At 64.9% G+C, this 56,247-nt stretch carries 50 protein-coding genes and 1 other RNA gene; 20 read left to right on the forward strand and 31 right to left on the reverse strand.

Annotated elements, in window-relative coordinates; translation table 11 throughout:
* The first annotated feature begins 340 nt into the window (after positions 1-340).
* Complete coding sequence (locus DL899_RS01890) at positions 341-1,789, forward strand: D-alanyl-D-alanine carboxypeptidase family protein (RefSeq protein ID WP_111732087.1); 1,449 nt, start codon at positions 341-343, stop codon at positions 1,787-1,789.
* Between the two features lie 40 nt (positions 1,790-1,829).
* Here the strand turns inward: DL899_RS01890 and ccoS are convergent, their stop codons facing one another.
* The 9 genes from ccoS to ccoN all read right to left on the reverse strand — a co-directional run bounded on the left by ccoS (position 1,830) and on the right by ccoN (position 10,882).
* Entirely contained in the window at positions 1,830-1,988 is a 159-nt protein-coding gene (gene ccoS, locus DL899_RS01895) for a cbb3-type cytochrome oxidase assembly protein CcoS (RefSeq protein WP_111732552.1), read from the reverse strand.
* A gap of 5 nt (positions 1,989-1,993) precedes the next feature.
* Complete coding sequence (locus DL899_RS01900; RefSeq protein ID WP_111732088.1) at positions 1,994-4,180, reverse strand: heavy metal translocating P-type ATPase; 2,187 nt, start codon at positions 4,178-4,180, stop codon at positions 1,994-1,996.
* Between the two features lie 4 nt (positions 4,181-4,184).
* Positions 4,185-4,649 carry a FixH family protein gene (locus tag DL899_RS01905; protein WP_111732089.1) on the reverse strand — a complete coding sequence of 155 codons (465 nt, stop codon included), beginning with the start codon at positions 4,647-4,649 and terminating at the stop codon, positions 4,185-4,187.
* Positions 4,646-6,130 carry a cytochrome c oxidase accessory protein CcoG gene (gene ccoG, locus DL899_RS01910; protein ID WP_111732090.1) on the reverse strand — a complete coding sequence of 495 codons (1,485 nt, stop codon included), beginning with the start codon at positions 6,128-6,130 and terminating at the stop codon, positions 4,646-4,648. Before ccoG ends, DL899_RS01905 begins: the two co-directional genes overlap by 4 nt.
* A 28-nt stretch (positions 6,131-6,158) precedes the next feature.
* Positions 6,159-7,082 carry a LysR family transcriptional regulator gene (locus tag DL899_RS01915; RefSeq protein WP_111732554.1) on the reverse strand — a complete coding sequence of 308 codons (924 nt, stop codon included), beginning with the start codon at positions 7,080-7,082 and terminating at the stop codon, positions 6,159-6,161.
* A gap of 298 nt (positions 7,083-7,380) precedes the next feature.
* Entirely contained in the window at positions 7,381-8,247 is an 867-nt protein-coding gene (ccoP, locus tag DL899_RS01920; RefSeq protein WP_111732091.1) for a cytochrome-c oxidase, cbb3-type subunit III, read from the reverse strand.
* 5 nt (positions 8,248-8,252) lie between these two features.
* On the reverse strand, positions 8,253-8,453 hold the full coding sequence (locus DL899_RS01925) for a cbb3-type cytochrome c oxidase subunit 3 (protein ID WP_111732092.1): 201 nt from the start codon (positions 8,451-8,453) through the stop codon (positions 8,253-8,255).
* 11 nt (positions 8,454-8,464) lie between these two features.
* Entirely contained in the window at positions 8,465-9,235 is a 771-nt protein-coding gene (gene ccoO, locus DL899_RS01930; protein WP_111732093.1) for a cytochrome-c oxidase, cbb3-type subunit II, read from the reverse strand.
* Between the two features lie 42 nt (positions 9,236-9,277).
* Positions 9,278-10,882 (reverse strand): cytochrome-c oxidase, cbb3-type subunit I, encoded by a 1,605-nt coding sequence (ccoN, locus tag DL899_RS01935; protein WP_111732094.1) that lies wholly within the window; start codon positions 10,880-10,882, stop codon positions 9,278-9,280.
* A 235-nt stretch (positions 10,883-11,117) separates the two neighbouring features.
* Between ccoN and DL899_RS01940 the strand changes: the two genes are divergently transcribed.
* Positions 11,118-11,957: a universal stress protein gene (locus tag DL899_RS01940; protein ID WP_111732095.1), complete on the forward strand. Its 840-nt coding sequence runs from the start codon at positions 11,118-11,120 to the stop codon at positions 11,955-11,957.
* 89 nt (positions 11,958-12,046) lie between these two features.
* Here DL899_RS01940 and fnrL read toward each other — a convergent pair whose 3' ends face one another.
* Complete coding sequence (fnrL, locus tag DL899_RS01945; RefSeq protein ID WP_111732096.1) at positions 12,047-12,793, reverse strand: transcriptional regulator FnrL; 747 nt, start codon at positions 12,791-12,793, stop codon at positions 12,047-12,049.
* 68 nt (positions 12,794-12,861) lie between these two features.
* Between fnrL and hemN the strand changes: the two genes are divergently transcribed.
* Entirely contained in the window at positions 12,862-14,217 is a 1,356-nt protein-coding gene (hemN, locus tag DL899_RS01950; RefSeq protein ID WP_111732097.1) for an oxygen-independent coproporphyrinogen III oxidase, read from the forward strand.
* Between the two features lie 84 nt (positions 14,218-14,301).
* On the opposite strand, the gene DL899_RS01955 is transcribed toward hemN, so the two are convergent.
* The 5 genes from DL899_RS01955 to DL899_RS01975 form a co-directional block, all read right to left on the reverse strand.
* Complete coding sequence (locus tag DL899_RS01955) at positions 14,302-15,891, reverse strand: ABC transporter ATP-binding protein (RefSeq protein ID WP_111732098.1); 1,590 nt, start codon at positions 15,889-15,891, stop codon at positions 14,302-14,304.
* Positions 15,888-16,994, reverse strand: coding sequence for an ABC transporter permease (locus DL899_RS01960; protein WP_111732556.1), 1,107 nt, complete (start codon positions 16,992-16,994; stop codon positions 15,888-15,890). The genes DL899_RS01955 and DL899_RS01960 overlap by 4 nt, the downstream gene beginning before the upstream one ends.
* A gap of 5 nt (positions 16,995-16,999) precedes the next feature.
* Complete coding sequence (locus tag DL899_RS01965; RefSeq protein WP_111732099.1) at positions 17,000-18,082, reverse strand: microcin C ABC transporter permease YejB; 1,083 nt, start codon at positions 18,080-18,082, stop codon at positions 17,000-17,002.
* Positions 18,083-18,121: 39 nt separating this feature from the next.
* Positions 18,122-20,053: an extracellular solute-binding protein gene (locus DL899_RS01970; protein WP_111732100.1), complete on the reverse strand. Its 1,932-nt coding sequence runs from the start codon at positions 20,051-20,053 to the stop codon at positions 18,122-18,124.
* 173 nt (positions 20,054-20,226) lie between these two features.
* A complete protein-coding gene (locus DL899_RS01975) occupies positions 20,227-21,330 on the reverse strand; it encodes a c-type cytochrome (RefSeq protein ID WP_111732101.1) in 1,104 nt (367 codons plus the stop codon).
* A gap of 138 nt (positions 21,331-21,468) precedes the next feature.
* On the opposite strand from DL899_RS01975, the gene DL899_RS01980 reads away from it, so the two are divergent.
* Complete coding sequence (locus DL899_RS01980; protein WP_111732558.1) at positions 21,469-22,302, forward strand: prephenate dehydratase; 834 nt, start codon at positions 21,469-21,471, stop codon at positions 22,300-22,302.
* 354 nt (positions 22,303-22,656) lie between these two features.
* Positions 22,657-22,989: a hypothetical protein gene (locus tag DL899_RS01985; RefSeq protein WP_111732102.1), complete on the forward strand. Its 333-nt coding sequence runs from the start codon at positions 22,657-22,659 to the stop codon at positions 22,987-22,989.
* A 127-nt stretch (positions 22,990-23,116) separates the two neighbouring features.
* Here DL899_RS01985 and DL899_RS01990 read toward each other — a convergent pair whose 3' ends face one another.
* Both DL899_RS01990 and nudC read right to left on the reverse strand, forming a co-directional pair.
* Complete coding sequence (locus tag DL899_RS01990; protein ID WP_111732103.1) at positions 23,117-23,584, reverse strand: SRPBCC family protein; 468 nt, start codon at positions 23,582-23,584, stop codon at positions 23,117-23,119.
* 84 nt (positions 23,585-23,668) lie between these two features.
* Positions 23,669-24,640: an NAD(+) diphosphatase gene (gene nudC, locus DL899_RS01995; RefSeq protein ID WP_111732104.1), complete on the reverse strand. Its 972-nt coding sequence runs from the start codon at positions 24,638-24,640 to the stop codon at positions 23,669-23,671.
* Between the two features lie 216 nt (positions 24,641-24,856).
* On the opposite strand from nudC, the gene DL899_RS02000 reads away from it, so the two are divergent.
* Both DL899_RS02000 and ffs read left to right on the forward strand, forming a co-directional pair.
* Entirely contained in the window at positions 24,857-26,809 is a 1,953-nt protein-coding gene (locus DL899_RS02000; protein WP_162685460.1) for a bifunctional 2',3'-cyclic-nucleotide 2'-phosphodiesterase/3'-nucleotidase, read from the forward strand.
* 17 nt (positions 26,810-26,826) lie between these two features.
* An RNA gene (ffs, locus tag DL899_RS02005) (signal recognition particle sRNA small type) lies at positions 26,827-26,923 on the forward strand.
* On the opposite strand, the gene DL899_RS02010 is transcribed toward ffs, so the two are convergent.
* Positions 26,919-27,437: a protein-tyrosine phosphatase family protein gene (locus DL899_RS02010; protein WP_111732106.1), complete on the reverse strand. Its 519-nt coding sequence runs from the start codon at positions 27,435-27,437 to the stop codon at positions 26,919-26,921. The two genes, ffs and DL899_RS02010, sit on opposite strands and share 5 nt — an antisense overlap.
* Positions 27,438-27,699: 262 nt before the next feature.
* Here DL899_RS02010 and DL899_RS02015 point away from each other — a divergent pair, with 262 nt between their 5' ends.
* Complete coding sequence (locus DL899_RS02015; RefSeq protein WP_111732107.1) at positions 27,700-29,460, forward strand: DNA polymerase III subunit gamma/tau; 1,761 nt, start codon at positions 27,700-27,702, stop codon at positions 29,458-29,460.
* A gap of 101 nt (positions 29,461-29,561) precedes the next feature.
* Positions 29,562-30,512 (forward strand): lysophospholipid acyltransferase family protein, encoded by a 951-nt coding sequence (locus DL899_RS02020; RefSeq protein ID WP_111732108.1) that lies wholly within the window; start codon positions 29,562-29,564, stop codon positions 30,510-30,512.
* Positions 30,513-30,657: 145 nt separating this feature from the next.
* Here the strand turns inward: DL899_RS02020 and hemF are convergent, their stop codons facing one another.
* The 5 genes from hemF to DL899_RS02045 form a co-directional block, all read right to left on the reverse strand.
* A complete protein-coding gene (hemF, locus tag DL899_RS02025; protein ID WP_111732109.1) occupies positions 30,658-31,548 on the reverse strand; it encodes an oxygen-dependent coproporphyrinogen oxidase in 891 nt (296 codons plus the stop codon).
* Positions 31,549-31,562: 14 nt separating this feature from the next.
* Positions 31,563-32,363, reverse strand: a complete 801-nt coding sequence (locus DL899_RS02030; RefSeq protein WP_111732110.1) for an SDR family NAD(P)-dependent oxidoreductase — start codon at positions 32,361-32,363, stop codon at positions 31,563-31,565.
* A 39-nt stretch (positions 32,364-32,402) separates the two neighbouring features.
* On the reverse strand, positions 32,403-33,392 hold the full coding sequence (locus DL899_RS02035) for a class I SAM-dependent methyltransferase (RefSeq protein WP_111732111.1): 990 nt from the start codon (positions 33,390-33,392) through the stop codon (positions 32,403-32,405).
* Between the two features lies 1 nt (position 33,393).
* Positions 33,394-33,732: an ATP-dependent Clp protease adapter ClpS gene (gene clpS / locus DL899_RS02040; RefSeq protein WP_111732112.1), complete on the reverse strand. Its 339-nt coding sequence runs from the start codon at positions 33,730-33,732 to the stop codon at positions 33,394-33,396.
* 129 nt (positions 33,733-33,861) lie between these two features.
* A complete protein-coding gene (locus tag DL899_RS02045; RefSeq protein WP_111732113.1) occupies positions 33,862-34,557 on the reverse strand; it encodes a DUF1223 domain-containing protein in 696 nt (231 codons plus the stop codon).
* A gap of 212 nt (positions 34,558-34,769) precedes the next feature.
* Between DL899_RS02045 and acnA the strand changes: the two genes are divergently transcribed.
* A complete protein-coding gene (gene acnA, locus DL899_RS02050) occupies positions 34,770-37,517 on the forward strand; it encodes an aconitate hydratase AcnA (protein WP_111732114.1) in 2,748 nt (915 codons plus the stop codon).
* A gap of 271 nt (positions 37,518-37,788) precedes the next feature.
* Here the strand turns inward: acnA and DL899_RS02055 are convergent, their stop codons facing one another.
* The gene (locus tag DL899_RS02055) at positions 37,789-39,342 is read right to left on the reverse strand and encodes an RNA-directed DNA polymerase (protein ID WP_162685461.1); all 1,554 of its coding nucleotides are present in this window, start codon (positions 39,340-39,342) and stop codon (positions 37,789-37,791) included.
* A gap of 758 nt (positions 39,343-40,100) precedes the next feature.
* On the opposite strand from DL899_RS02055, the gene DL899_RS02060 reads away from it, so the two are divergent.
* Positions 40,101-40,445, forward strand: coding sequence for a YbaB/EbfC family nucleoid-associated protein (locus DL899_RS02060; RefSeq protein WP_111732116.1), 345 nt, complete (start codon positions 40,101-40,103; stop codon positions 40,443-40,445).
* A gap of 13 nt (positions 40,446-40,458) precedes the next feature.
* Positions 40,459-41,052, forward strand: a complete 594-nt coding sequence (gene recR, locus DL899_RS02065) for a recombination mediator RecR (protein ID WP_111732117.1) — start codon at positions 40,459-40,461, stop codon at positions 41,050-41,052.
* Positions 41,053-41,070: 18 nt separating this feature from the next.
* Here the strand turns inward: recR and DL899_RS02070 are convergent, their stop codons facing one another.
* Positions 41,071-41,832 carry a DUF1013 domain-containing protein gene (locus DL899_RS02070; RefSeq protein ID WP_111732118.1) on the reverse strand — a complete coding sequence of 254 codons (762 nt, stop codon included), beginning with the start codon at positions 41,830-41,832 and terminating at the stop codon, positions 41,071-41,073.
* A gap of 135 nt (positions 41,833-41,967) precedes the next feature.
* Between DL899_RS02070 and DL899_RS02075 the strand changes: the two genes are divergently transcribed.
* Complete coding sequence (locus tag DL899_RS02075; protein ID WP_111732119.1) at positions 41,968-42,600, forward strand: ribonuclease T2 family protein; 633 nt, start codon at positions 41,968-41,970, stop codon at positions 42,598-42,600.
* 61 nt (positions 42,601-42,661) lie between these two features.
* Here DL899_RS02075 and DL899_RS02080 read toward each other — a convergent pair whose 3' ends face one another.
* From DL899_RS02080 to DL899_RS02095, 4 genes are read right to left on the reverse strand one after another with little or no spacing between them, the layout of a single operon-like run.
* Positions 42,662-43,213: a hypothetical protein gene (locus DL899_RS02080; protein ID WP_111732120.1), complete on the reverse strand. Its 552-nt coding sequence runs from the start codon at positions 43,211-43,213 to the stop codon at positions 42,662-42,664.
* Positions 43,210-44,334, reverse strand: a complete 1,125-nt coding sequence (locus tag DL899_RS02085) for an exo-alpha-sialidase (RefSeq protein ID WP_111732121.1) — start codon at positions 44,332-44,334, stop codon at positions 43,210-43,212. Before DL899_RS02085 ends, DL899_RS02080 begins: the two co-directional genes overlap by 4 nt.
* A 4-nt stretch (positions 44,335-44,338) precedes the next feature.
* Positions 44,339-45,322, reverse strand: a complete 984-nt coding sequence (locus tag DL899_RS02090) for an NAD(P)H-quinone oxidoreductase (protein ID WP_111732122.1) — start codon at positions 45,320-45,322, stop codon at positions 44,339-44,341.
* Positions 45,315-46,025 carry a COQ9 family protein gene (locus DL899_RS02095; RefSeq protein WP_111732123.1) on the reverse strand — a complete coding sequence of 237 codons (711 nt, stop codon included), beginning with the start codon at positions 46,023-46,025 and terminating at the stop codon, positions 45,315-45,317. The genes DL899_RS02090 and DL899_RS02095 overlap by 8 nt, the downstream gene beginning before the upstream one ends.
* 113 nt (positions 46,026-46,138) lie before the next feature.
* Between DL899_RS02095 and rpsU the strand changes: the two genes are divergently transcribed.
* From rpsU to DL899_RS02110, 3 genes are all read left to right on the forward strand, one after another.
* A complete protein-coding gene (rpsU, locus tag DL899_RS02100; RefSeq protein ID WP_111732124.1) occupies positions 46,139-46,345 on the forward strand; it encodes a 30S ribosomal protein S21 in 207 nt (68 codons plus the stop codon).
* 104 nt (positions 46,346-46,449) lie between these two features.
* Entirely contained in the window at positions 46,450-47,112 is a 663-nt protein-coding gene (locus DL899_RS02105; RefSeq protein ID WP_111732125.1) for a hypothetical protein, read from the forward strand.
* An 81-nt stretch (positions 47,113-47,193) separates the two neighbouring features.
* Complete coding sequence (locus DL899_RS02110; protein ID WP_162685462.1) at positions 47,194-47,847, forward strand: hypothetical protein; 654 nt, start codon at positions 47,194-47,196, stop codon at positions 47,845-47,847.
* Positions 47,848-47,863: 16 nt separating this feature from the next.
* Here the strand turns inward: DL899_RS02110 and DL899_RS02115 are convergent, their stop codons facing one another.
* Complete coding sequence (locus DL899_RS02115) at positions 47,864-48,898, reverse strand: succinylglutamate desuccinylase/aspartoacylase family protein (RefSeq protein ID WP_111732127.1); 1,035 nt, start codon at positions 48,896-48,898, stop codon at positions 47,864-47,866.
* Positions 48,899-49,043: 145 nt separating this feature from the next.
* On the opposite strand from DL899_RS02115, the gene pheT reads away from it, so the two are divergent.
* The 4 genes from pheT to DL899_RS02135 all read left to right on the forward strand — a co-directional run bounded on the left by pheT (position 49,044) and on the right by DL899_RS02135 (position 54,441).
* Positions 49,044-51,440 (forward strand): phenylalanine--tRNA ligase subunit beta, encoded by a 2,397-nt coding sequence (pheT, locus tag DL899_RS02120; protein WP_111732128.1) that lies wholly within the window; start codon positions 49,044-49,046, stop codon positions 51,438-51,440.
* A 190-nt stretch (positions 51,441-51,630) separates the two neighbouring features.
* Positions 51,631-52,284 (forward strand): phosphoribosyltransferase, encoded by a 654-nt coding sequence (locus DL899_RS02125; protein ID WP_239494571.1) that lies wholly within the window; start codon positions 51,631-51,633, stop codon positions 52,282-52,284.
* A gap of 39 nt (positions 52,285-52,323) precedes the next feature.
* Positions 52,324-52,773, forward strand: a complete 450-nt coding sequence (locus tag DL899_RS02130) for a YtoQ family protein (protein ID WP_111732129.1) — start codon at positions 52,324-52,326, stop codon at positions 52,771-52,773.
* Positions 52,774-52,821: 48 nt separating this feature from the next.
* Positions 52,822-54,441, forward strand: a complete 1,620-nt coding sequence (locus tag DL899_RS02135) for a GMC family oxidoreductase (RefSeq protein WP_111732130.1) — start codon at positions 52,822-52,824, stop codon at positions 54,439-54,441.
* A gap of 127 nt (positions 54,442-54,568) precedes the next feature.
* Here the strand turns inward: DL899_RS02135 and DL899_RS02140 are convergent, their stop codons facing one another.
* Positions 54,569-56,170 (reverse strand): phosphoenolpyruvate carboxykinase, encoded by a 1,602-nt coding sequence (locus tag DL899_RS02140; RefSeq protein ID WP_111732131.1) that lies wholly within the window; start codon positions 56,168-56,170, stop codon positions 54,569-54,571.
* Positions 56,171-56,247 lie beyond the last annotated feature (77 nt).

The raw sequence follows: 56,247 nt of genomic DNA on the forward strand, positions 1-56,247 counted from the left end.
GGAGCAATTGGAACTCTTCGATGCACTGAGCCTGAAAACACCCTCCTGAAACGGCCCGGTTGTGGCAAAAGCAGATATCCCGCATCAATAATATCAATCACTTACGCGTTTAACTGTTGAAGTTGGGGGACAACATCTTCAACACAGTTTTGCCGCATTGGCCGTGATAGCGCCTGCCCTGTTAGATGCCACTACATGTTGATCCAATTTTCTTAAGAACTCCCCGAATCCCATTGAAATGACACCTTTATTTGAAACCTGCTCTGTGCTAGCCTTAGGCCAATAATAACACGTCGCCGGGCATCAGCCACGGTTGGCGAGAGGCAGTAAGAGCAGGTTCATGAGAACCCAAAGCAGACAGCCCATTCGATGGGGGCTGGTCGCGTTGGCCGCCTTCTGGATGTTCGTGATCGTCCCACTCAGCGTGGCGGCGGCACCCTATGCCGCGTTCGTCATGGATTCGCGCAGCGGCGAGGTTCTGCATTCCAGAAATGCAGACACCCGGCTGCATCCGGCATCCCTGACCAAGATGATGACGCTTTATATCGTGTTCGAGGCGGTCGAGAACGGCGAGATCGGGCTTGATGACCGGGTGACCATCTCGCGGCACGCAGCCAGCGAACCGCCCAGCCGCCTGGGCCTGCGTGCGGGCCAGAAGATACGGCTGCGCTATCTTATTCGCGCGGCTGCCGTGCGTTCCGCCAACGATGCCGCTACGGCGCTGGCCGAGGCGATCGAGGGCTCAGAGGCGCGGTTTGCGCGCCGCATGAACCGGACCGCCCAGGCGATGGGCATGACCCGCACGACATTCAAGAACGCGCATGGCCTGACCGAAAGCGGGCACCTGTCCACCGCCCGCGACATGAGCATCCTCGGGCGGCACCTGATCTATGATTACCCGGAGTACTATAACCTCTTCAGCCGGCTCACCGCCGATGCCGGCGTGAGCACCGTCCGGCACACCAACCGCAAGCTGCTGAGCAGCTATCGCGGCGCGGACGGGATCAAGACCGGGTACACCAATGCATCCGGCTTCAACCTGACCGCCAGCGCCGAGCGCGGCGGCGTCCGTATCATCGCCACCGTCTTTGGCGGGCGGTCGTCGGCGACGCGTAATGCCAAGGTGGCGGAACTGCTGGATCTCGGCTTTCGCCGGGCGTCTTCGCGTGTGGCGCTATCGCGGCCCGCGCGCCCGGCCTATCTGGGCCCGATCGGTGGCGGAAGCGACGACCCGAATGCCTATGGCCGCAAGGTACGGCTGATCGGGGCGGCTGCCGTTCGCCGCAGCCTGCGCCCGCAATTGCGGCCGCAGACAGAGCCAGCGGTCGCAATGGTCGAGGTTGCCGAGGCCGATATCGAGCAGGCGGTGCAGGCCGCGCAGCAGGTGCCGGAACCTGAACTGGCCGAGGGCGACGAGGCCGGCAGCGATGCGCTGCCTTCGGTCAAGCCGCCTGTTCGTCCTGCTGACCTGACCCTTGCCAGCGCCGAGGTTGTCATGCCCCCCGATGAACCCGAAGAGCGCCTGGTCGAGCGGGTTTCGACATCCGGCGGGCGGCACTGGGGCATCACGGTGGGCCGCTATCCCAGCCAGTACAAGGCGCGCAAGGTGCTGTTGCAGATCGCGCTGAGCGAGCTTGGAACGCTGGACGGCAGCCTGCGCAAGGTGCGCAAGCGCCCCGACGGCTATGACGCCAATTTCATGGGCCTGACGCGCGAGACGGCCGAACTGGCCTGCCGCCGCCTGCAGGCGCAAAAGATCACCTGTTTCATGATCGAACCGACGGGCTGAGGCGGGCAGGGGCTGCTAGCGGCTGCGGCCCCAATGCGGCCTAGCGTTTCGGGTGGTCGTCGTATTCGTCGCTCAGGATGCGGCGGGCGTCGCCCTCGGGGTCGTCGTACTGGTTGCTCTTCACCGTCCAGATGAAAAAGCCCAGACCCAGCCCGCCAAGCACCAGTGAAATCGGAATGAGATAGACCAGCACGTTCATCGGCGTCACCTCAGCCGCAGGGCGTTCAGCGAAACGGTGATGGATGAGGCCGACATCGCCAGTGCGGCGATCAGCGGCGAACACAGCCCTGCCATCGCAAGCGGCACGGCGATGATGTTGTAAAGCGTTGCAAGGCGGAAATTTTCCGTGATGCGCCGGGTGGCCGACTTTGCCGTGCGCAGCGCGTCCGCGATGGGGGACAGATCGCCCCCCAGCAGAACGATGTCGCTGGCCACGCGCGCGGCATCCAGCGCCGACGCGGGCGATATCGACACATGCGCCGCCGTCAGCGCCGCAGTGTCGTTCAGCCCGTCGCCCACCATCAGCACATGCCGGCCGTCATCCGCCAGCGCGGCGATGCGTGCGGCCTTGTCCGCCGGCAGCGCCTCGGCCATCCATTTGCCGATGCCCAGCCTTTGGGCCAGCGCCTCGACCGCCGGCGCACTGTCGCCCGAGATCAGGTAAACTTGCTTGCCCGATGCCTGCAGCGCGGTAACGGCCTCTTCTGCGCCTTCGCGCAGGCGGTCGGCAAAGGTGATGGCGATGGCGGGCTTGCCTTCGCGCTTGAGGAAAGTGGCGGTCTTGTCGCTCGGCGTTGCGCCGACCCAGGATGCCCGGCCAAGGCGGACCTCGTGCCCCTGGTGCAGACCCTTGGTGCCGTAACCCGGCACCTCGGTCAGGTCTGACACCTCTGCCGCCACGATGCCGGCGGCCAGCGCCGCACGTTCGATAGCCTGTGCCAGCGGGTGGGCCGAGCCGCGCGCCAGCGCCAGTGCCAGCGCGATGTCGGCGCGGTCAAGCTGGTCCAGGTTTTCGGGTTCGGGCGTGCCGGCGGTCAGGGTGCCGGTCTTGTCGAATATGACGGTCTCGACCTGCGCCAGCCGTTCCAGCGCGGTTTCGTGCTTGATCAGCATACCACGGCGGAACAGGCGCCCGCTGGCGGCGGTGGTGACCGCCGGCACGGCAAGACCCAGCGCGCAGGGGCAGGTGATGATCAGCACCGCGGCGGCGATGTTGAGCGCGGTGCGCATGTCCCAGGTGGCAAGATACCAGCCCAGAAAGGACAGCGCCGACAGGATGTGCACGCCGGGGGCATAGAGCCGGGCCGCCCGGTCGGCCAGCGGCGTATAGCGCGACCGCCCCGATTCCGCGACCGCCACCAGGTCGGCCATCCGGTGCAGCGACGTTTCAGTCCCCACCGCCGTGGCGCGCAGGGTCAGCGGACCGGTCAGGTTGACCTCGCCAGCGGAAACCGCCTGGCCGGGGCCGGCAAAGACCGGCACCGTTTCACCCGTCAGCAACGAGCGGTCGATCTCGGACGTGCCTTCGGTGATTTCGCCATCGACCGGCATCCGCCCGCCCGGGCGCACCCGCAGCAGGTCACCGGCCGCCAGCGCGGCCACCGGCACGGTCTCCTCGGTTCCGTCCGGTTTCAGCCGGATGGCGCGGGGCACTTCGAGCGCGGTCAGTTCCTCTGCCGCCGAGCGCGCCGCCGCGCGGGTGCGGTGATCGAGGTAACGCCCGGCCAGCAGGAAAAAGGTCAGCGCCAGCGCCGCATCGAAATAGGCGTGTTCGCCCGACAGCGATGTTTCCCAGACCGAGGTGACCACCGCCAGCGCGATGGCCAGCGTGATCGGTACATCCATGTTGAGCTGCCGGTTGCGCAGCGCCGCCCAGGCATTGGCAAAAAAGGGTTGCCCGGAAAAGGCGATGGCGGGCAGGGCGATGGCGGCCGAGATCCAGTGAAACAGGTCTCGCGTCGGCCCCTCGGCGCCGGACCAGACCGACACCGACAAGAGCATCACGTTCATGGCCGCGAACCCGGCCACCGCCAGGCGCATCAGCAGCGCGCGCCCGGCGCGGTCGGTTGCCGTGCTGCTCAGCGTGCCGGGGTCGAGTTCGTGTGCCTCGTATCCCAACCTCTCGACCAGGGTGCGCATGTCCTCGGCGGTCACCTCCGGTTCGGCGGCGATGCTGGCCCGCTTGAGCGTCAGGTTGACCCGCGCCGAGATAACGCCGGGATGGGCGTTGAGCGCCTTTTCGATCTTGTTGATGCAGGCCGCGCAGTGGATCGTCGGCAGACTGAGCGCGATCTGCGCCTCTTGAGGGGCTTGGGCCGCCACGGCGACCGCCGCCGGCGCGGCAGCACAGGCAGGGCAGGCAGAGGCGGGTGGGCGCATGGTGGCGGTCATCGCGTCAGCCTCTGTCGATCACCAGTTCGCGGCGCTGGTGGAACAGCGTGCCGTCCTCGGCATAGGCATTCAGGCGCAAGATCCACTTGCCCTTGCCCAGCGCCACCGGCGCCTCGAACCGTTCGCCGGCCCAGGTCAGTGTCGGCAGCGTGTCGTCGGCGTCCTCGGTCGGGCGTCCGACGCTGGCCTCTATTCGCGCGGGGCGCACCGGCTGACCGGCGGCATCGGTAAAGGCCAGATAAAGCGTGCCGTCTGTGACCCCGGCCTGCAATTCCCAGCCCAGCGCCTGTTGCGCCGCGCGGCGGGTGTCAAAGCTTTGCGATGCGATATAGCCGTTCCTGACCTCAAGCCCGGGAAAGCTGCGGATCGCGGACACCGCCAACAGGATGTTGACCCCGATGATGATGCCGAAGGCGGCGACAAAGCCGATCAGAACATGCTTGCCCGTAATCTCGCGCACGGCCATCATTTTCCTCCCCGTCCGTTGAACACGGTGTCCTTGTGTGCCCGGTCGCCATTGGTGGTGTCCTCGACCCAGAGCCGCACGTCGGTGTGGTGCCCCTCTGCCGGGGCAGTACCCTTGGGCGCGACCAGATAGACACGCTGCAGCCGCTGGGCGTTGGCGTCAACCGTCACGATGTTGTTTTCGGCGCCTTCCACCTCCAGCTGGATCGCCGGATCGGCCTTGACGCTCAGCTCGAATGGCCGGGTTTCGCCCTGCTTGTTGCGCAGGCGCACCTCGTAGGTGTTGCGGATCGACCCGTCGGCCAGGGTCACGAAGGTCGGGTTGCGCACCGGTGCCACGGTCATGTCGATGTCGGGCCGGATGAACAGCGCAACCACCAGCCCGATACCCACCGCCGACCACAGCGCGGTGTATAGCATCGTACGGGGGCGAAAGACGTGCTGCCAGATCGGCTTGGGCGACTTGCCGCCGCGTTCGCGTTCCTCGTCGGTCAGCGCCATGTAGTCGATCAGCCCGCGGGGCTTGCCGATCTTTTCCATCACCTCGTCGCAGGCGTCGATGCACAGCGCACAGGTGATGCATTCCATCTGCTGGCCGTCGCGGATGTCGATCCCCATCGGGCAGACGTTGACGCAGGCCATGCAGTCGATGCAGTCGCCCTGCTGGGCCCCTTCCGCCACGGCCTGGGAATGCTTGCGCGGCTCGCCCCGCCATTCGCGGTAGCCCACGGTCAGCGTGTCCTCGTCCATCATCGCCGCCTGGATGCGCGGCCAGGGGCAGGCATAGATGCAGATCTGTTCGCGCGCGAAACCGCCAAAGAAAAAGGTGGTGCCGGTCAGCACGGCGATGGTGGTATAGGCGATGGGATGCGCGTTGAGCGTCGCCAGGTCGGTCAGCAGCGTCGGCGCGTCGGCGAAATAGAACACCCAGGCGCCACCGGTACCCACCGCGATCAGCAGCCACACCACCCATTTGGTCACCCGCAGCCGGGCCTTGCGGAAATCCAGCTTTTTCTGGCGATAGAGGCGCAGGCGGGCGTTGCGGTCGCCCTCGATCCAGCGCTCAACAAGGATAAAGAGGTCGGTCCACACCGTCTGCGGGCAGGCATAGCCGCACCAGACACGACCCAGTGCCGAGGTGAACAGAAACAGCCCCAGCCCCGCCATCACCAGCAGGCCGGCGACGAAATAGAACTCGTGCGGCCAGATCTCGATCCAGAAAAAGAAAAAGCGCCTGTGGGCGAGGTCGATCAGGACCGCCTGATCGGGCAGTTCCGGGCCACGGTCCCAGCGCAGCCAGGGCGTGACATAGTAGATGCCCAGGGTGATCGCCATGATCACCCATTTGAAATTTCGGAACTTGCCGTAGACCCGCTTTGGGAAAACCGGCTCTCGCGCGGCGTAAAGGGTGGGTCCTGTCGTTGGTTGGGGTTCTGCCACGGTATCACTCCACTGGCGTCTGTGGTCCACGTTGCCTTGTGTCATCTAGCATTTGAAGCAGCTTTGACATGCGTCAAATTGTGACTCCGGCGCTGACCAATTGATCGGCCGCGGGTCCGGCATTCTCTGCTGCCTGGTTTCGCAGCCATTTGATGAAGGCCCGAACAGGGGGGCGCGGCACGCCGCCGGGGCGGGTGACGATGTAGTACCCGCAATCCTGCGGTTCCTCGAACAGCAGCCGCAGGCGACCGGCGGCGATGTCATCCTCGACCCATTGCCGGATCAGCAGCGCCACGCCCTGCCCCTGGCGCACACCTTCGAGCATCAGGTTGCCGGGCACCATTGTCACCGCGCCTGCGCGGATCCCGGCCAGCCCCTTGCCGGCCAGCCAGTCGGTCGATTCGCTGGTGCCGTATTCCTGCACCCAGGGCAGGCCGACCAATTCGGTCGGGGCGGTGATCGCGCGGTCGCCCACCAGGGATGGCGCGGCCACCACGACAAGGCGGGCGATGAACAGGCGTTCGGCCTCTACCCCCGGCCAGCTGCCCATGCCGTGCCGGATGGCGATGTCGATGCCGCCGGGTTCGGGCATCACCAGGTCGGGCGTGGGGTTGATCATCACGTCGATGTCGGGGTGGCGCAGGCGGAAATCCAGCATCCGGGGCATCAGCCATTGCGCAGCAAAGCCCGGCGTCGTGGTCACCTGCACCGGCCGGTCGGCGCCGGCGCCGGAAATATCCTCGACCGTGCGTGCGATCGTGCCGAACCCGGCCGTCACCGCATCGGCCAGCTGCCGGCCCTGCGCCGTCAGCATCAGCCGCCGCGCCGCACGGTCGATCAGCGGGACCCCGATATGCGCCTCGAGCGCGCGCAACTGCTGGCTGATGGCGGCGTGGCTGACATTCAGCCGCTCGCCGGCGCGCTGCACCGATCCGGTCTCGGCAAAGGCCGAGAACGCCCGAAGGGCGGAAAGCGGAGGCATGGAGTGCCAGTCAATCATGAAAGCCCAGCTTACATAGCGCAATTATTCCTGAGTCGCAGGATGACGCCTTTCGGTCCACATTGAAAGGCATGAAATCATCCCTGGGAGCCGGGACAATGCTAGGAATTCTTGCAAGATCGTTCGCCACCGCCACGCGCACCGACTGGCCCGGGCAGGGTACTGCGTCTTCGCGTTCGTGGTGGGAAGGGCGCCTTTGCCGCAAGTTGCGCGGCGTATTCGGCCTGTTGCCAATGCCGAGATAAGAAAAAACCGCGGGCGGCACACAGGCCGCCCGCGGGATTTGTATCAGGCGTTATTCACCGCCGCCCAGCTGGTGGACATAGGAGGCAACGGCGCGGATCTCGGCCTCGCTCAGGCGGGCCTGCCAGGACGGCATCACCCCGTAGCGGCTGTTGGTGACGGTCTCGACGATGGTGCCGTAATCACCGCCATAAAGCCAGATCGCGTCGTTCAGCGCCGGCGCACCCTGGAAGACATCGCCGCTGCCGTCATCCATGTGACAGACGGCGCAGTTGTCCAGGAACACCGTTTCGCCCGCGGCCGCTGCTTCGGCATCGGGCGGGGTGTTGCCCGACAGCGTCATCACGTAGTTGGCGACCTGGACGATCTCCTGCTCTTCGAGGATGTCGCCAAAGACCGGCATTTCGGAATAGCGCGCGTCGGGGTCATCCTCGTTGCGGACGCCGTGGGTGACGGTGAGGTGGATGTCCTCCATCGTGCCGCCCCACAGCCAGTCGTTGTCCAGCAGGTTCGGATAGCCCTTGGCCCCCGCCGCACCCGAGCCGTGGCACTGGGCGCACCAGGTCTTGAACACTGCCGCGCCGGCCGAGGTGGCATAGGCGGTCAGTTCGGGGTCTTCGCTGATGGCGGTCAGTTCGACCGAGGCGAGACGGTCGTTGATCGTGGCGTTGGCGGCCTCGGCCTGGGCAATGGCCTCGGCCACGTTTTCACGTGTCGACCAGCCCTTGTAGCCCTCGGTGGCGCCCTGGATCAGCGGCCAGGCGGGATATGCGATCGAATACCAGATCGCCCACACGATGGTGGCGTAGAAGACCCACAGCCACCAGCGCGGCAGCGGGTTGTTGTATTCCCGGATGCCGTCCCACTCGTGGCCCGTGGTTTCCGGCTCCTGACGTTCCTGTTTGGGTAGTCTTGCCATCGTCCTTACGCCTCCTTGGTCTTGGCGCTGTTCCCGCGCCGCGGGGCGGGTTTGTCTTCGTGCCGGAAGGGGATGTTGCGGGGCTCTTCATAGGTCTTGGTGGCGCCGGGGCGCATGACCCAGAGCACCACGCCGATGAAGAACGCGAACAGGGTCAGCAGCATCCAGCTGTCGGCGAACTGTCGCAATAGGGTGTAGTGTTCCATCCTTGCCCCCTTTACCGGCTGGCCACGGGCGTGAAGGTCGAGAAATCGACCAGCGTGCCCAGCATCTGCAGATAGGCGATCAGTGCGTCGGCCTCGGAAATACCCGGCTGGCGGTCGAAGTTGCGCACGATCACCTTGTCGCCATAGCGTTCCAGCAGCCCGTCATAGTCGCTGTCGGGATCGGTCTGCGTCCGAAAATCGTCCGCCGCGTTGGCGATCATCTCTTCGGTATAGGGCACGCCAACCAGCGCATCGGTGCTTAGCCGGTCCTCGACGTATTCGGGCTCGATCAGCCGGTCTTCGAGAAAGCCGTATTTGGGCATCACCGATTCCGGCACCACCGATTGCGGATCGCGCAGATGATCGAGGTGCCATTCATCCGAATAGCGCCCGCCCACGCGCGCCAGGTCGGGCCCGGTGCGTTTGGACCCCCACTGGAACGGGTGGTCGTACTGCGATTCCGCCGCCAGTGAATAGTGACCGTAACGTTCCACCTCGTCGCGCATCGGCCGGATCATCTGGCTGTGGCAGACGTAACAGCCCTCGCGGACGTAGATGTCGCGCCCGGCCAGTTCCAGCGGGGTGTAGGGGCGCATGCCCTCTACATCCTCGATGGTGTTTTCCAGCCAGAACAGAGGTGCGATCTGCACGATGCCGCCGATCGTCACCACCAGGAAGGCAAAGATCGTCAGCAGCGTGATGTTTCGTTCAAGGATCTGGTGCTTGTCGAGCAGGCTGCGCTTTTTCGGCCGCTCGCCAACACCAGTCGCGGAGGTGGGCATCGGGGGTTTCTTGTCTTCGGTAGCCATTGTTCGTCCCTCCTCTTACTCGGCCGGAACGACAGAGTTGGTCGGCGCGATGGCCGGGCTCCGTCTGACGGTCATGAAGAGGTTGTAGCACATGATCAATGCGCCGGTGATATACAGGACACCGCCCAGCGCACGCACCACGTACATCGGGAACTTGGCGGCAACGGTGTCGGCGAAGCTGTTGACGAGGAAGCCGTTTGCGTCGACCTCGCGCCACATCAGCCCTTCCATGATGCCGGTCACCCACATCGACGAGGCGTAAAGGATGATGCCGATGGTGGCGAGCCAGAAATGCCAGCTGACCATGCTGAGACTATAGAGCCGCTCGCGGTTCCACAGCTTGGGCACCATGAAGTAGAGAGCACCGAAGGTGATCATGCCGTTCCAGCCCAAGGCGCCGGAATGCACGTGGCCGATGGTCCAGTCGGTGTAGTGCGACAGCGAGTTCACCGCGCGGATCGACATCATCGGACCCTCGAAGGTGGACATGCCGTAGAACCCGATCGAGATTACCATCATGCGGATCACAGGGTCTGTACGAAGCTTGTCCCACGCGCCCGACAGCGTCATCAGGCCGTTGATCATGCCGCCCCAGCTGGGCATCCACAGCACGATCGAGAACACCATGCCCAGCGTCGAGGCCCAGTCGGGCAGCGCGGTATAGTGCAGGTGGTGCGGACCGGCCCAGATGTAGATAAAGATCAGCGCCCAGAAGTGGATGATGCTCAGCTTGTAGCTGTAGACCGGGCGTTCGGCCTGTTTCGGCACGAAATAGTACATCATGCCAAGGAAGCCGGCGGTCAGGAAAAAGCCCACCGCGTTGTGGCCGTACCACCATTGCGTCATCGCGTCCTGCACGCCCGAGAACAGCGCCACCGATTTCGACCCGAAGATCGAGACCGGGATCGCCAGGTTGTTGACGATATGCAGCATCGCGATGGTGACGATGAAGCTGAGATAGAACCAGTTGGCGACGTAGATGTGGCGCTCGCGCCGCTTGACGATGGTGCCCAGGAACACGGCCAGGTAGGCCACCCAGACCAGTGTCAGCCACCAGTCGACATACCATTCCGGTTCGGCGTATTCGCGCGATTGCGTGGCGCCCAGCAGATAGCCGGTTGCCGCCAGCACGATGAACAGCTGGTAGCCCCAGAACACGAACCATGCCAGGTTGCCGCCCCAAAGCCGCGCCGCGCTGGTGCGTTGGACGACATAGAGCGAGGTCGCGATCAGCGCGTTGCCCCCGAAGGCAAAGACCACCGCCGAGGTATGCAGCGGCCGCAACCGGCCGAAATTGAGGTATCCCTCGGCCCATTCGAAATTGAGCTGCGGAAATGCCAGTTGAAAGGCGATGAATGTGCCGACCAGGAACCCGACCACGCCCCAAAGCGAGGTCGCGATCACACCGTAGCGCACGACGCCATCCATGTATTCGCCCGAAAGATCGGTTTGCAGCACCGGCTCGTCAGTGTTGCGCAGCACCCAGATGAATGCGACCGCCGCAGCCAGGGCTATGGTCAGCGCATTCACCATGTAGGCCAGGTCACGCGCGTAATTGGCGGCGATCAGCGCCAGGAGCACGACCACCCCCAACGCCACCAGCTTGACATAGTTTGCCATGTTGTCTTGTCCCCTCGTCTCGTCAGACCACGCGCAGCACCAGCGCACGCGGATACGTTCAGACCGTCCCACTAATGCGCCCGCGGCGCAAAGGATACTTTGATCTGCATCAATAGCCCGCCGGCCTGAGAATATTCCACCCGGTCACGGCCCAGTTGATGCGTGTCAAAGTGGCGCACTGGCAGTAGGCGTAGCCTTGCGGTGATTTGGCTTTCAAGCGGAGGGACTAGCCGGAATGACCTACAAGAGCCTCTTTTCGGTGCTTACGGATGTGGCGCTGGTTGACGAAACCCTGGATCACGCGGTCGCGATGGCCCGGGCGTATGACGCACATCTTGATGTGCTTTGCCTTGGCGTCGATCGCAGCCAGACAGGGTACTACTATGCCGGGGCCAGCGCAGTGGTGCTGCAGGAAACCCTGGCGCGGGCCAAGGAGGATGCCGAGGAGATCGAGGAAAAGGTACGCAAGCGCCTGAAGGCCGAAGATATCCTGTGGGGTGCAGAGGCGGGGGTGTCGCAACTGGCCGATATCGGCCGTCACGTTTCCACGCGGGTACGGTTTTCCGATCTGGCAATCCTGCCCAAACCCTATGGCGAGGGGCGCGGGGTCGAGCTGGAGCCGGCCACCGAATCGACCCTGTTCGAGGGCAGCACCCCGGCGCTGATCGTGTCGCCGGACGCCAAGCCGCAGCCCCGGCCCCGTCGGATCATGGTGGGCTGGAACGAAAGCACCGAGGCGCTGTCGGCAGTGCGCGCGGCGCTGCCGCTGCTGTGCGCGGCCGAAGAGGTGCACGTGGTGGTGATCGACCCGCCCACGCATGGCCCGTCACGGTCCGACCCCGGCGGTCTTTTGTCGCAGTACTTGGCCCGCCACGGCGTCCGGGCTGAGATCGACGTTCTGTCCAAGACCCTGCCCAGGCTGTCGGACCTGCTGATGCGCCACGCCGCCGACATGGATGCGGATCTTATCGTCATGGGCGCCTATGGCCATTCGCGTTTCCGCGAGGCGATCTTTGGCGGTGCCACCCGCACGATGCTGGAAGAAGCGACCTTGCCGGTGCTGATGGCGCACTAGGGCCTGCCACGCCCCGCCTACCGGGGGGGGCGGAACCCTTGTCACAAGGACAGGCCCCGGGTCATACCCGGGGCGGGCAAGGGGGATATTCAGGCCAGCAGGCCGCCGTCGCAGTCGTCACCGGCTTCTTCCATCAGCCGTTCGAAATCGGGCACGGTGACGTGGCGCTTGCCTTCCAGAACGATGATCCCGTCCTTGCGCAGGGCAGAGATCTGGCGGCTGACCGTTTCCAGCGTCAGGCCCAGGTAATCGGCCATTGCCTCACGCGTGAGCGGCAGATCGAAGGTCATCTTGCCGTGTGCCTTGCCGAATCCCAGCGTCGCGTCGCGCCGGGCGATAATCGTCAACAGCGAGGCGATCTTTTCGCGCGCGGTCTTGCGCCCGAGCACGAGCATCCATTCACGCGCGGCATCCAGTTCGTCCAGCGTCATTTCCAGCAACCGGTGGGCGATGTTCGGGGTGTTGCTCATCAGTTCTTCGAACGGCTTGCGTCTGAAGCAGCACATCACCATGTCCGTTGTCGCCACTACGTCATAAATGGCTTTCTCGCGCCCCGGCCGGCCGATGAAATCCGATGGCAGCAGCAGCCCCACCATCTGCGTGCGGCCGTCCTCCATCGCTTGGGTGAGTGTGGCGATGCCCGATACCACCGAACCAACGAAATCCATCTGATCGCCGGCCCAGACCACCGTCTGTCCGGCCTGGAAATTGCGATAGTATTTCACGCGATCGAGTTGTTCCAACTCGTCCGCTTCACAGCGGGCGCAGACGGCACGGTGCCGAATCGGGCACTCGCCGCAATCGCGCGGAGCGGTCTTGGTCTCTTCTTTCAGCATGAAACAACCGCCTGGAATGTTGATCTGGGTCAAAGTTCTTAATCGACGCGCCTCCTAAAGCTAACCTTATGGTCACGAAATCACAACTGGGCAGGTTGGGTCTTTTCGACGCAAAGGTGCCCCGCTACACCAGCTATCCCACCGCACCGCATTTCAGCCGTGATGTGGGGGCGGATCAGTTCACACAGTGGATCGGCGCGATACCGCCGGATTCACGGGTGTCGCTTTATGTGCATGTGCCGTTCTGCCGGCGGCTGTGCTGGTTCTGCGCCTGCCGCACCCAGGGCACGCAATCGGACAAGCCGGTGCTGGCCTATCTGGAAACCCTGCTGACAGAGTTGCGGATGCTGGGCGATCTGTTGCCCGAGGGGGTCACCCTGTCGCGGCTGCACTGGGGGGGCGGCACGCCCACGCTGCTGGCGCCGCAGATGATGGAAGACCTGGCCGGCGCGATCCGCGAGGTGGCGCCGTTCGATGACGATACCGAATTCTCGGTCGAGATCGACCCGAGCGAGATAGACGGTGACCGGCTGGATGCGCTGGCGCGTGCGGGCATGAACCGCGCTTCGATCGGGGTGCAGGATTTCGACCCCCAGATCCAGGCCACTATCGGACGGCTGCAGGGCTATGACATTACCAAGGATGCCGCCGACGAAATTCGCGCCCGCGGTGTGGCCAGCCTGAACGCCGATATCCTGTATGGCTTGCCGCACCAGTCAAAGGCCCGAAGCACCGCCAGTGTGCAGAAGCTGCTGACGCTCGAACCTGACCGGGTGGCGCTTTATGGTTATGCGCATGTGCCGTGGATGGCCAAGCGCCAGCAGTTGATCCCGTCGGATGCGCTGCCGACGCCCGAGGAACGGCTGGAGCTGTTCGATACCGCGCGGCGGCTGTTCCTATGGGACGGCTATGACGAGATCGGTATCGACCATTTCGCCAAGCCCACCGACGGCTTGAGCACCGCCAAGGCAGAGGGCCGGCTGCGGCGCAACTTTCAGGGATACACCGAAGATACTGCCGAGGTTCTTATCGGGGTCGGCGCCTCGTCGATCTCGCGCTTTCCGCAGGGCTATGCGCAAAATGCCCCGGCGACCGGCGCCCATACCGCCGCCATCCGCGAGGGGCGTTTTTCCACCACCCGCGGGCATGCCTTTTCCGACGAGGACCGGATGCGCGCGCGGATCATCGAACAGATCATGTGCGATTTCCGCGTCGATGCGGCGGAAATCCAGGACTGTTTCGGTATCGCCACCGACGAGCTGAACGAGATGCTGCGCAAGGTGGCGGAGGGTTTCGAAGGGCTGGTCGAGGTGTCGAATATCGGTCTTTCGATCCCGCAGGAGGCCCGCCCTCTGACCCGCATGATCGCGCGCGGTTTCGACGCCTATGAACTGGACAAGGCCGGCCACAGCTCGGCCATCTGAGATCGGGACGGCCCGGCGCTCGCCCGGCGGCGCGTAGCGCCTTGATTCCGGGCGCAACAAATCATCCCCGGCAACGGCGCGGTTTCAGGAAATACGCTCCAGCGCCGCGCGCAGCAGCGATTTGGCGTAGTCGGTGCGCGGGCGTTCGAACACCTCTTCAGCGTCGCCGTATTCGACGATGTCGCCATCCTTCATTACCGCCACCTTGTGGCTCATCGCGCGTACTACGTTCAGGTCGTGGCTGATGAAGATATAGGCCAGCCCGTATTTCTGTTGCAGCCTGCGCAGCAGGTCGACGATCTGCACCTGCACGGTCATGTCCAGCGCGCTGGTGGGTTCGTCCAGCACCACCAGCTTGGGCCGCAGGATCATTGCCCGCGCGATGGCGATGCGCTGGCGCTGGCCGCCGGAAAACTCGTGCGGATAGCGGTGCATCATGGCGGGGTCCAGATCGACCTCTTGCATCACCTCGGCCACCAGTTCGCGCGCGGTGCGCCCGCCGGGGTTGCCGTGCACGCCCAACCCCTCGGCGATGATCTGTTCACAGGTCATCCGGGGGCTGAGGCTGCCATAGGGGTCCTGAAAGACGATCTGCATGTCGGCGCGGCGCCGCCGCAACCGCCGGGTTGACCAGTCGTGCACCTCTTCGCCGTCGAACACCACCCGCCCCTCTGACGTGGTCAGCCGCATGATTGCCATCGCCAGCGTGGTCTTGCCCGACCCGCTTTCGCCGACAAGGCCCAGCGTTTCGCCCGCGCGCACGGAAATGGTGGCGTCGTTGACCGCCTTCACATGGCCGGTGGTGCGGCGCAGAAAGCCGCGCTGGATCGGGAACCAGACGCGCAGCCCTTCGGTTTCGACCAGTGTCGGCGCGTCCTGCGCCACCGGGCGGGGCGTGCCCGTGGCGCGCGCGCTCATCAGCTTGCGGGTATAATCGTGGCGCGGGTTGGCAAAGGTTTCCGCCGTCGGGCCAGATTCGACGATGGCGCCGTCCTTCATCACGCAGACCTTGTCGGCGATGCGTTCGACAATGCCCAGGTCGTGGGTGATGAACAGCAGGCCCATCCCCTCGTCGCGCTTGATGTGCGCCAGCAGTTCCAGGATTTGCGCCTGGATGGTGACGTCCAGCGCGGTGGTAGGCTCATCCGCGATCAGGATGTCGGGCTTGTTGGCCAGCGCCATGGCGATCATCACCCGCTGCCGCTGTCCGCCCGAGAGCTGGTGGGGGTAGGCCCTCAGCCGGCTTTCGGCGTCGCGGATGCCGACCCTTTGCAGCAGCTCGATGATGCGCGTGCGCGCTGCGTCGCCGGTCAGCCCCTGGTGCAGTTCCAGGCTTTCGCGGATCTGCTTTTCCAGCGTGTGCAGCGGGTTGAGGCTGGTCATCGGCTCCTGGAAGACAAAGCTGATGTCGTTGCCGCGCACGTCGCGCAGCCGCCGGGCCGGTGCGCCGATCATTTCCTGCCCGTCATAGCGCACGCTGCCATCGACCACGGCCGACGACCCCAGCAGCGCCACGGTGGACAGGGCGGTCACCGACTTGCCCGATCCGCTTTCGCCCACCAGCGCCACGGTCTCGCCCGGGTCGACGGTAAAGGACACGCCCCTGACAGCCGGGACGGTGGCGCCGTCCTGGCGAAAGCTGACCGACAGGTTGCTTACCTCCAGCAGGCTCATTGAAAGGTCTTTCTGGGGTCAAAGGCGTCACGCACGCCCTCGAAGATGAAAACCAGCAGCGACAGCATGATCGCAAAGGCGAAAAAGGCGGTAAAGGCCAGCCAAGGCGCCTGCAGGTTCTGCTTGGCCTGCAGGGTCAACTCCCCCAGCGACGGCGCCGACGAGGGCAGGCCGAAACCCAGGAAATCGAGTGCCGCCAGCGTGCCGATGGTGCCGGTGACGATGAAGGGCAGAAAGGTCAGCATCGCCACCATCGCATTGGGCAGCATGTGCCGGAACATGATCACCAGGTTCGACACGCCCAGCGCCTTGGCCGCGCGGACATATTCCAGGTTGCGCGCGCGCAGGAACTCGGCCCTGACCACACCCACCAGCGCCATCCAGCCGAATATCACCATGATCGCGACCAGCAGCCAGAAACTGCGCGGCAGGATCGCGAACAGGATGATGATGACGTATAGCTGCGGCGTGGCCGACCATATCTCGATGATGCGCTGAAAGATCAGGTCGGTGCGGCCGCCGAAATAGCCCTGAACAGCACCGGCAAAGACGCCGATGACACTGGACAGCGCGGTCACGATCAGGGTGAAAAGAACCGACAGCCGAAAGCCATAGATCACCCGCGCCATCACGTCGCGCTTGGTGCCGTCAGTGCCAAGCCAGTTCTGCTCGTTTGGGGGCAGCGGCGCGGCGCCGGGGCGATCAACCGGTGTGTTATAGCTGTAGGGAATGACCGGCCAGAGCGCCCAGCCCTTTTCTATGGCCTCGCCCGCGACAACCCCGTCATCGGCATCGTTGATGATGCCCTCGGGGTCATCGAAACAGCTGTCCAGCCCGCCCGAGACGATCAGGCATTTCACCTCTGGGTCGGAATAGATCGCCTCTGTCGGGAAATCGCCGCCAAAGGTGGTTTCGGGGTACATGCGAAAGACCGGCATGTAATAGCCGCCGCGATACTGCAGCAGGATCGGCTTGTCGTTGGCGACGAATTCGGCCGGCAGCGTCACCGCGAAAAGGATGGCGAACAGGATCAATGACCAGAACGCGCGGCGGTTGCGTTTGAAATTGCGCCAGCGGCGCTGGTTGAGCGGTGAAAGCTTCATCCCCTTCACCCCTCGCGCGTTTCGAAGTCTATGCGCGGATCGACCAGCACATAGCAGAGATCGCTGAGGATGTTCACCACCAGCCCGATCAGCCCGAACAGGAAGAGCGTTCCGAACATCACCGGATAGTCGCGGCTGAGCGCCGCCTCGAACCCCAGCCGCCCCAGCCCGTCGAGCGAAAAGATCGTCTCGATCAGCAGGCTGCCGCCAAAGAACACCCCGATGAACACCGCCGGAAAGCCCGCGATCACAATCAGCATGGCGTTGCGAAAGACGTGGCCGTAAAGCACGCGCCGTTCGCTCAGCCCCTTGGCGCGGGCGGTCATGACATAGTGTTTCTTGATCTCGTCCAGAAACGAGTTCTTGGTCAGCAGCGTCAGCGTGGCAAAGGCGGAAATGGTCGAGGCCAGGACCGGCAGGGTGATGTGCCACAGGTAGTCGACCGCCTTGCCCCAAAGGCTGAGGTCAGAGAAATTGTCGGATGTAAGCCCCCTGAGCGGAAATATCTGCCAGTAACTGCCGCCGGCAAAAAGCACCACCAGCAGCACCGCGAACAGGAAACCGGGAATGGCATAGGCGGCGATGATGACGGCGCTGGTCCAGTTGTCAAAGCGGGTGCCGTCGCGCACCGCCTTGGAGATGCCCAGCGGGATCGAGATCAGATAGGCGATCAGCGTTGACCATAGCCCCAGCGTGACCGAAACCGGCATTTTTTCCAGCACCAGGTCGGTGACCGAGATCGAGCGGAAATAGCTTTCGCCGAAATCGAACCGCATGTAGTTCCACATCATGTTGACGAAGCGTTCCAGCGGTGGCTTGTCCAGCCCGTACTGGGCCTTGAGTTCGTCGATGAATTCCTGCGGCAGGCCGCGCGCGCCGGCATATCCGGCGGTTTCGGTCTCGCTCAGGGTGGCGTCCTCGGCCCCGCCGGCAAAGCCGCCGAAGACGTCGCCCTCGCCCTGCATCCGGGCGATTACCTGTTCGACCGGCCCGCCGGGGACGAACTGGACCAGCACGAAATTGATCACCATGATCCCGAATAGCGTCGGGATGATCAGCAGCAGCCTGCGCAGGATATAGGCGCCCACCTCAGCCGGCCTCCGTGCCTGCCACGGTGTCTGGCGCCATCACTTCAGCACCCCCTTTTCGCGCAGCTGCGCGGCCTTGTCGGGGTCGACCCACCAGAAATCGAGTACCCCCAGCGCATAGGGCGGGATCGGGTCGGGATGGGCGTAGATGTCCCAGAACGCCACCCAGTGATCGGGCTTGTAGCCGTCGGGGATGACGACGAACTCATGCCGAAGCGCCCGGTCGAGCGCGCGCATGGTCATGTCCTCTGCGGCCTGGCTATCGGTCAGCAGCGATTCCTCGATGATGCGGTCCACCAGCGGGCTGGCCAGCCCGGCCGGGTTGAAGAGACTGTATTCGGCCGCCTCTGACCCGAACCGCTGTGCCAGCCCGGTGCCGGCCCCCAGCAGCGCGGGATAGCCGTCGAACACCAGGTCATAATCGTGATCGCGTTCGCGCTGGGAATACTGGGCCGAATCGACCGCCTCCAGCTGTGCATCAACCGCCATCGCCTGAAGGTTGGAAATGTAGTTCTGCGCGATCGCCCGCGACGTGGGCGAGGACGAGGCGTCGAACAGGAACGTAAGTTTCAGCGCCTCGCCATCGGCATTGCGCAACACACCATCATCGGCCACCTTCCAGCCGGCCTCGGAAAAGAGGTTGAGCGCGGCGCGCAGGTTGCGCCGTGTCAGCAGGCGGTCGGGGTCGGACGTGTGGGGAACCCAGGGTTCCTCAGTATAGATCTCCTCCGACACCAGGTCGCCCATGGATTCGAAGAACGCAAGTTCATCGCCCTCGGGCAGGCCTGTCGCCTCCAGATGCGTGCCGGTGGAAAAGGACCGCTGCTGTTCGAACAGCCCGCTGTAAAGCGACTGGTTGGTCCACTCGAAGTTGAACCCAAGCGCCAGCGCCTGGCGCACGCGTTTGTCCTTCAGCGGTTCCGATCTGAGGTTGAAGACGATCCCGGTCATGTTCGGGGGCAGCCCGTCGGGCAGGGCGTATTTCACCACGTCGCCGCGCTGGATCGCGGGAAAATCATACGCGGTGGCCCAGTTCTTGGGGTCGGCCTCGGTGCGATAGGTTACCGCGCCGGCCTTGAACGCCTCGAACGCGGCGGTGGAATCGGCGAAGTATTCCAGCCGGATACGGTCGAAATTGTGCCGGCCCTTGTTGATCGGCAGATGCCAGCCCCAATAGTCGGGATTGCGCCGATAAACGACGCGGCGGTTGACGTCGACATCATCGAAAACATAGGGTCCCGACCCCGGCGAGGTTTTCAGCCGGCTTTCGTCCAGCCCGGCGCCGGTTTCCTGAAACCACTTGCGCGACCAGACCGGAACGGTGCCGACCTGGTCGATCAGCGAGCGGCGCGAAATGCCTTCGGTAAAGTAGAATTTGACGGTGTGATCGTCGATCACCTCGACCTTGGGGATGCGTTTGCGCACCGCGTCGGCATAGGATTTCAACCCTTCGTCCAGCAACAGGTTGTGGCTAAAGGCGACGTCATGCGCGGTGACGGGCGTGCCGTCGGAAAACCGCGCCTCGGGGCGCATGTGAAAGATCACCCAGGACTTGTCCTCGGGGTATTCGATCGTGTGCGCCAGCAGGCCGTAAAGCTCGTCATAATCGTCAGCAGGCAGCGCGCCGGAGCCGGCCAGGACCTGCCCCAGCAGGCTTTCATACATGATCGACGACAGCCCAGCCGCGCGACCCTTGCGGGTGTAGGGATTCATCGAATCAAAGCTGCCTGCGACGGCGATGGAAATCTCGCCGCCCTTGGGGGCGTCGGGGTTCACGTAATCGAAATGCTCAAAGTCGGCGGGATAGTTCAGGGCGCCGAAATAGGAATAGCCGTGGCTCTTGATGATCTTTTGCTGCGCCTGCGCCGCCTGTGCCCAAAGCGCGACGATCATCAGCGCCATCAGCATCAAGGCCCCGATGCCTGAAAATGCGTTCTTCTGTACAGCTGCCCGGCCTGCCTGTCGGGTCATTTTCGAATTCCTCCTGCCGATCCGTGTTGCGGCGGTTGCCCCAAAGCTAGTTGAGGGGTGCGCCGGTGTTCAAGCGCAGATACGTCCGTTTCCTGCCGATATGGCGCGAGACATGAAAAAGGCCACCGCCCGGACGGGGCGGTGGCCTGGAACGCGCCCTTGGGCGCGCTGGATCACTCGGCCAGGCTTTGCAGATAGGCAATCACGCTGGCGCGCTGCTCTTCCTTGCGCAGACCCGAAAAGGTCATCTTGTTGCCGGGGGCAAAATCGCGCGGCTTGGCCAGGTATTCGTTCAGCCGGTCCAGCGTCCATTCCCCGCCAAGCCCGGTCAGGGCGTCGGAATAGCTGAAGCCTTCGACGACGGCCACTTCACGCCCGACGACGCCAACCAGGTGCGGGCCGACTCGGTTCTGTTCCGCATCGGCGACATGGCACGCCTTGCACTGGCGATAGACCTTTGCGCCGTCAGCCGCATCGGCCGCCGCAACCATCGCGGCAAAGCCGCTGGCGGCTTCTTCTTCGGCGGCCGGTTCCTCTGCTGCCGCTTCTTCGGCGGCGGGTTCTTCCGCCGGCTCATCGGCGGCGGCCTCTTCGGTCGCCGCGGGCGCCTCTGCTTCTTCGGCGGGTTCATCGGCCATAGGTTCTTCGGTCGCTTCCTCGGCCGGCGCCTCTTCGGTGGCGGGTTCCGCTGCTTCTTCTTCTTCGGCGGCGGGCTCTTCCGTGGCGTCGCTGGCGGCGACGTCCATCTGGTAGGTGTCGCCATCGGTCTGGTCGAGGAAGGCGATCAGGTTCGCGCGGTCCTCGATGCTCTTGAGCCCGGCAAAGCTCATGATGGTGCCGGGGGCAAAGGCCGACGGCTTGGTGAGGAACTCGTTCAGGCTCTCTGGCGTCCATTCTTCGGTCGCTTCTTCCAGTTTGCCGGAATAGGCAAAGCCGTCGACCGCGTCGACCGTGCGTCCGACAACGCCATGCAGGTAGGGGCCGACACGGTTGTCGCCCTCTTCAAGCGAGTGACAGGCCTTGCACTTGTTGAACACACGCTCGCCCTTGCCGGTATCTGCATTGACGAAAAGCTCGGCAAAGTCGGGGCCGGCCTCTTCTTCGGTGGCTTCGGCTTCTTCCTCGCCGGTGTCGATAACGTAGGCCTGCTCATGGTCATCGCCGTGACCGCCGCCGCCGTGATAAATCGCTTCGGCCGCCCAGCTGCCGAACAGAAGGATCAGCAGCGACCCGCACAGCGCGCCGACAGTTTTGGTCAATGTCATCGTGTCGAACATGAGCCCGTATTCCCCTAATTCTCTCGCGGGCTATCTATCCGCTTCCCCTGCTAACGCGCAAGGTGTAGTTTGCCCCCCCAGACGTCCCGGCCGAGCGGTTTGCGCCGGGCGTTGCACGAAAACAAACCGGACGGCACGATGACCAGACGCATTGCCTTTCAGGGCGAGCCAGGGGCTTATTCGCACCAGGCCTGCCGCGAAACCTATCCCGAGATGGAGGCAATGCCCTGCCGTACCTTCGAGGATGCCATCGACGCGATACGCGACGGGACGGCTGATCTGGCGATGCTGCCGGTCGAGAATTCGACCTATGGCCGGGTGGCCGACATTCACCACCTGCTGCCGCAATCGGGGCTGTTCATCATCGCCGAGGCGTTCGTGCGCGTGCGCATAAACCTGCTGGCGGTGCCGGGCACAAAGCTGTCCGCCATCACCCGGGCGATGAGCCACACGATGCTGCTGGGCCAGTGCCGGAAATTCCTGGCCGAACACGATATACAGCGCGTCAACGGTGCCGACACCGCCGGGTCGGCCCGGCAGGTGGCCGAGGATGGCAAGCCCGAGGTGGCGGCCTTGGCCAGCGAACTGGCGGGCGAGATTTATGGTCTCGACGTTCTGGCGCGCGATATCGAGGACGAAGGCAGCAACACCACCCGATTCCTGGTCATGGCGCGCGAACCGGACTGGAGCCGCCGTGGCGATGACGGCATGATGACCACCTTTGTCTTTCAGGTCCGCAACATTCCCGCCGCGCTTTACAAGGCGATGGGCGGGTTCGCCACCAATGGCGTCAACATGACCAAGCTGGAAAGCTACATGGTGAACGGGTCGTTCCACGCCACCCAGTTCTATGCCGACATAGAGGGTCATCCCGATGATGCGCCGGTGCGGCGCGCGCTTGAGGAACTCGATTATTTTACCTCGAAGGTGACCATGCTCGGGGTCTACCCCGCCGACCCCCGCCGGCACTGACGCCTTTCGCGATCAGGGCACGGCTGCTGGCGTTGCCTGCCCCAAATGTCGCGCTGCCCTGCCCTTGGGCCTGGCGTGGTTTTCATGTGTGGCGGGCGAGCGGTCTGTAACATATCGAAAATCCGGTAATCTGTTTATTTGGCGCCTATTTTCGGAATTTTCTGCGTCCGGCAGGATCGCGGTTTCGAGAGCATTTCGTGCGCTGCCGATCACGCTGTCGCGCTTGGCCTGACACGCTGAATCACAGCGGCGCGACCCGTCATTGTTTGCGCGTTGCCAGCCCCCATTTGCCAGTCATCGACAACGCACAGAAGCCGTTGCCAGACATTTGCAAACCTCGAAAGGAAGAATGAAATGACACGCTTCAAATTGATTGCAATCGCGACCGCAGCCGCCCTTCCCGCCATTGCCGCATATGCAGCGCCTGGCCCCGTTCCCACCGTGCGTGACCTGGCCGAACTGAGCCAGCAGGAACGCCCTGGCATCGACAACCCGCGTCCGTGGATGACGTCTGAGCTGAGCGAGCAAGAGCGCCCCGGCATCGACAACCCTCGCCCTTGGATGACGTCTGAGCTGAGCGAGCAAGAGCGCCCCGGCATCGATAACCCTCGCCCCTGGATGACGTCTGAGCTGAGCCAACAGGAACGCAATGGCATCGACAACCCGCACCCTTGGACGGCTTCGTGATCTCGGCCACTCTTGAACGACCCGCATTGACTGACCTGCCCGGCGCCTTAGCCGGGCCGGTCCTGTTTTCGGCATCCGCAGAAACGTCTCGCCCGGGCATGGCGCCCTCGAATCGGGAAATGGCCGATCAGGCAGGTCTCTGGTAGCGATTGCCGATGTCCTTGGCAAAGCTCGACAGCCGATCCTGAACCTTGTTCGTCAGGTTCTTGCGGGCCAGACGCAGCGACTGCACCAACAGCTTGCCCGACAGGTTCCTGGCCTTCAGTTCGAAATCCATCGTCAGCCGCGTGCTGTTGCGCGACAGCGCCACCAGGTCGGCCAGGATGGCCCCCTCCAGGTTCGACGACTGAGATGTCATCGTCATCCCGTTCGGCGCGTCGAACCCGGTCAGTTCGAGTTGCAACTCACGCGGCTTGCCGCGCAGCTCGAATCGGGCGTCCCATATCATGCCGGGTCCGGCGGATGTCAGGGTGTCGACGCGCTGCACCTCGGCGCCCCGGCGCATCGCCGCGCGTTCGATCGCCGGAAAATCCGTGAGCTGTTCAAAGACGAAATCTATGGGGGCCTCGATATCCTGTCTGACGCTGAATTTCATGCCTGTTCCCTGTCACTGCCGCCCTCACCCGGTCGGGGAAACCCCTAACATCAATCATCGCGCGCCGCCAAGCGGGGTTTGACGTCAGGCCAGGGTATCGGCCAGCCAGCGGCGCAGCAGGAAATGCGCGATCGCGCCTTCGCGGGCCGGTCTGATCTGTGGGTGTTGCCCGGAAAAGGCCGCCATCACCTCTTCGCGGCTGACCCAGCGGGCGTCCTCGATCTCGACGGGGTCGATGTGTATGCCGGTATCCAGCGCTTCGGCCCGGCAACCCAGCATCAGCGAACTGGGAAAGGCCCAGGGTTGGCTGGCCAGATATTCGACCCCGCCTGTATGGATGCCGGTTTCCTCGAACACCTCGCGCCGCACTGCCGCCTCGATGGTTTCGCCGGGTTCGACAAACCCCGCGAGACAGGAATAGTGCCCCTCGGGCCAGCCCGGTGAGCGGCCGACCAGCGCCTGGTTGCCTTTCGTGACCAGCATGATCACCACCGGGTCGCTGCGCGGAAAATGCTGGCCGCCGCAGGCATCGCAACTGCGTTGCCATCCGGCCATGATCATCCGGCTTTCGGCGCCGCAGCGCGAACAGAACCGGTGGCTTTCATGCCAGCCGATCAACGCCTTGGCGGTGGCGGTATATTCGGCGTCGCGCGGTGACAGCCGCGTCATGATGCGGCGCAGGTCGGCAAAGACATGGGTGTCGGGCAGGGCGGGGTGACGCTGTTGCGACATGTCGTCGAACCCGGTTCCGGCGCTGTCCGGCGGGGCGTCCGGCCGCCAGGCCGAGATATCGCGCGCCAGCACCAGCCGCCCGTCAGGTTCGCGGCCCAGCAGAATCGGCGGCATGCGCGCGCCCTCAAACACCGGGTGATCGGGGGGCAGGCGCACCAGCCGGTCATGCCCCGGCGCGGCCACCAGCGGCTTGCCGCGCCAAAGCAGCAGCGTTTCGGCCTGCCCGCGCGCGACCGCCTGCTCCAGCGCTGCGGGGTCGGCGCGCAGCGGCGCGGCACGGTCCAGCCCCGAACCGCCAAACGTTACTGTTTCGGCTTCTTTCATCTGTGCTCTCCCTGCCTGTCAGGTGCCATGTTCCGGCCCGCCCGGCAAGACACTTGCATGTGTCGATAGGGCGCGCCGAAACCGGGAAGATGCGTTTCTCCTGCGGTTTACAGGTATATTGTGCTGCGCTAGCGTGGTTCCTCTTTGGGTTGCAATCTGACGGGCAGGCAGGGCAGTGATGAACCGTGGATATCCGACCTCGCCGAGGGCGGCTGGATGAACCGGTGGGCGGGCTGTGCGCCGCATTCGGCCGATACCTCTGCCGTGATGGCGCGATGCCACTTGCGGCTGCTCGCCACCTCGGACGTGCATGGCGCGATTCTGCCTTTCGATTATGCCAGCGGCCGTGACAGCACCACCTATGGGCTGGCGCGCACGGCCAGCCTGATATCTCGCGCCCGACAAGAGGCGCAGGGCGGCTGCCTGCTGGTGGACAATGGCGATTTCCTGCAGGGCACGCCGCTCAGCGACCTGCATGACATTGCCGGCGAGGGCGGACGTCACCCGGTGATCGCGGCGATGAACCGGCTGGGATATGACGCTGCCTGCCTGGGCAATCACGAATTCAACTTTGGCCTTCCGGCCTTGCAAAAGGCGCTGTCGCAGGCGGCGTTTCCGGCGATCTGCGCCAACGCGCTGATCCAGCGCGGCGCCAGCGTGGCCGAGGATGTCACCCTGTTGCCGCCGTCGGTGATGATCGAGCGCGAGCTGAGCGACCGGACCGGCGCCCGCCACCGGCTGCGGATCGGTCTGCTGGGGCTCTTGCCGCCTCAGATCATGGCCTGGGACAGGTTTCACCTGGCGCGCGAGCTATGCGCCCGCGACATGCTGGACACCGCCGCCGCGCGGGTGCCGATGCTGCGCGCGGCGGGGGCCGACCTGGTGGTGCTGCTGGCCCATACCGGCCTGGAAACCGGCCCATCGGGCGCCGGGGCCGAAAACGCCGCGCTTGGCCTGGCGCGGCTGCCCGGTGTCGACGCGATCATTGCCGGCCACAGCCACGAGGTCTTTCCCGACCCCGACCCCGACGCGCCGCAGCGATGCGACGGTGCCGACCACCGCGCCGGCACCTTCTGCGGGGTGCCGGCGGTGATGCCGGGTTTTCGTGGCTCGCACCTGGGGGTGATCGACCTGGAACTGGAACGCCACGCGCAGGGATGGCGTCTCGCCACCCACCGGGCAGAGGCGCGCGCCGTGGCGCCCGATGCCGGACAGCCGGCGGCGCCGGACCCTGCGATCATGGCCGCGGTGCGCCGCAGCCATGCCGCCACGCTGGCGCATATGCGTATCCCGCTGGGACGAACGCCGCGACCGATCCTCAGTTACCTGTCGCGCTATCGCTCGGACCTGCCGGTGTTGATGGTGGCCCAGGCCCAGCGCATGGCCGTCGCCCGCGCGCTCGAGGACGGTCCGCTGGCCGAATTGCCGCTGTTGTCGGCCACCGCCCCCTTTCAGACCGGCGGGCGGAGCGGGCCGGACGCCTATGTCGACATTCCCGCAGGGTCGCTGAGCCTGCGCAACGCCGCCGATCTGCAGCCCTTTCCCAACACGCTGTGCGCGCTGTTGCTGACCGGGGACGAATTGCGCGACTGGCTGGAACGCGCGGTATCGTGCTTTCTGACGGTGCAGCTGGGCCGGCAGGACCAGCCGCTGTGGAACCGCGACTTTCCCGGCAATGTGGCCGATACCGTCCTTGGCCTGCGCTATCGGATCGACCTGACCCGCCAGCCGCTTTACGATGTGCGCGGCAACCCGCTGGCGGATACCGACGCCGGTGCTGGCGGACGGATCGGCGGGCTTTGCCACAAGGGGGCACCGGTGCGTGCCGATGACCGTTTCGTCATGGCGGTGAACAGTTATCGTGCCTTTGGCGGCGGCCCCTATCCGGCCTTGCCCGACGACCGGCTGGTCTATGCCAGCCGCGCGCCGGTGCTCGATGCGCTGGCGGATTTCCTGCGCTCGGACGCGATCGAGCGGTTCCGCCCGGCGCCGGTGTGGTCGTTCCTGCCGGTGCCCGGCGCCTCGGCGCTGATTGAAACCGGCCCCGGCCTGCGCGCCCATTCCGACGATATCGCCGCGATGGGGCTGACCGATCTCGGGGTCTCTGGGGTCGGGTTCTTGCGCCTGCGCATGCCGCTTGACGGTACTGCTTGCGAATCCGGCGGCTAGCGCTTATCTGTCCGGGTGAGAGGTTGGCGCGGGCAAGCACCTCGCCAACCCGGTCAGATCCGGAAGGAAGCAGCCGTAACGAGCCCCGCTTGGGTCGTTGTCCAGCCTCTCACCCTTTTCCCTTCGATGACAGGCTGCCCGTGGACTGGCGCCGTTTCGCCCAGTTGTACTGCTCCTCGGTTTCGACGGCGCAGGGGCGCAGTTCGCGCAGGCGCTCCAGCGCGGCAGCGGGTTTTTCGCCGCAGGCGACCATCAGCTTCAGCGCCGCCATGCCCGACCGCCCGCAGCCGCCGACACAATGGATCAGCACCCGCCCGCTGCCCCTGAGCGCGGCACAGGCGCGGTCAGAGGCCGCGCGCCATGCTTCGGCCTGATCGGGGCCGGGGATGCCCATGTCGGGGCAGGGGATATGATGCCAGCGCGCGCCCGAATACAGCAGGTCGGTGCCCAGGTTGCCGGCGCCCCATTCAACCATTTCAACCTCGGTCGCCATGGTGATCACCAACGCCGGTTTCCAGTCCTTCATATGCGCGATGTCCTCGGCATAGTGGCCGCCGCGGCCGGGCATCGGCGCTATGCCGAGGATGCCGCTGGCCACCGGCAGGGCATAGATGACAAAGCCGGTCATGCGCGCCCCCCGGCAAGGGGTGCGTGGCAATGGCTTTTGATCCGCGCAATGGGCCGCACCCGACACGCCCCGAATGCCGCCCGGGCCCCTGTTGTCGCAGCATATTGCCCGCGCCGGTCCCCCAACGGACGCATGGCCTTTCCCCCGTTCACTATACCCAACACCGCGGCCAGCCTTGCCGGATCGCGCGCCAAAAGCAAGCTGGACGGCCAACCGGCACGGCTTTAGGCTGGCGCGGTATCCCGAATCCGGCAGGTTGCGCATGTCCGACACCCCTTCAAAAGGCTATCAGGTTCTGGCCCGCAAGTACCGGCCCGAGACCTTTGCCGATCTGGTCGGGCAGCAGGCGATGGTGCGCACGCTCAAGAACGCCTTTCAGGCCGATAGGGTGGCGCAGGCGTTCATCATGACCGGCATCCGCGGCACCGGTAAGACCACCACAGCGCGGATTATCGCCAAGGGGATGAACTGTATCGGCCCCGACGGCACCGGCGGCCCCACGATCGAGCCATGCGGCGAGTGCGAGCATTGCCGCGCGATCATGGAGGGCCGCCATGTCGACGTGATGGAGATCGACGCCGCCTCGAATACCGGGGTCGACAACATCCGCGACGCGATCATCGATTCGGTGTCCTATGCGCCCAGCAGCGCGCGCTACAAGATCTACATCATCGACGAGGTGCACATGCTGTCGACCAGCGCGTTCAACGCGCTGCTCAAGACGCTGGAAGAGCCGCCCGCGCATGTAAAGTTCATCTTTGCCACCACCGAGATCCGCAAGGTGCCGGTTACCGTGCTCAGCCGCTGCCAGCGGTTCGACCTGCGCCGCATCGACCCCGAAGAGATGATGGAGATGCTGCGCCGGATCGCCGCCTCCGAAGGGGCTGAAATCACCGAAGAGGCGCTGGCGCTGATCACCCGTGCCGCCGAAGGGTCGGCGCGGGATGCGACCTCTCTGCTCGACCAGGCGATCAGCCACGGCGGGGGCGAAACCACCGCCGAAGAGGTGCGCGCCATGCTCGGGCTGGCGGACCGGGGCCGGGTGATGGACCTTTTCGACCTGATCGTGCGGGGGGATGCCGCCGGGGCGTTGACCGAACTGTCGGCGCAATATGCCGACGGTGCCGATCCGATGGCGGTGTTGCGTGACCTGGCCGAGATTGCGCATTGGGTCAGCGTCGTGCAGATCACGCCCGAGGCCGCCGAAGACCCCACCATCGGCCCCGACGAGCGCGAGCGCGGCCGGGCAATGGCGGCGGCGCTGCCGATGCGGGTGCTGACCCGGATGTGGCAGATGCTGCTCAAGGCGCTGGAAGAGGTGGCGCAGGCCCCCAACGCGATGATGGCCGCCGAGATGGCGGTGATCCGCATGACCCATGTGGCCGAACTGCCCACGCCAGAGGATCTGGTGCGCCGGTTGCAGGATGCGCCGCCGCCGGCCGGGCCGGGGGGCGGGGGTGGCAGGGCTGCCGGCGCCGCACCGGCCCCGGCACCGCAGGCCCGGGCAACCCCGCCGCAACAGGGCGGTGGGGGCGGCACGGGCGCCGGGCCATCGGCTGTGCTGGCGGCGCAGCCCGAGAACGCGCTGGCGTATTATGCCCGGTTCGACCAGGTGGTCGAGCTGATCCGCGCCAACCGCGAGGTTCAGTTGCTGATCGAGGTCGAGACCTGCGTTCAACTGGTCTCATATCGCCCTGGACGGATCGAGTTTCAGCCGACCGGGGACGCGCCCCGCGACCTGGCGCAGCGCCTGGGTGCTGCGCTGCAACGCTGGACCGGTGCCCGCTGGGCGGTGTCGGTGGTGGCCGAGGGCGGTGAACCCACGATCGCCGCCACCCGCGACGCCGAGCGTCGCGCGCTGGAGGAAGATGCCCACGCACATCCGCTGGTGCAGGCCGTCTTTGCCGCCTTTCCCGAGGCCCGTATCACCGGCATCCGCACCGCCGAAGAAATGCAGGCTCAGGCCCAGGCCGAGGCCCTGCCCGAGGTCGAAGAGGAATGGGACCCCTTCGAAGAAAGCTGAAATACGATGACGGGGTGATGCCTGCGCGCGGCTGTCGGGCTTGTCGCCGTGGCCGCCGCGGCGTATGGGAAGCCCGAGTTCCGACCCAACCGTGGCATCCGATGACCGAACCCGACCGACAGGACCGCACCCCTATTCGTGAACGGCTTATCGGGCTGGCGCTGATGCTGCCGGTGACCCTGTCGCGAATGCTGCCCTATCGCTGGCGGGTACCGGTTGCGGGCTGGCTGACCGCGCGCATCCTGGCGCCATTGGCGGGGTATTCGCGGCGGGTGCGCGAGAACCTGGCGCTGGTTTTCCCCGACATGCCCAAGGCCGAGGTCGAACGCATCGTGCGCGGCGTCAACGACAATGCCGGGCGCAACATGATCGAACTCTATTCGCCCGAATTTGTCAGTCGCGGAAGGAACGCCTCGGCCACTGGGCCGGGGTTGGAGCTGTTGCTCAAGGCGCAGGCCCAGGGCCGCCCGGCGGTCATCGTTTCGGGGCATTTGGGCAGTTTCAACGCGGCGCGCCTGCGTATCGTGGCGTCGGGGCTGCGGATTGCCTGTTTCTATCGCCAGATGCGCAACCGCCCCTTCAACGCCCGCTACGAGCGCGCGATGACGGAGATCAGCGAGCCGGTATTCGTGCAGAACCGCGCCGGCGTGATGCAGACGGTGCGGCACCTGCGCGGTGGCGGGACGCTGGCGATCATGAACGACCTCAACGCCCATGACGGGCTGCCGCTCGATTTCTTTGGCCACAAGGCACTAACCTCGATCTCGGCGGCGGAACTGGCGCTGAAATATGACGCGCCGCTGGTGCCGGTCTGGGCGCGGCGGATGGAAAACGGGCTGGATTTCGAGGTGCATTTCGAAGACGAGATCCCCCACACCGATCCGTTGACCATGACCCGGGAATTCAACCGCCGGCTTGAGGCACGGGTGCGCGCCGACATGGATCAGTGGTTCTGGATTCACCGCCGCTGGAAGGACGGAACCAACCCGCTGGGCCGACAGCGCGCGGCCGATCTGGAAAAGCTGGAACGCCGCTATGCCCGTGGCGGCTGAGGCGGCTACAGTGTATCGCGCCTGATCAACGCTGATACCCGTCCGGGCCCTGGGCCGGGACTTCCTTTCGCGATAGCGAGGCCCCGGGTCACGCCCGGGACGGGGTGACAACAGATTATCCGCGACCCGCTTTACTGCGGTGCGCTCAGACCCACTTGGCCATCGGCGGCAGGCTCATCAATACCGCGTCGGGGTCGTGGCCTGTGGCCAGCCCGAACCGGGTGCCGCGGTCGTAGACGAGGTTGTATTCGGCATATAGCCCGCGATGGACAAGCTGCGTTTCCTTGTCCTGTTCGCTCCAGCCTTGCACGCGCCGTCGTTCCACCAGCGGCAGAAAGGCGGGCAGAAAGGCGCGCCCGATGTCCTGGATCAGGGCAAAATCGGTCTCCCAGTCGCCGCTGTTGTGATCGTCCAGGAAAATGCCGCCGACGCCGCGCGCGCGCTTGCGGTGGGAGATGAAGAAATATTCGTCCGCCCATGCCTTGAGACGCGGGTAAAGGTCGGAACCGTGCGGGTCGAGGTGCTGTTTCTGGGTGGCGTGGAAATGGGCAGTGTCCTGATCGTATTCGATGCAGGGGTTCAGGTCGGAGCCGCCGCCGAACCACCACGTATTGGGGGTCCAGAACATCCGGGTGTTCATGTGCACCGCCGGAACGTGCGGGTTTTGCATATGCGCCACCAGGCTGATGCCCGAGGCCCAGAAACGCGGATCATCCGCAATGCCGGGCACGCCGCGCGCCGCCATCGCCTTTTGCGCCGCCTCGCCCAGGGTGCCGTGCACCTCTGACACGTTGACGCCGACTTTTTCGAAAACCCGCCCGCCGCGCATCACGCTCATCAGCCCGCCGCCGGCATCGGTGCCGTCTTCGGCGGTGCGCATTGTTTCGCGCACCTCGAACCGCTCCGGTGCGGCGTCGGCCAGCGGGCCGGTTGCGTGGCTGTCTTCCAGCGCCTCGAAGGCCGCCACGATTTCATCGCGCAGGGTGCGAAACCAGGCCGCGGCGCGGCGCTTTTCGTCGGGCATGGTGTCGGTCATCGGCCTCTCCGCCGTCAATGCGCCGGTGCCGCGACCGGGTCCAGCAAGGTGCGGCCGCCATCGACGGTCATGATCTGCCCGGTCATAAAGCCGGAGCCGTCGCAGGCCAGGTATTGCACCGCCTCGGCCAGCTCCGCCGACGAGGCAATGCGCCCCAGCGGCGTGTGGTCTTCGATATCGGCGCGATAGTCGCGGTTTTCGCGCAGCGTATCCTGCAACGACGCGCTCATGACCGAGCCGAAGGCGACGGCATTGACCCGGATGCGGTGAGGCGCCAGCGCAACTGCCAGGCTGCGTGTCATCTGGTCCAGCGCCGCCGATGAAACCGAATAGGCCAGCAGGTTGGGGTGCGTGCGCCGCGCCGCGATCGAGGACAGGTTCACGATGGTCCCGGCCGGTCCGTCGTCGCGCTCCTCGGCCTGTTTGATCATCCGCTTGGCCACCAGCTGGCTGGTCCTGAGCGCAGTCATCAGGTTCTGTTCCAGCAGCATTTCGACCGCGTCGTCATCGGGGTTGAGCGGGTCCGAAACCACCACCTGCCGGCAGGCATTGACCAGGATGTCGATCTGCTCGAAAGCGTCGATGGTGGCCGACAAGAGGTTGGCCAGCGCCAGCTTTTCGCGCAGGTCGCCGGCGAAATAGCGGGTGTTGCTGCCCTCTTCGTTCTTGCCCAACTCGCGGACGAGCTGTTTTTCGTCGATGTCGGCAAACATGACATTGGCGCCCTTGTCGGCAAAATGCCGCCCGATCGCCAGGCCAATGCCGTTGGCGCCGCCGGTGACGATCGCGGTTTTCCCGGATATTGAGAATGACATCGGTGTTTCCCCTGTTGCGGGCCTGTGGCGCGGCGCGTCCTAGCGCGCCGGGCGTGCGGCGTGAAGCAGCTTGAACCTGCTGTCGCCGGCGATTTCCCTGACATCCCTGAACTGCCGCTGCATCTGCGTTTCATACGGAAGATGGCGGTTGGCGACCAGAAAAAGCTGCCCCCGTGGGGTCAGGATGCGGGCCGCGGCGGTGACAAAGGCCAGCCCCAGCGCCGGGTCGGGGCTGCGCCCGGTGTGAAAGGGCGGGTTGGTGATGACGGTGTCGACCGGGTCGGCGGGCTGCCAGCGGGTGGCGTCCTGCCAGTGAAACCGCGCCCGCGGGTCGGTCACGTTGAGGCGTGCGCATTCCAGCGCCGCGTGCTCGCCCTCGACCAGGTGCAATTCCTTGATATCGGCGCGTTCCAGCGCGCGCGCCGCCAGATAGCCCCAGCCCGCGCCCAGGTCGGCCACCCGCGCACCAGTTCGGTCGGGCAGGTTGTCGGCCAGCAGCGCCGAGCCCGGATCGACCCCGTCGGCGGAAAAGAGCCCCGGCCGGGTGACAAAGCCGCCCTCGATCTTTTGCGGGGCGGGGCGGACCCAGTCCTGAAATTCCGTGCCGGCGGCAAATTGAAAGACCTTGCCATGCGCCTTGGACAGCGGCGGTGTGACATCGGTGCGGCCGCGGCAGGCACGGAGAACCGATTCGATTCCGTCGGTCTTGGCACCATCGACGATCACCGGCCCGTCTGTGACCGCCGCCGCCTCGGAGATCAGCGCCTCGCTCAGCGCGCGGGCGCGGGTCACGAAAACCACCGCGGCGGCATAGCGCCCCTCGGGCGCGGTATCGCAGGCATAGCCCAGTGCGGTGTAATGGTCGTGATCGGGCCTGAAGCCGGTGATGACATGGCAGCGATCCGTCGGCAGCGACGACAGGTCATGCCCCGCGCCGGCGCGCGGTGCGAAGACGGCGATGCGCCCCTCCTCGGGCAGCGTCACCTCGCCCGAGTCCAGCGCGACCGAAAGGCGCGAAAGCCCGGTCAAGCTATTCCTTCTCCATCGTGCATTGCAGCGGGTGCTGGTGGCGGCGGGCAAAATCCATCACCTGCGTTACCTTGGTTTCCGCGATCTCGTGGGTGAAGACGCCGACCACGGCAAGCCCTCGCTTGTGCACCGTCAGCATGATCTCGAACGCCTGGGCATGGTTCATGCCGAAGAATCGTTCCAGCACCGCGACGACGAATTCCATCGGCGTGAAGTCGTCGTTCAGCAGCAGCACCTTGTAAAGGGGCGGCCGCTTGGTCTTGCTGCGGGTTTTGACGATGGCGGATACGTCGCCGTCTTCGTCGCCTTGTCCCGACATCTGAATGAATGTCTGCGTCATCTGCCGCGCGCTGCCTTTGGGGATGGTCGCCTTTGCCCTGTCTATATAGCCTCAGGGGGGCGGCTGAAAAGGCCCCTGTCGGCCGGCATGGTCAGGACAGCGGGGTGTGGCGCGTGGCGGGTGCCGGTGTCAGTGGACCCGCGCCATCGCCTCGACCGGGCCGTTGCGGCCGTGCTGGATCACCACCGCCGCCGGCAGATCGCCTGTCAGCGGCACCTGCAGGTTCAGCGGCGTGCGCATGTCCCAGTCCGCCAGGCGGGTCATGTCGGTGACGATGTTGGTATAGTCCAGCGTGCGGCCGGCGTTTTCGCCACGCGTGATTTCGACCGTGGCGTGGCGACGGTAACGGACCAGTTGCACCGCGCAGATGCCCTCGGCGCCGGGGGCGGCAAGAGCCTCGATGGTCAGGCTGTCGTCCGCGCGCACGATATCCAGCGACACGTCGCCACCGGCGCTGTGCTTTTCGATCAGCGCCGCCACGTCCTTAGGGTGGGTGCCCATTACCTCGTCACTGCCGTCGATGATGATCTGCGGGGTATAGACCATGCGCCGCCCGTCGGCTGCGGCATAGGCACGCTGGCGGGCGCTGTTCTCGGGGCGGGCAAAGATGTCCTTCCAGCCGATATAATCCCAGTAATCGACGTGCAGCGCCAGCGCCAGCACGTCTTCGCGCCTGGCCAGTTCGCGCAGCAGCGCATCGGCCGGCGGGCACGACGAACAGCCCTGCGAGGTGAACAACTCCACCAGCACGGTCGGTTCCTGCGCCCGCAGCGGCGTGACGGGATACAGCAGCAGGGCGATAAACAGCGTGCCAATTCTGGTCATGTCGGGGTTCCGGATATGATCGGTCTCAACTTTGGGGTTTTATGTCACGGGCTGTTACATGACCAATCAAGCTTTTGCGAGAGAGGCTGTCTTGCGACTCGGTCGTCTGTGTGCGATAGTATACAAAACCGGACCGCCCCCTTGAATGCCATTCCCAAATGGGTCAGAAGCGAGCCGGAATTGCCAGCCCCGATCGCGAAAGGACAGCCCGCATGCCCATTACCGTTGGTCACGATACCGCCCGCACCCGCAAGACGCTGACCGTTGGCGCGCAAAGCGTCGCCTATTATTCCATCGCCGCCGCCGAGGCCGCCGGGCTGGGCAATTTCGCCCGCCTGCCCGCCGCGCTGAAGGCCGTGCTCGAAAACATGCTGCGTTTCGAGGACGGCAAGACGGTGACCACCGACGACATCAAGGCGTTCTCGGACTGGGCGGCCAATGGCGGCCGTGCCAACCGCGAACTGGCCTATCGTCCGGCGCGCGTGCTGATGCAGGATTTCACCGGCGTTCCGGCGGTGGTCGACCTTGCCGCCATGCGCGACGGGATCAAGGCGCTGGGCGGTGACGCGCAGCAGATCAACCCGCTCAATCCGGTCGACCTGGTGATCGACCACTCGGTCATGATCGACGAGTTCGGCAACCCGCGCGCGTTCCAGATGAACGTGGACCGCGAATACGAACGCAACATGGAACGCTACCAGTTCCTGAAATGGGGGCAGGGCGCGTTCAACAATTTCCGCGTGGTGCCGCCGGGCACCGGCATCTGCCACCAGGTGAACCTGGAATACCTTGCCCAGACGGTCTGGACCGACGAGGACCAGAACGGCGAAACCGTGGCCTATCCTGACACGCTGGTGGGCACCGACAGCCACACCACCATGGTCAACGGCGCCGCCGTGCTGGGCTGGGGCGTGGGCGGGATCGAGGCCGAGGCCGCGATGCTGGGTCAGCCCATTTCCATGCTGATCCCCGAGGTGGTCGGTTTCGAACTCACCGGCGCGATGGTCGAAGGCACGACCGGCACCGACCTGGTGCTGAAGGTGGTCGAGATGCTGCGCAAGAAGGGTGTCGTCGGCAAGTTCGTCGAATTCTACGGCGCGGGGCTGGACCACCTGCCGCTGGCCGACCGTGCCACCATCGCCAACATGGCTCCCGAATATGGCGCCACCTGCGGGTTCTTCCCGGTTGACGGCGAGACCCTGCGCTATCTGGAACAGACCGGGCGTGACAAGGACCGCATCGCCCTGGTCGAGGCCTATGCCAAGGAAAACGGGCTGTGGCGCGGGCCGGATTACGCGCCGGTCTATTCCGACACGCTGACGCTGGACATGGGCACCATCGTTCCGGCAATCTCGGGCCCCAAGCGGCCGCAGGATTACGTCACGCTCGACCACGCGGCCGATTCCTTTTTCAAGGTGGTGGCGGAATACAGGGGCGAGGACGAAAGCAGCAGCGCCCGCGACATGGCGGCCGAAGGGCCTGCCCCCGATACCATCGTCGATCCGCGCAAGACCGGCACGGTCGACGGCGAGGATTACAAGCTGCGCGACGGGTCGGTCGTGATCGCCTCGATCACGTCGTGCACCAACACCTCGAACCCCTATGTGATGATCGGTGCCGGGCTGGTGGCGAAAAAGGCGCACGAGCTGGGGCTGAACCGCAAGCCCTGGGTCAAGACCTCGCTCGCGCCCGGTTCGCAGGTTGTCACCGAGTACCTCAACGCCAGCGGGTTGCAGGAACACCTGGATGCCATCGGGTTCAACCTGGTGGGCTATGGCTGCACCACCTGCATCGGCAACTCGGGCCCGCTGCAGCCCGAGATCAGCAAATCCATCGCCGACAACGATCTGGTGGCGGTCTCTGTCCTGTCGGGCAACCGCAACTTCGAGGGGCGGATCAGCCCGGACGTGCGCGCCAACTACCTGGCCTCGCCGCCGCTGGTGGTGGCCTATGCGCTGGCCGGTGACATGAATATCGACATCGCCAACGACCCCATCGGCCAGACGCCGGACGGCAAGGATGTCTACCTCAAGGACATCTGGCCGACGCAAAAGGAAATCGCCGAAATTGTCGAGCGCACCGTCACGCGCGAGGCGTTCCAGTCGAAATATGCCGACGTCTTCAAGGGCGACGAGAAATGGCAGGCGGTCGAGACCTCGGGCGGCGAAACCTATGACTGGCCGCCGCAATCGACCTATGTCCGCAACCCGCCCTATTTCCAGGGCATGTCGGCGGAGCCGGGCCGGATTGCAGATATCAACGACGCCCGTCCGCTGGCGATCCTGGGCGACATGGTGACGACCGACCACATCTCGCCCGCCGGGTCGTTCAAGCCCGACACGCCGGCCGGGAAATACCTGGTCGAACGTCAGGTGACGCCGCGCGACTTCAACTCGTACGGGTCGCGGCGGGGCAACCACGAGGTGATGATGCGCGGCACCTTCGCCAATATCCGCATCAAGAACGAGATGCTGGATGGTGTCGAGGGCGGTTATACCAAGGGCCCCGACGGCGAACAGACCTCGATCTTTGATGCCGCGATGGCGTACCAGGCGCAGGGCGCGCCGCTGGTGGTGTTCGGGGGCGAACAGTACGGCGCAGGGTCGTCGCGCGACTGGGCGGCCAAGGGCACGGCGCTGTTGGGCGTCAAGGCGGTGATCGCGGAAAGCTTTGAGCGTATCCACCGGTCGAACCTGGTGGGCATGGGCGTCATCCCGTTCGAGTTCACCGGCGGTGACACCCGCAAGACGCTGGGCCTGACCGGCGACGAGCGCGTGACCATCAAGGGCCTGGCCGAGGTCACCCCGCAGCAGGAGGTGCCCTGCACCATCACCCGCGCGGACGGGACGAGCCAGGAAATCACCCTCAAGTGCCGGATCGATACCGCGATCGAAAAGGAATACGTCGAACATGGCGGCGTGCTGCACTACGTGCTGCGCAACCTCGCCAAGAGCGCATAAGGAGGAGCGCAACACCGGGGCATCAGCCCCCCGGTGCTGCGTGCGGAGGAGACGGGCGGGGTTTTACTCCGCCCGTTTTTGTTTGGGGGGGGGGGGGTCTAGCCCGGGGCGGTTTTTTTACTTGGTGGGTAGGTGTGGGGAGCGAACATGGGCGGGAAGCGGAAGTTCGCTGCGGATGAAAAATGTCCATGATCCAACTGCCAGAGTGGACATTGGCCATTTCAAACAAGTTAATGCGCATTGTTTAACTTACTTCAACAATTCGCTCATTTTAACCGATTGGTTGGGCTTCTTGGACTGTGCCGCACCAATCAACAAATTCCTTTCCCAAGGGAAACTGGACCCGGCTCTTGATACTCCGTAGCCAGTGTGCGTACTCGTCTTTAGGTAAGCAACTAGCCCCAAAAATGAAGCTTGGCTGTGCCCAAGACTGGATTTCGTGAAAACGGGATTTCCGAGCCCTAAAGAAATTCAAATCTCTTGCTCGCCAGCGGATCAGGTGTAACTGTCTGATATCTAGGGTGCCAGATAGAGTATCTAGTTTTCGTATTTGTTCGGCGCTAAAAGAAATGTGTTTGCGCACTCCTAGCTCCAAGAACCAAGCTCTAGCGCAATCCAATGGCTGAATTCGAGGGGACAACAGTAGATTCGTAATTTCTGCGCCCATATTCTCGAATCCGTCAACATCTGATTCAATGAATTCCTCAATTAGTAGGCAGACGTCTTTTGCAAACGGAATAAACTCAGAAAGGTTACTGCGAATGTAGTGTGCAACATCTTCATTCTTAACCAGACGCATTGCATGCAAGACGATCCTGATCTGACCCATATCCCAATACGGTTCATTCAAAAGGTCTTCGAGTTCTTTCCGAAGGTCTTTCAGCATAAGCGCTTCTAAGGATTCTTGATCGATTTCGTCTTGACCGTAAGCTGCCCAAAACAGTTTTTCGGTCGCAAATTCTTCTTTGGCATTGTCGTCACCAGCATCAGGCGCACCTATCGATTCTTTGAACTCATCCCACGCGAGAATCCTAGTCTTCTGGATGTTGAGGCTGAGGCCCTCGTTTTCTGTAAGCTGTTTTGCAAGATATCCTAAGGCAGCGTATGGATCTTGCCCCTTCTTAACGAAGATGACGATGTCATCTACGTAACGCGTGTGCTCATACCCCTCAGAGATTAAACCCATGTCGGTGTCGTTCAGGGCGGCTTCAGCAAGGAGCCTCGAAGCGTTGCTTCCAACAGGTAGGCCAAAAGACTGGCGACTCCGCCAGTCAGATATGAAACCCTCGATCTTTTTTACAATTTGGGACTCGCCGGAGAGGCTATCAAGGATATTTTCAAGTCGATGGCGATAGATTCTGGAGTAATAGTCGGAAATATCAGTTCGGATGACATGGCTGTAGTTGTCTGAGAATATCTTGCCCTCGATTACGCTGAGCCAATCTCGATATGTTCGTCCATCATGAAAGATCGATGGAGACAGCCCAGGTGTTTTTCGGTATGAAAAGGCCCTGTTATATTCTTTTGCGTCGCGACCTTCTTCAACGGAATTAAAAATTCGCAGAACAAGTGCGGTATATATCGCCGTATCAATCGGGAAAGGTTGATGTGCAGCTCTGAATCCGAATTTAGATTTAGGGACGAGAGACTCTACCAGACTCATGGGCTGGTATTGGTTTAGGTCTAGCGCGCTGAGTTTACTCGCAACTTCATCTTTCCGATCTTGTAGGAATTTTAGCTCAAATGGATAAGGGAAGATGTCGGTATCGCCATAGGTGGTGATATGTTCCACGGCACATGCGAAGTATTCGGCATCAAGCTTCATCAGCATCACTCCTTCGATATAAAAAGTTGAGTCGATTTTGCATTTTAAAACGATTGACCAACTTATCGATACAACCTTGTAAGCTGAAAACGGGCGGCCTCGGAACCATGATTGTGCGTTTGCATCGTGTGTTGTAAAGGGATGGCCGCAGTTCAGGTGCCGCGAGATCGACCAATGTCCGCTAAGGACACTCCGGTATGCCGTGATCGATACCCTTCGAACGGAAGCTCCGGGCCGATCATGACGCTCAATGGATTTTCGGCCAATCGATTTCGTAAAGACCGCTTCCCACGCAAAGCCACAGCACCCAACCCCAGCGCGGATCAAAGGCCGCAGGCCGCCGCGCATCGCCGGGCCGCCCCCCGGCACGGCGATTTGGGGCCATGGGCGCTCCGCTCCGGTCTTTCACGTTCCTGGCTGCCATAAAGCTCTGCCGCCTTGCCGCCTGATCGCCGCACCGCGGCCCGGCGATGCACGGCTTGTGCGCTGCTTTCCCGCCCGCCCCGGTCTTTCACGTTCCTGGCTGCCATAAAGCTCTGCCGCCCCGCCATCTGCTCGCCGCACCGCGGCCTGGCGATGCGCGGCTTGCGCGCCGCTCTTACCCGTTCGCCCTGATCTTTCACTTGTCTGGCTGCCGTAAGGCTCTGCCGCTCCGCCGTCGCGCGCCGGCCCGCTGCCCCTTCCCGCCCTTGTCCCCGTGCCCGGCGGCCCGTATCTAGGGCGCAACCGCAAACGCAACCCGAACCCCGGAGAAAACCATGTTCAAGGGACTGGGCCAGATGGGCGACATGGCCAAGATGATGAAGGCCGCCCAGGAAATGCAGAAAAAGATGGCCGACCTGCAGGAAGAGATGCACCGCATCACCGTCGAGGGCGAATCCGGCGCCGGCCTTGTCCGCGCCACCTGCACGGTGAAGGGAGAGCTCAAGGCGCTCGACATCGACCCGTCGATATTCAACGCCGATGACAAGGAGGTGGTCGAGGACCTGATCCTTGCCGCGATCAAGGACGCCCAGGCCAAAGGCGGCGACCGCGCGAAAGAGGAAATGGGCAAGATCACCGAGGGCATGGGCCTGCCCAAGGACATGGACCTGCCGTTCTGAGCCGGCCCCACGCATGAGCCCCACCCGCGACATCGAGGCGCTGATAGAGCTGATGGCCCGCCTGCCGGGTTTGGGCCCCCGCTCTGCCCGGCGCGCGGTGTTGCAACTGGTGCGCAAGCGCGACCTACTGATGGCGCCGCTGGCCGCGCAATTGCTCAAGGTCGCGGAAACGGCGCGGGAATGCGCCCTGTGCGGCAATGTCGGCACCACCGAGATCTGCCATATCTGCGCCGACGAGCGGCGCGCCAACGGCGAAATCTGCGTGGTCGAGGATGTGGCCGACCTGTGGGCGATGGAACGCGCCGGCGTCTTCAAGGGCCGCTATCACGTTCTGGGCGGCACGCTCAGCGCGCTCGACCAGATCGGGCCGGAACAGCTGCGCATCCCGGCGCTGGTCGCCCGCGTGGCGGACGAGGGCGTGACAGAGGTGATCCTGGCGCTGAACGCCACCATCGACGGCCAGACCACCGCCCACTACATCGCCGATCAGCTGGAGGGGCGCGTGCGCCTGACCTCGCTGGCGCAGGGCGTGCCGGTGGGGGGCGAGCTGGACTATCTTGACGATGGCACCATCAGCGCCGCGCTCAGCGCCCGCAAGGACATCTGAGCAGCGGCGCGGCGGGCCTCAGCGGCCGGTGTCTTCGTCGTCCTCGTCGTCCTCGTCCGCATCGGGCAGGTTGAACAGGCTTTCGGCGTCGAACTCGCGCTCTTCTTCCTTTTCCTCGTCACTGCTGCCCGACAGGCTGAAGGTTTCCAGCCCCTCGATCGCGGTGGGGATCTTCGGCTCGGTCGACATGCCGAGGCTCTGCTCGGTCGACAAGAGCTTGCGGCGCTCGTCGTCGTCCATGGTCACGCCCTCGCTGGCCCGCTTGGCGGCGGCCTTTTGCACGGCGGCGTCCAGTTCGGACTGCTTGCACAGGCCCAGCGCCACCGGGTCGATGGGCTGCATGTTCGAGATGTTCCAATGCGTGCGTTCGCGGATCGACTGGATCGTGGGCTTGGTGGTGCCCACAAGGCGCGCGATCTGTGCGTCGGCCAGTTCCGGGTGGAACTTGACCAGCCACAGGATGGCGTTGGGCCGGTCCTGGCGCTTGGACAGCGGCGTATAGCGTGGCCCGCGGCGCTTTTCCTCGCCCTCGGCGGCGGGGTTGTGCTTGAGCCGCAGCTCGTGGGTGGGGTCTTTTTCGCCCCTGTCGATCTCTTCCTGCGTCAGCTGGTTGTTGGCGATCGGGTCGAACCCCTTGACGCCCGCAGCCACGTCGCCATCGGCGATGCCCTGGATTTCCAGCTCGTGCATGCCGACGAAATCGGCGATCTGCCGAAAGCTGAGCGTGGTATTGTCGATCAGCCAGACGGCCGTCGCCTTTGTCATGAGCGGTTTTGCCATCCTTAACCCTTCCTTGACGCAAATCTTCCCCGTCGCCTGAAATGGCTGCCCCGCCTGGGGGCAAGTTTCCGTTGTCGGGGAACCTGGCGCGTATATAGTCGCCTGCGGAATAAAAGGAAAGGGCTGAAAACCGGCATGAAACGCCTGGCCGCCGTGATAATTTTCTGGGCCTGCGCCGCTTTCGCTGATGGCGAGCGCGCGGGCGAATTCGACTATTACGTGCTTTCGCTCAGCTGGTCGCCCACTTGGTGCGCGATCGAGGGCGAGGCGCGCGATGCCGAACAGTGCCGTCGCGGCGCCGGGTCGGGCTGGATGCTGCACGGGCTCTGGCCGCAATACGAACGCGGCTGGCCGTCGCATTGCCACTCGGCCCGGATGCCGCCTTCGCGCGCCACGACGGCGGCGATGGCCGATATCATGGGCTCGTCCGGCCTGGCCTGGTACCAGTGGAAGAAACACGGTTCCTGCTCGGGGTTGTCGGGGGCGGATTACTACGCCCTTGCGCGCCACGCCTATGAAAGCGTCAACCGCCCCGACGTCTTTCGCAAGCTGCAAGATCCGGTGCGCCTGCCGGCCAGGGTGGTCGAAGAGGCATTTCTGAAGGCCAACCCGGGCTGGACGGCGGACATGCTGACCATCACCTGCCGCGACGGCCGCATCCAGGAGGCGCGGCTTTGCCTGACAAGGGGGCTGGAGCCGGTGCCCTGCGGGCGTGACATAGCGCGCGATTGCCGGCTGTCGGATGCGCTCTTCGCGCCGATCAGGTAGGCGCACCTGCTTCTTTCTGGTCTCAAATACCCAAATCCGCCCCGTCCGTCCCGCGCCGGTGTCAGAAAAGCCGCGCCACCAGCACCACCACCGTAAGCGGCCACATGACGACATGCAGCACATGGTCGAACCAGTTGCTGCTGCCCCAGCCTATGACCCAGGCGGCTTGTCCCAACACCGCGATGAGCGGGATGAACCAGTTGCCGGTCACGAACCCGTAGGCGCAAAGCACCAGCACCATCACCGCCACCGGCAGCGGGGCATAGCCCAGCCGATAGGCATCGACCGGGATCACCCCGAAGGCTGCGGCGAGGAACCCGGTGTACAGCACCAGGAACGCCACCAGCTCCCATGTTGCAAAGCCCGGCATTGGCACGCCCAGCCTGACCGCGACATGGCGCAGCGCCAGCGCCGGCAGCATCACGCCAAAGGGCGCCAGCAGCGCGATCGCGCCGCCCACCGCCACGCTGTCACGAAAGGCCAGCACCACGCCCGCGCCCGCCAGTGCGCCCAGCCCCGCGGACAGGCCGGGCGGAGCGATCCATCCGGCCAGCGCAAAGGCCACCCAGCCCGACAGCACAGCCAGCGCGGCCGAGGCGCCGAGCCCGCTCATTGCGCCGCCACCCAGGCAGGGTTGAACACATGCGCGACGACGCCGCGCTTGGTGCCCTTGGAATAGGTCAGCACGATCTCGTCGCCGGGCAGGCGGCGCAGCATAGGATAGCGCAGCGCACCGTCGCCCTCGAACTGGCGCAGCCGCCGCCATTCGGCGCCCTCATTGGTGCCCAATATCAGCCGCAGCCGCTGCGGGCGGTCGGCGTCGTCGTTGATCGCCATCAGGATGCGCCCCTCGCCCAGGTTCAGCGCCGCAACCGGAGAGCTGGGGTTCTCGATCCCCACCGGGGCTGCAGGGGACCAGCTCTGCCCGCCATCCTGGGTGCGGCTGACCAGCAACTGGTGGCTGGGGTCGAAGTCGCGCAGAAAGGCCAGCGCGCGGGTTTCGTCCAGCGGCACGATCATCGGTTGGATCGGCTTGCCCGCCCCCGGTGCCGCGCCGATGCGGCGAGTGTCGCGCACCCGCCCATGCCGGTCGAGCCGCACCAGCAGGCCATATGTCGCGCCCATCTCGAAATAGGCGGGCAGGGCGTGGGTGCCATCGTCATAGGCCACCATCGGCGATTTCACGAGGTTCGAGCGGTTCAGCAGCGGCGAGAGGTTCAGCTTGTGCGCTTGCTCGGGCCCGCCGTCCGCCATCCGCACATCGACGACCGAGGCCATTGCCCACCCGCCGACCGAGGCCACCGTGGCATAGAGCGCGCCCGGCACGGCCTCGTTCTCGATGGTGTTGCCCAGCGTCACCACGATCTGGCTGGGCGTCATCGCCGCTCCCAGATCGCCCCGGGTCAGCAGCGGGGCAGAGGGCCCTGCCTGCCATCCATCCGGGCCACGGGAAAAGCTGGCGGCGTGTATGTCCACATCCGCCTGCGCCTCGGCCGAGCCTTCGAACCACAGCAGGTCGAACCCCTCTGGCGTCAGGCGGATCGCGGGCGAATGAGCCTGCCCGGTTTCGGGGGTGTAATCGAAGACGGTCTGAAACATCGGCTGGCCGGTAACCGCCACCGGCGCGGGCAGGGCAAAACGCCACTGCGGCGGCTCGTCGGCCCTGGCCGCCCACAGGCTCAGGCACAGGCTGATCGCCGCCAGCACCAGTATCGCCGCCTGCGCGGTGCCCATGTGCTCAGCCCACCTTCAGCACGATCTTGCCGATATGGCCGCTCGATTCCATGCGCGCATGGGCGTCGGCCGCGTCGGCCAGCGCGAATTCCGAATCGATCACCGGCGCGACGCGGCCGGCCTCGATCAGGGGCCAGACATTGGCGCGCAGGGCCTCGGCGATGCCGGCCTTGGCCTGGTCGCTTTGCGGGCGCAGGGTGCTGCCGGTGATGGTCAGCCGCCGCATCATTACCTGGGCAAAGTTGAGCGTCACCTTGGGCCCCTGCAAGAAGGCGATCTGCACAAGTCGGCCATCATCGGCCAGGGCTTTGACGTTGCGCGGCAGGTAGTCGCCGCCGACCATGTCGAGGATCAGGTCAGCACCACCCTCGGCGCGCAGCACCTCGACGAAATCCTCTTCGCGATAGTTGATCGCCCGCTCGGCGCCCAGCTCAACGCATTTGGCGCATTTGTCGGGCGAACCGGCGGTGGCAAAGACCCGCGCGCCGAATGCCCGCGCAAGCTGAATCGCGGTGGTGCCGATGCCGGACGAGCCGCCATGCACCAGGAACCGTTCGCCCCCGCGCAAGGCCCCACGCTGAAAGACGTTGTGCCAGACGGTGAAAAAGGTCTCTGGCAGGCACGCGGCCTCTCGCAGGCCCAGCCCGGCGGGCACCGGCAGGCAATGCGCCGCCGGGGTGGCGACGTATTGGGCATAGCCGCCGCCTGGCAGGAGCGCGCAGACCTCGTCGCCCACCTGCCAGCCCGTCACGCCGGGACCTGTGGCCGCGATCCGGCCCGCGGCCTCAAGCCCCGGCAGGTCGCTGGCGCCGGGGGGCGGGGCGTACATCCCGGCCCGTTGTAGCGCGTCGGGCCGGTTCACGCCCGCGAACGCCACCTCGATCACCACCTCGCCGTGGCCCGGCGCCGGCACCGGGCGCGTGGCCGGTTTCAAAACCTCCGGCCCGCCGGGTTCGGTGATCTCGATCGCGGTCATCATGTCAGTCATGCGTGTTTTCCTCGTGTTCCTGCATTGACCAGCTGCCGGGCATGCCGGCGCCGGGCGGCCCATTGGGCGGCTTGATTGATCCCAGAAAAGCCAGCGGCCCGCGCATCAGCCCGGCCACCAGCGGATTGGCGCGCGCCTGCGACTTGACCTTTTCGAACTGCATCACGTCAGCGATCCGGCGGTCGAGAAAGGTCCATGTGCGGGCGTGGTCCTCGCTGTCGTCGCCCAGCCAGAAAAGCACGGTCGAGCCATAGACCGCCGACAGCGTGGCGCGCTTGGTGTACCAGTTCACGTCATCGGCGCTGTCGCCCAGCGCCGTCCAGATCCGGTCGGCGGTGCGCCAGATCGCCTGCGCCCCGTCCAGCGCGTGCTGGGGCAGGGCGAACAGGGTCATCCCCCGGCGCACCAGTTCCTTGTCCTCGGCGGCCTCGATTCGCAGCCGCACCGCCAGCGTGACTTTGTCGCGAAAGCGCATGTCGCTCAGGTCCGCGGCTTCCAGCCGGCGCAGCATCTCGGCGTCGCCCTGTTCGTGGAACGCCAGCGCCAGGTCAACCGCGCCTCGCGGGCAGACCGCGCGCGCCAGCGCCGGGCTGATGCCGGTGTCCTCGACCGCGGCGTCAAAGGTGGTCTCGCTCCAGCCGTCGAACGGGACATGCAGGCAGGCCGCCTGCAGGAGTTTCGATTTCACGTCGCTGTCAGTCATCTGCGCCCTTTCTTGCCTGGCGCGGCCACCCTAGACAAACTGAAACCGCTTTGCTATATCGCGACTTCCTGCATTTTCATGCAACTCAAACCTAGAAAGGTGGTGAAAACCACATGCAGGTCAGTGTTCGCGATAACAATGTCGATCAGGCGCTTCGTGCCCTGAAGAAAAAGCTGCAGCGCGAAGGCGTGTTCCGCGAAATGAAGCTCAAGCAACATTTCGAGAAACCGTCCGAGAAACGCGCGCGCGAAAAGGCCGAGGCCATCCGCCGCGCCCGCAAGTTGGCGCGCAAGAAGGCCCAGCGCGAAGGTCTGCTCTGAGCCGAGCCGACCGATGATCGGCAAGCGATCCACGACGACCCCCGGCGAGTGTGTCCGGGGGTTTGTCATTTCCCCCCTCAAGCGCCCTGTTGGTTTTCCGAGACATGAAAACAGACATCATCCTTGACCGGCTTGCGCTGGTCCTGATCGCAATCACGCTGGTGGCCGCTTTCGTGATCGCGCAGGTCTCTCCCGAGTATTTCCAGGACGAATTCGCGAACGAGGACCGGCTGGTCGAAAACGGCACGGCGATATTCCTGTTCGTCGCGGCACTGGTGCTGTTCTGGCGGGCGGCGCGGTTTGCCGGGAACGGTGCACGCACCGCCGCCGGCCTGACCGTGCTTTATGCCCTGTTGTTCGTCTTTGCCGCCGGCGAGGAAATATCCTGGGGGCAGCGGATATTCGGCTGGGGCACGCCGGAATTCTTTGCCGAGAACAACTATCAGAACGAAACCAGCCTGCATAACCTGACGGTGGGCGGCTATCGGCTGGGTCGGACGCTGTTCGGCAGTGTCCTGACGGCGGTGCTGTTGCTTTACCTTGTCGTGTTGCCGCTGCTTTACCGGCGGGTCGGGGTCATCACGCGGCTGGCCGACCGGCTGGCGGTGCCCGTTCCACGGATGCATCACGGGGTCATCGCGGTGTTGGCCAGCCTGGTCGTCGCAGCCATCGACGCCAGACGCAATTGGGAAGTCTACGAACTGGTGTTCGCGCTGCTGGCGGTTTCGATCTTTCTGCGCCCGCAGACCCGGGACAGGAACGACTAGGCCGACACGAACGACCAAGTGCTTGCGCAGGTCGGGCGTCCGCAATAGCTAGTCACGGAAACGAAAAGCAGGACAAGGCCCATGACCCACAGGATTGACTGGTTGCTGGTTGCCGCCCTTGGGGTGCTCGTGCTTTCGGTCGGGATCCATTTCTGGGATCCGATCTTTTTCGTGATACCCTATGCGTCCGAGGACGGGGTGATAGAATACGCCACCACCGCGTTTCTTGTCCTGAGCGCCATCATCCTGCTGGTCAACGCCAAGGCCCTGTGGCGGCGGGGCGTTGCCTTTGGCGCGGCGCTGACAATGCTATATGCGCTGTTGTTTTTTTTCGGCGCCGGGGAAGAGGTTTCATGGGGCCAGCGCATCTTTGGCTGGGAATCGGGCGACTATTTCCAGGAAAACAATTTTCAGGGTGAAACCAACCTGCACAACCTGGTTGTCGGCAGCTCGCACCTGGCCAAGACGCTGTTCGGCAATGTGTTGACGGCGGCGATCCTGCTTTACCTCGTGGTGCTGCCGCCGCTTTATCCGCGGATGGCATGGCTGCAGCGGCTGATGGATCGGCTGGTGGTGCCGGTGCCGTGGCTGCGTCACGGGATCGTTGCGGTCGTGGCCAGTCTGGTCATCGCCTTGATGGACCAGGAACGCAAATGGGAAGTCTATGAGCTGATCTTCAGCCTGCTGACGGCCTCGATCTTCCTGAACCCGCAGAACCGCGACAAGACGCGCTGACCACTCAGACGGCAGGTCAGATGATCTCATCCTCGTCGTAAAGCGGTGCTGCCTCGAGGTGGGCGGTCACGCCTTCGGCGGCGTGGTCGGCGCGCGGGGTTTCGGCGATGTGAAACAGTGCCTCGCCCTCGTAAACGGCGGGCATGTTCGACCGGCCGATGACGATACCGCCGGTTTCGGCGGTGATTTCGGCTTCGACCTCTCCGAACGGGTCGGAAACGGCCCCCAGCACGGTGCCAGGCGTCACCGCCGCGCCTATGGGGATGTAGCCGCGAAATATCCCGCCGGCGGGCGCGCGGTACCAGCGTGAGCTGCCGCTCAGAACCGAGGCATGGCGCAGTTTCGGCACGCCGCGCGTGCCGATCATGCCCAGGTGGTGCATCACCCGCAGAATGCCGCTGACACCGGCCCGCACAGCGAGTTCGTCAAAGCGTAGCCCCTCGCCCCCCTCGTAAAGCAGGACATCGACGCCCGCCTCTTCGGCCGCCATGCGCAGTGAACCTTCGCGCAGCTTCGAGGGGATGATCACCGGTGCGCCGAACGCGCGGGCCAGCTCGGCCAGGCGGTCGTTGTCGGGCGTCAGCCGGATCTGCGGCAGGTTCTGGCGGTGGATGGCCGCCGAATGCAGGTCGATACCGACATCAGAGCGCGCAACGATCTCGGTCATGAAGATATGCGCCAGCCGCGACGCCATCGAGCCCTCGCTCAGCCCCGGAAAACAGCGGTTCAGGTCGCGCCGGTCAGGCAGGTAGCGCGAATGGTTGTGAAAGCCGAAGCTGTTGACGATGGGGATCGCCATCAGCGTGCCGGCCAGCGAGTCGAGCGCACGGGCGCGCAACAGGCGGCGCACGATCTCGACGCCGATCACCTCGTCGCCGTGAATCGCGGCGGAAACGAACAGCACCGGGCCGGGCTTGTTGCCGTGGATCACATGCACCGACAGATCGACCGGGGTGTGATCCGAGAGCGTGCTGACGGGAACGCCGACCGTGCGCCGTGTGCCGGTCTCGATCACGTGGCCGTTGAGTGTGAAGGCGTCGCGCCTGCGCATGGTGGCATCCTTGCCGGTTCCGATAGGGGCTTAGGCAAAAACCCTGCACCTGTCCATTGCCCGACCGGGCGCGGCCCCTTCCAACGGGCGGACATATCCGTTAAACGCCGCGCGAGACCCGAAATTACCGGCGGACGGCAGGCCCATGAAATTCACCCTATCCTGGCTGAAAGATCACCTTGAAACCGAGGCCACGGTTGACGAGATCGCCGAGGCGCTGACCGATCTGGGGCTCGAGGTCGAAAGCATCTCGAACCCCGCGGCACGGCTGGCGGGCTTTGCCATCGGCAAGGTCGTGAAGGCCGAGCAGCACCCCGACGCAGACCGCCTGCGCGTCTGCCAGGTGGAGACCGCTGAGGGCGAGAAACAGATCGTGTGCGGCGCGCCCAACGCGCGCGAGGGCATCACCGTGGTTGTGGCTGGTCCCGGCTCCTACGTGCCGGGCATCGACACCACCATCGGGGTGGGTAAGATCCGCGGCGTGGAAAGCCACGGCATGATGTGCTCGGAACGCGAGATGGAGCTGTCGGAAGAACATGACGGCATCATCGAGTTGCCTTCGGGCGAGATCGGGCAGAGCTTTGCCGACTGGCTGGCCGAAAACGATGCGGCCAAGGTTGACCCGGTCATTGACATCGCCATCACCCCCAACCGCCCCGATGCGTTGGGCGTGCGCGGCATCGCCCGCGACCTGGCCGCGCGTGGGCTGGGGACGCTGAAACCGGTCGAACAGGCCCATGTCGAGGGGCAGTTTCCCTGCCCCATCGGCGTCAGCATCGACGAGGACACCCGCGACGGCTGTTACGTCTTTGCCGGCCGGCTGATCCGTGGCGTTCGCAACGGCCCCAGCCCGCAGTGGCTGCAGGACCGGCTGCGCGCCATCGGGCTGCGCCCGATCTCGGCGCTGGTGGATGTGACCAACTTCTTTACCTATGACCGCAACCGCCCGCTGCACGTCTTCGACGCCGCCAAGGTGGCGGGCAACCTGCGCATCCACCGCACGCAGGGCGGCGAGACGCTGGTCGCGCTGGATGAAAAGGAATACGTCTTTGCCCCCGGCCAGGTGGTGATCTCGGATGAGAGCGGCATAGAAAGCATCGGCGGCATCATGGGCGGCCAGGCGACCGGCTGTACCGAAGAAACCACCGATGTATTTCTGGAATCGGCGCTGTGGAACCATGTCCAGATTGCGGAAACGGGCCGCGCGCTGAAAATCAACTCTGACGCGCGCTATCGTTTCGAACGCGGGGTCGACCCGGAATTCAATTTCGATGGGCTGGACCTGGCCACCGATATGATCATGCAACTGTGCGGCGGCGAGCCGTCGAGCGTGGTTTCCGACGGCGAGGTGCCCGATACATCGCGCGCCTACCGGCTGGACCCGGCGCGGGTACAGTCGCTGGTGGGCATGGATATTCCCGAGTCCGAGCAGCGCCAGACGCTGACGCGGCTGGGTTTCCGGCTGGAGGGCAACATGGCCCATGTGCCCAGCTGGCGCCCCGACGTCATGGGCGAGGCCGATCTTGTCGAGGAGGTGGCGCGCATCGCCTCGCTGACCCGCCTGCAGGGCCAGCCGATGCCGCGCGTGCAGGCCGGTGTGCCCAAGCCGATCCTCAGCCCGATGCAGCGGCGCGAACAGGCGGCGCGGCGGACCTGTGCGGCGCTGGGCTACAACGAATGCGTGACCTACAGCTTTATCGACCATGCCGGTGCGACGCTTTTCGGCGGTGGCGACGATGCCACCATGCTGGCCAACCCGATCAGTTCCGAGATGAGCCATCTGCGTCCCGACCTGTTGCCGGGGCTGTTGCAGGCCGCGGCGCGCAACCAGGCGCGCGGGATCATGGACCTGGCGCTGTTCGAGGTCGGCCACGCCTTTGACGGCGGCGAGCCGGGCGAGCAGCACCTGCAGGTGGCGGGGCTGTTGGTCGGGCGCAGCGCGGCGCGCGACGTGCACGGGTCGGCGCGTGCGGTCGATCTGTTCGACGCCAAGGCCGACGTCGAGGCGGTGCTGTCCGCGCTTGGCGCGCCGGCCAAGGTGCAGATCTTGCGCGATGGCGCGCCCTGGTGGCATCCGGGCCGGCATGGGCGCATCTGCTTGGGGCCGAAAAAGATGCTGGCGGTCTTTGGTGAATTGCACCCCAAGGTGCTGCGCGAGATGGATGTGAAGGGCCCCGCGGTCGCCTTTACCATCTGGCCGCAGGAAATCCCGCTGCCGCGCAAGTCGGGCGCCAACCGCGGCGCGCTGAATGTCAGCGACCTGCAGGCGGTCGAGCGCGATTTCGCCTTTGTCGTGGACAAGGACGTGGCGTCGCTGGACCTTGTGAATGCCGCTGCCGGGGCCGACAAGGCGCTGATCGAGGACGTGCGCGTCTTTGACGAGTTCATCGGCGGCAGCCTGGGCGAGGGCCGCAAGAGCCTGGCCATCACCGTGCGCCTGCAGCCGACAGAAAAGACCCTGACCGAGGCCGAGATCGAGGCGGTTTCGGCCCGCATCGTCGAAAAGATCGGCAAGGCCACGGGCGGGGTTCTGAGAACCTAGAAGCTGGGTGTCGAAGGTCTGCCTATTGCAGCGAGTGCATAGGGCGGCGGCCGCCCGTGGTGGGCGCGAAAGCGCCCGCCTGGGGGGCGGGCGGGCGCTGCCCTGCGGTGCCCGCCGGGCGAGGCGTGAACCATAGTCTGGCTTTCTGCCCCCTTTGCATCCGGCCTGTTCCGGGGCAAGCTGTCGCCGGATGACCGAGGATGCCATGTATCGGGACCGCTCTGACGCCGGAGAGACGCTTGCACGCGTGCTGCGCGAGATCGAGTTTGACCGCCCGGTGGTGCTGGCATTGCCGCGCGGGGGCGTACCGGTCGCCCTGCCGGTGGCGCGGGCGCTGGGGGCACCGCTCGACCTGGTGCTGGTGCGCAAGATCGGCGTGCCGGGGCAGGAGGAACTGGCCGCAGGCGCCATCGTCGATGGTCCGCCGGAGTATCTGTGGCTCAACGAACCTCTGATGCGCGGCCTGGGGCTCTCCCGTGCCGACCTTGAGCCGACGATCACCGCCCGGCGGGCAGATTTGGCCGAGCGTCGCCGCGACTGGCTGCAAGGCCGCGCGCCAGTCGACCTGGCGGGGCGCGACGCCATCGTCGTCGATGACGGCATCGCCACCGGCGCCACCATGCGCACCGCCCTGACCGCGCTGCGCGAACGCGGCCCGGCGCGGGTGATCCTGGCGGTGCCGGTTGCCGCCGCTGGCACGCTGGAAGAATTGCGCCCGCTGGCCGACCGGATCGTGTGCCCGCTGGTGCCGGCGCATTTCCATGCGGTGGGGCTGCATTATCGCAACTTCGGGCAGGTGTCTGGTGACGCGGTGCGCCGCGCGATGGAAGATAGTGCCGGTTGAGGCCGCACCACGACTTTGATGACAAGAGAAAGGAACGACATGACGCTGAAGGTTTACCTGTCGGGTGAGATCCACACCGACTGGCGACAAGAGATCATGACCGGGGCCAAGGGGCTGGACGAGACATTTTCGGCGCCGGTGACCGATCACGCGGCCTCGGATGATTGTGGGGTTGCGATACTGGGGGCCGAGGCCGACAAGTTCTGGCACGACCGCAAGGGCGCGATGGTGAACGCGATCCGCACCCGCAAGGGGATTGCCGATGCCGATGTCGTGGTGGTTCGATTTGGCGAGAAATACCGCCAGTGGAACGCGGCCTTTGACGCGGGCTATGCCGCCGCGCTGGGCAAGTCGGTGATTGTCCTGCATCCCGAGGAACACGACCACGCGCTGAAAGAGGTCGACGCCGCCGCGCTGGCGGTGGCGCGAGAGCCGCAACAGGTGGTCGAAATCCTGCGCTATGTCCTGACCGGCGCGCTGCCGGGATGACGCAACGTTGGGCTTTCAGCACGGTCCGGCGGGGGTAATGTCAGGCCGATGCGGTATGACTACATCATTGTCGGCGGCGGGGCGGCGGGGTCTGTTCTGGCTGCACGGCTGAGCGAAGACCCCGCAACCACCGTCTGCCTGGTCGAGGCCGGGGGCGGCGGGCGCGGGTTGCTGGTGCGCGCGCCGGCGCTGGTGGCGCCGATGCTGCCGGGGCGGCCCAGGATCAACAACTGGGCCTTTCAGACCGTGCCACAGCCCGGTCTGGGCGGGCGTCGGGGCTATCAGCCGCGTGGCAGGGCCCTGGGCGGATCGACCGCGATCAACGCCATGCTCTATGTGCGCGGCCACCCGCGCGACTATGACGAATGGGCCGAGCTGGGCTGCGACGGCTGGGACTGGCAAAGCGTCCTGCCCTGGTTTCGCCAGGCCGAGCGCAACATGCGCGGAGGCGATGACCTGCACGGGGACGACGGCCCGCTGCAGGTGGCCGACCAGAGCGCCCCGCGCGCCATCTCGCGCGCCTTCGTCGAAGCGGCGCAGACCTGCCAGATCGCGCCCAACGACGATTTCAACGGCCCTGTGCAAGAGGGCGCCGGCCTCTACCAGGTGATGCAGTATTTCGACGGCCCGCAGCGGGGTGAGCGATGCTCGGCCGCGGCGGCCTATCTCTTTCCGGTGCGGGGCCGCCCCAATCTGACGATGCTGACGCGGGCGCAGGCGCGACGGGTGCTGTTCACGGACGGCCGCGCAACCGGGCTGGAGCTGCGCCATCGCGGCCGCGTCCGGCGCATCAAAGCCACGCGCGAGGTGATCGTTGCCGCCGGTGCGTTCGGCTCGCCCCATCTGCTGATGCTGTCGGGCGTGGGGCCGGGGGACGAGCTGTCGCGCCACGGCATCCCCGTCATTCGCGACCTGCCCGGCGTCGGCGCGAACCTGCACGATCACCTGGATTACACAATTTCGCATCGCTCGCTCAGGCGCGATGTCATCGGGCTCAACCCGCGCGGGATGAGGCGGTTGGGCAAGGCGGGCCTCAGGTGGCGGCGCAACGGCAAGGGGCTGTTCGCCACCCCTTATGCCGAGGCCGGCGCCTTCGTGCGCTCACGGCCCGGGGTCGACCGGCCCGACCTGCAGATGCATTTCGTCATCGGCATCGTCGATGATCACATGCGGCGGCTGCACCTGCATGACGGTTATTCCTGCCATGTCTGCCTGCTGCGGCCCCACAGCCGGGGGCGGGTGACGCTGGCCGATGCCCACACCGGGACGCCGCCGCTGATCGATCCGGGGTTTCTGTCCGATCCTCGCGACATGGACGCGCTCAAACATGCAGCGCGGATCATGGAGCGGGTGCTGGAGGCACCCCCTCTGGCGCCATGGCGTGGTGCGCGGCTATATCCGCATGACGGCAGCGATGCGGCGCTGGAGGCCCATATCCGCGCCCGCGCCGATACCATCTATCATCCCGCCGGGACCTGCCGGATGGGTGGCGAAGGTGACGAGATGGCGGTGGTCGATCCGCGGGCGCGGGTGCGCGGGGTTGAGGGGCTGCGGGTGATTGATGCGTCGATCATGCCGCGCCTGATCGGCGGCAACACCACCGCGCCGGTCATCATGATGGCCGAAAAGCTAGCCGCCGGGATCACCGGGCGGGTAGAAGGAGCCTAGGGCAGGGAGCGTTCAATCTGACCTGTCAAGCGCCCCGGCCCCCCGAGCCGGGGCCTGTGCGCAGGCCGGGCGAGGCCCCGGGGCAAGCCCGGGGCGCGCGGATATTTCCGATTGAGTGCGACGCACGTTAGCTGATCGCCGCTGCCTTCACGTCGTCGTCGATGTGGGGCAGGTACTGTTCGAAGTTGTCGGCGAACATCTTGACCAGCTTCTCGGCCTGGGCGTCATAGCCGGCCGGATCGCCCCAGGTGCGCCGCGGATCGAGCAGAACCTCGGGCACGCCCGGCACATCGACCGGCACGTCAAAGCCGAAATTGGCGTCCTTGCGGAAATCCACCTTGGTCAGCGAGCCATCCAGCGCGGCGGTCAGCAGCGCGCGGGTGGCCTTGATCGGCATGCGCGAGCCGGTGCCGTAGGCGCCGCCGGTCCAGCCGGTGTTGACCAGCCAGCAGGTGGCGCCGTGCTTGGCGATCTTTTCGCGCAGCAGGTTGCCATAGGCCTCGGGGCGGCGCGGCATGAAGGGGGCGCCGAAGCAGGTTGAAAAGGTGGGCTCGGGTTCGGTCACGCCGCGTTCGGTGCCCGCGACCTTGGAGGTGAAGCCCGACAGGAAGTGATACATCGCCTGCGCCGGTGTCAGCCGGGCGATGGGCGGCAGCACGCCGAACGCATCGCAGGTCAGCATGATGATGTTCTTGGGATGCCCGCCCAGCGCGGTATCGGACGCGTTCGAGATATAATGCAGCGGATAGGCGCAGCGCATGTTGGCCGTCAGCGAGTCGTTCGCGAAGTCCAGTTCGAGCGTTTCCTCGTCAAAGACCATGTTCTCGATCACGGTGCCAAACTTTTCGGTCGTGGCATAGATTTCCGGCTCGGCCTCGGGGTCGAGGTTGATGGTCTTGGCATAGCAGCCACCCTCGAAGTTGAAGGTGCCGCGCTCGGACCAGCCATGTTCGTCGTCGCCGATCAGCACGCGTTCGGGGTCGGCCGACAGCGTGGTCTTGCCGGTGCCCGACAGGCCGAAAAAGATCGCCGTGTCCACCGGGTTGCCGCGGGCGTGGTTGGCCGAGCAGTGCATCGGCATCACACCCTTTTCGGGCAGCAGGTAGTTGAGCAGGGTAAAGACCGATTTCTTGTTCTCGCCCGCGTATTCGGTGTTACCGATCAGGATCAGCTTGCGGTCGAAATTGAGCGCGATCACCGTGTCGCTGCGGCAGTCGTGGCGCTTGGGATCGGCCTTGAAGCTGGGGCAGTTGATGACGGTGAAATCGGCAACGAAACGGTCGAGCGCCTCGCGTTCGGGACGGCGCAGCATGTGCCGGCAGAAAAGCCCATGCCAGGCCAGTTCGGTGATCATGCGGACGTTGATGGCGTGGGCGGGATCGGCGCCGCCGACCAGGTCCTGCACATGGTAGGTGCCGCCCTGCCTCATGTGGGTCAGCATGTCCTCGTACAGCCGGTCAAAGCCTTCGGGGCTCATCTCGGCGTTGTTTTCCCACCAGATCGTGTCGGCCACGCTGTCGGTCTTGACGATATGCTTGTCCTTGGGCGACCGGCCGGTGAACTTGCCGGTGGAAACCAGAAACGTGCCGCCGCGGCCAAGCTTGCCCTCGCCGTTTTGCAGCGCCGCTTCGATCAGCGCCGGTTCGATGAGGTTGTAGAGGACATTGTCCAATCCGGTGATGTCTTGATCTTCCAGCCGGAATTGCGGGTTTACCCGTCCAAATGCCATGTTTCACTTGCTCCTTGGTCGCGGTAGCCGGTCCTGGCCGGCCCAGAAATGTCGCCGCCTTCGGTCGCCAAAGGGTG

It is taken from the genome of Roseovarius amoyensis, from assembly GCF_003260265.1.
Lineage (GTDB): Bacteria > Pseudomonadota > Alphaproteobacteria > Rhodobacterales > Rhodobacteraceae > Roseovarius > Roseovarius amoyensis.

What these genes read in the sequence shown, in the direction of transcription:
- DL899_RS01890 (WP_111732087.1), top strand. Translation starts at nt 341, where the DNA reads ATGAGAACCCAAAGCAGACAGCCCATTCGATGGGGGCTGGTCGCGTTG.
- ccoS (WP_111732552.1), bottom strand. Translation starts at nt 1,988, where the DNA reads ATGAACGTGCTGGTCTATCTCATTCCGATTTCACTGGTGCTTGGCGGG.
- DL899_RS01900 (WP_111732088.1), bottom strand. Translation starts at nt 4,180, where the DNA reads ATGACCGCCACCATGCGCCCACCCGCCTCTGCCTGCCCTGCCTGTGCT.
- DL899_RS01905 (WP_111732089.1), bottom strand. Translation starts at nt 4,649, where the DNA reads ATGATGGCCGTGCGCGAGATTACGGGCAAGCATGTTCTGATCGGCTTT.
- ccoG (WP_111732090.1), bottom strand. Translation starts at nt 6,130, where the DNA reads ATGACACAAGGCAACGTGGACCACAGACGCCAGTGGAGTGATACCGTG.
- ccoP (WP_111732091.1), bottom strand. Translation starts at nt 8,247, where the DNA reads ATGGCAAGACTACCCAAACAGGAACGTCAGGAGCCGGAAACCACGGGC.
- DL899_RS01925 (WP_111732092.1), bottom strand. Translation starts at nt 8,453, where the DNA reads ATGGAACACTACACCCTATTGCGACAGTTCGCCGACAGCTGGATGCTG.
- ccoO (WP_111732093.1), bottom strand. Translation starts at nt 9,235, where the DNA reads ATGCCCACCTCCGCGACTGGTGTTGGCGAGCGGCCGAAAAAGCGCAGC.
- ccoN (WP_111732094.1), bottom strand. Translation starts at nt 10,882, where the DNA reads ATGGCAAACTATGTCAAGCTGGTGGCGTTGGGGGTGGTCGTGCTCCTG.
- DL899_RS01940 (WP_111732095.1), top strand. Translation starts at nt 11,118, where the DNA reads ATGACCTACAAGAGCCTCTTTTCGGTGCTTACGGATGTGGCGCTGGTT.
- fnrL (WP_111732096.1), bottom strand. Translation starts at nt 12,793, where the DNA reads ATGCTGAAAGAAGAGACCAAGACCGCTCCGCGCGATTGCGGCGAGTGC.
- hemN (WP_111732097.1), top strand. Translation starts at nt 12,862, where the DNA reads ATGGTCACGAAATCACAACTGGGCAGGTTGGGTCTTTTCGACGCAAAG.
- DL899_RS01955 (WP_111732098.1), bottom strand. Translation starts at nt 15,891, where the DNA reads ATGAGCCTGCTGGAGGTAAGCAACCTGTCGGTCAGCTTTCGCCAGGAC.
- DL899_RS01960 (WP_111732556.1), bottom strand. Translation starts at nt 16,994, where the DNA reads ATGAAGCTTTCACCGCTCAACCAGCGCCGCTGGCGCAATTTCAAACGC.
- DL899_RS01970 (WP_111732100.1), bottom strand. Translation starts at nt 20,053, where the DNA reads ATGACCCGACAGGCAGGCCGGGCAGCTGTACAGAAGAACGCATTTTCA.
- DL899_RS01975 (WP_111732101.1), bottom strand. Translation starts at nt 21,330, where the DNA reads ATGTTCGACACGATGACATTGACCAAAACTGTCGGCGCGCTGTGCGGG.
- DL899_RS01980 (WP_111732558.1), top strand. Translation starts at nt 21,469, where the DNA reads ATGACCAGACGCATTGCCTTTCAGGGCGAGCCAGGGGCTTATTCGCAC.
- DL899_RS01985 (WP_111732102.1), top strand. Translation starts at nt 22,657, where the DNA reads ATGACACGCTTCAAATTGATTGCAATCGCGACCGCAGCCGCCCTTCCC.
- DL899_RS01990 (WP_111732103.1), bottom strand. Translation starts at nt 23,584, where the DNA reads ATGAAATTCAGCGTCAGACAGGATATCGAGGCCCCCATAGATTTCGTC.
- nudC (WP_111732104.1), bottom strand. Translation starts at nt 24,640, where the DNA reads ATGAAAGAAGCCGAAACAGTAACGTTTGGCGGTTCGGGGCTGGACCGT.
- DL899_RS02000 (WP_162685460.1), top strand. Translation starts at nt 24,857, where the DNA reads ATGAACCGGTGGGCGGGCTGTGCGCCGCATTCGGCCGATACCTCTGCC.
- DL899_RS02010 (WP_111732106.1), bottom strand. Translation starts at nt 27,437, where the DNA reads ATGACCGGCTTTGTCATCTATGCCCTGCCGGTGGCCAGCGGCATCCTC.
- DL899_RS02015 (WP_111732107.1), top strand. Translation starts at nt 27,700, where the DNA reads ATGTCCGACACCCCTTCAAAAGGCTATCAGGTTCTGGCCCGCAAGTAC.
- DL899_RS02020 (WP_111732108.1), top strand. Translation starts at nt 29,562, where the DNA reads ATGACCGAACCCGACCGACAGGACCGCACCCCTATTCGTGAACGGCTT.
- hemF (WP_111732109.1), bottom strand. Translation starts at nt 31,548, where the DNA reads ATGACCGACACCATGCCCGACGAAAAGCGCCGCGCCGCGGCCTGGTTT.
- DL899_RS02030 (WP_111732110.1), bottom strand. Translation starts at nt 32,363, where the DNA reads ATGTCATTCTCAATATCCGGGAAAACCGCGATCGTCACCGGCGGCGCC.
- clpS (WP_111732112.1), bottom strand. Translation starts at nt 33,732, where the DNA reads ATGACGCAGACATTCATTCAGATGTCGGGACAAGGCGACGAAGACGGC.
- DL899_RS02045 (WP_111732113.1), bottom strand. Translation starts at nt 34,557, where the DNA reads ATGACCAGAATTGGCACGCTGTTTATCGCCCTGCTGCTGTATCCCGTC.
- acnA (WP_111732114.1), top strand. Translation starts at nt 34,770, where the DNA reads ATGCCCATTACCGTTGGTCACGATACCGCCCGCACCCGCAAGACGCTG.
- DL899_RS02055 (WP_162685461.1), bottom strand. Translation starts at nt 39,342, where the DNA reads ATGAAGCTTGATGCCGAATACTTCGCATGTGCCGTGGAACATATCACC.
- DL899_RS02060 (WP_111732116.1), top strand. Translation starts at nt 40,101, where the DNA reads ATGTTCAAGGGACTGGGCCAGATGGGCGACATGGCCAAGATGATGAAG.
- recR (WP_111732117.1), top strand. Translation starts at nt 40,459, where the DNA reads ATGAGCCCCACCCGCGACATCGAGGCGCTGATAGAGCTGATGGCCCGC.
- DL899_RS02070 (WP_111732118.1), bottom strand. Translation starts at nt 41,832, where the DNA reads ATGGCAAAACCGCTCATGACAAAGGCGACGGCCGTCTGGCTGATCGAC.
- DL899_RS02075 (WP_111732119.1), top strand. Translation starts at nt 41,968, where the DNA reads ATGAAACGCCTGGCCGCCGTGATAATTTTCTGGGCCTGCGCCGCTTTC.
- DL899_RS02080 (WP_111732120.1), bottom strand. Translation starts at nt 43,213, where the DNA reads ATGAGCGGGCTCGGCGCCTCGGCCGCGCTGGCTGTGCTGTCGGGCTGG.
- DL899_RS02085 (WP_111732121.1), bottom strand. Translation starts at nt 44,334, where the DNA reads ATGGGCACCGCGCAGGCGGCGATACTGGTGCTGGCGGCGATCAGCCTG.
- DL899_RS02090 (WP_111732122.1), bottom strand. Translation starts at nt 45,322, where the DNA reads ATGACTGACATGATGACCGCGATCGAGATCACCGAACCCGGCGGGCCG.
- DL899_RS02095 (WP_111732123.1), bottom strand. Translation starts at nt 46,025, where the DNA reads ATGACTGACAGCGACGTGAAATCGAAACTCCTGCAGGCGGCCTGCCTG.
- rpsU (WP_111732124.1), top strand. Translation starts at nt 46,139, where the DNA reads ATGCAGGTCAGTGTTCGCGATAACAATGTCGATCAGGCGCTTCGTGCC.
- DL899_RS02105 (WP_111732125.1), top strand. Translation starts at nt 46,450, where the DNA reads ATGAAAACAGACATCATCCTTGACCGGCTTGCGCTGGTCCTGATCGCA.
- DL899_RS02110 (WP_162685462.1), top strand. Translation starts at nt 47,194, where the DNA reads ATGACCCACAGGATTGACTGGTTGCTGGTTGCCGCCCTTGGGGTGCTC.
- DL899_RS02115 (WP_111732127.1), bottom strand. Translation starts at nt 48,898, where the DNA reads ATGCGCAGGCGCGACGCCTTCACACTCAACGGCCACGTGATCGAGACC.
- pheT (WP_111732128.1), top strand. Translation starts at nt 49,044, where the DNA reads ATGAAATTCACCCTATCCTGGCTGAAAGATCACCTTGAAACCGAGGCC.
- DL899_RS02125 (WP_239494571.1), top strand. Translation starts at nt 51,631, where the DNA reads ATGACCGAGGATGCCATGTATCGGGACCGCTCTGACGCCGGAGAGACG.
- DL899_RS02130 (WP_111732129.1), top strand. Translation starts at nt 52,324, where the DNA reads ATGACGCTGAAGGTTTACCTGTCGGGTGAGATCCACACCGACTGGCGA.
- DL899_RS02135 (WP_111732130.1), top strand. Translation starts at nt 52,822, where the DNA reads ATGCGGTATGACTACATCATTGTCGGCGGCGGGGCGGCGGGGTCTGTT.
- DL899_RS02140 (WP_111732131.1), bottom strand. Translation starts at nt 56,170, where the DNA reads ATGGCATTTGGACGGGTAAACCCGCAATTCCGGCTGGAAGATCAAGAC.